54 protein-coding genes (2 of these 54 cut by a window edge) are annotated in these 57,671 nt (G+C 39.6%); 26 read left to right on the forward strand and 28 right to left on the reverse strand.

Annotation, left to right across the window (positions count from 1 at the left end; genetic code table 11):
• Positions 1-573 carry the 5' end (the start) of a lipopolysaccharide assembly protein LapB gene (locus I6E80_RS17040; RefSeq protein WP_197186054.1) on the reverse strand. Its footprint begins 588 nt before the window's first position, so 573 of the gene's 1,161 nt are visible here — the first part of the coding sequence; its start codon is at positions 571-573; the stop codon falls past the left edge of the window.
• Between the two features lie 48 nt (positions 574-621).
• Positions 622-1,755 (reverse strand): PepSY domain-containing protein, encoded by a 1,134-nt coding sequence (locus I6E80_RS17045; protein ID WP_197186055.1) that lies wholly within the window; start codon positions 1,753-1,755, stop codon positions 622-624.
• 287 nt (positions 1,756-2,042) lie between these two features.
• Between I6E80_RS17045 and I6E80_RS17050 the strand changes: the two genes are divergently transcribed.
• From I6E80_RS17050 to I6E80_RS17065, 4 genes are all read left to right on the forward strand, one after another.
• Entirely contained in the window at positions 2,043-2,657 is a 615-nt protein-coding gene (locus I6E80_RS17050; RefSeq protein WP_033036764.1) for a SemiSWEET family transporter, read from the forward strand.
• 70 nt (positions 2,658-2,727) lie between these two features.
• Positions 2,728-3,552 carry a hypothetical protein gene (locus tag I6E80_RS17055; protein ID WP_197186056.1) on the forward strand — a complete coding sequence of 275 codons (825 nt, stop codon included), beginning with the start codon at positions 2,728-2,730 and terminating at the stop codon, positions 3,550-3,552.
• The gene (locus tag I6E80_RS17060; RefSeq protein ID WP_197186057.1) at positions 3,549-4,022 is read left to right on the forward strand and encodes a pilin; all 474 of its coding nucleotides are present in this window, start codon (positions 3,549-3,551) and stop codon (positions 4,020-4,022) included. Before I6E80_RS17055 ends, I6E80_RS17060 begins: the two co-directional genes overlap by 4 nt.
• A gap of 19 nt (positions 4,023-4,041) precedes the next feature.
• Positions 4,042-4,830: a PhzF family phenazine biosynthesis protein gene (locus I6E80_RS17065; protein ID WP_197186058.1), complete on the forward strand. Its 789-nt coding sequence runs from the start codon at positions 4,042-4,044 to the stop codon at positions 4,828-4,830.
• 69 nt (positions 4,831-4,899) lie between these two features.
• On the opposite strand, the gene I6E80_RS17070 is transcribed toward I6E80_RS17065, so the two are convergent.
• Positions 4,900-7,407 carry a zinc-dependent metalloprotease gene (locus I6E80_RS17070; protein ID WP_197186059.1) on the reverse strand — a complete coding sequence of 836 codons (2,508 nt, stop codon included), beginning with the start codon at positions 7,405-7,407 and terminating at the stop codon, positions 4,900-4,902.
• Between the two features lie 288 nt (positions 7,408-7,695).
• Between I6E80_RS17070 and I6E80_RS17075 the strand changes: the two genes are divergently transcribed.
• Positions 7,696-8,874 carry an efflux RND transporter periplasmic adaptor subunit gene (locus tag I6E80_RS17075; RefSeq protein WP_197186060.1) on the forward strand — a complete coding sequence of 393 codons (1,179 nt, stop codon included), beginning with the start codon at positions 7,696-7,698 and terminating at the stop codon, positions 8,872-8,874.
• 12 nt (positions 8,875-8,886) lie between these two features.
• Positions 8,887-12,009, forward strand: coding sequence for an efflux RND transporter permease subunit (locus tag I6E80_RS17080; RefSeq protein ID WP_197186061.1), 3,123 nt, complete (start codon positions 8,887-8,889; stop codon positions 12,007-12,009).
• A 256-nt stretch (positions 12,010-12,265) separates the two neighbouring features.
• Here I6E80_RS17080 and I6E80_RS17085 read toward each other — a convergent pair whose 3' ends face one another.
• Positions 12,266-12,718 (reverse strand): cytochrome c, encoded by a 453-nt coding sequence (locus I6E80_RS17085; protein WP_024598794.1) that lies wholly within the window; start codon positions 12,716-12,718, stop codon positions 12,266-12,268.
• A 225-nt stretch (positions 12,719-12,943) separates the two neighbouring features.
• Here I6E80_RS17085 and I6E80_RS17090 point away from each other — a divergent pair, with 225 nt between their 5' ends.
• Both I6E80_RS17090 and I6E80_RS17095 read left to right on the forward strand, forming a co-directional pair.
• The gene (locus I6E80_RS17090; protein WP_197186062.1) at positions 12,944-15,277 is read left to right on the forward strand and encodes a S8 family serine peptidase; all 2,334 of its coding nucleotides are present in this window, start codon (positions 12,944-12,946) and stop codon (positions 15,275-15,277) included.
• Positions 15,278-15,288: 11 nt separating this feature from the next.
• Entirely contained in the window at positions 15,289-15,822 is a 534-nt protein-coding gene (locus I6E80_RS17095) for a hypothetical protein (protein WP_024598796.1), read from the forward strand.
• A gap of 73 nt (positions 15,823-15,895) precedes the next feature.
• Here I6E80_RS17095 and I6E80_RS17100 read toward each other — a convergent pair whose 3' ends face one another.
• Positions 15,896-16,366 carry a DUF2721 domain-containing protein gene (locus I6E80_RS17100; RefSeq protein ID WP_024589627.1) on the reverse strand — a complete coding sequence of 157 codons (471 nt, stop codon included), beginning with the start codon at positions 16,364-16,366 and terminating at the stop codon, positions 15,896-15,898.
• Between the two features lie 191 nt (positions 16,367-16,557).
• Here I6E80_RS17100 and I6E80_RS17105 point away from each other — a divergent pair, with 191 nt between their 5' ends.
• A complete protein-coding gene (locus I6E80_RS17105; RefSeq protein WP_197186063.1) occupies positions 16,558-18,732 on the forward strand; it encodes a S9 family peptidase in 2,175 nt (724 codons plus the stop codon).
• 43 nt (positions 18,733-18,775) lie between these two features.
• Here I6E80_RS17105 and I6E80_RS17110 read toward each other — a convergent pair whose 3' ends face one another.
• The 4 genes from I6E80_RS17110 to I6E80_RS17125 all read right to left on the reverse strand — a co-directional run bounded on the left by I6E80_RS17110 (position 18,776) and on the right by I6E80_RS17125 (position 22,508).
• Positions 18,776-20,263 (reverse strand): cell wall metabolism sensor histidine kinase WalK, encoded by a 1,488-nt coding sequence (locus I6E80_RS17110; RefSeq protein ID WP_197186064.1) that lies wholly within the window; start codon positions 20,261-20,263, stop codon positions 18,776-18,778.
• 10 nt (positions 20,264-20,273) lie between these two features.
• On the reverse strand, positions 20,274-20,999 hold the full coding sequence (locus I6E80_RS17115) for a response regulator transcription factor (protein ID WP_182712523.1): 726 nt from the start codon (positions 20,997-20,999) through the stop codon (positions 20,274-20,276).
• Between the two features lie 62 nt (positions 21,000-21,061).
• Entirely contained in the window at positions 21,062-21,796 is a 735-nt protein-coding gene (locus I6E80_RS17120; protein WP_024598799.1) for a spondin domain-containing protein, read from the reverse strand.
• 10 nt (positions 21,797-21,806) lie between these two features.
• Positions 21,807-22,508 (reverse strand): spondin domain-containing protein, encoded by a 702-nt coding sequence (locus I6E80_RS17125; protein WP_170072739.1) that lies wholly within the window; start codon positions 22,506-22,508, stop codon positions 21,807-21,809.
• 185 nt (positions 22,509-22,693) lie between these two features.
• Here I6E80_RS17125 and I6E80_RS17130 point away from each other — a divergent pair, with 185 nt between their 5' ends.
• Together I6E80_RS17130 and I6E80_RS17135 are read left to right on the forward strand one after the other, a co-directional pair.
• Positions 22,694-23,059 (forward strand): DUF4870 domain-containing protein, encoded by a 366-nt coding sequence (locus I6E80_RS17130; protein WP_024598801.1) that lies wholly within the window; start codon positions 22,694-22,696, stop codon positions 23,057-23,059.
• A gap of 135 nt (positions 23,060-23,194) precedes the next feature.
• Positions 23,195-23,629, forward strand: a complete 435-nt coding sequence (locus I6E80_RS17135) for a YqaA family protein (RefSeq protein WP_010554546.1) — start codon at positions 23,195-23,197, stop codon at positions 23,627-23,629.
• Positions 23,630-23,646: 17 nt separating this feature from the next.
• Here the strand turns inward: I6E80_RS17135 and folX are convergent, their stop codons facing one another.
• From folX to ycaO, 7 genes are all read right to left on the reverse strand, one after another.
• Positions 23,647-24,003: a dihydroneopterin triphosphate 2'-epimerase gene (gene folX, locus I6E80_RS17140; RefSeq protein ID WP_007377309.1), complete on the reverse strand. Its 357-nt coding sequence runs from the start codon at positions 24,001-24,003 to the stop codon at positions 23,647-23,649.
• A 4-nt stretch (positions 24,004-24,007) separates the two neighbouring features.
• Positions 24,008-24,562 (reverse strand): GTP cyclohydrolase I FolE, encoded by a 555-nt coding sequence (gene folE, locus I6E80_RS17145; protein ID WP_024598803.1) that lies wholly within the window; start codon positions 24,560-24,562, stop codon positions 24,008-24,010.
• A gap of 22 nt (positions 24,563-24,584) precedes the next feature.
• Positions 24,585-25,304, reverse strand: coding sequence for a dihydromonapterin reductase (folM, locus tag I6E80_RS17150; RefSeq protein WP_170072740.1), 720 nt, complete (start codon positions 25,302-25,304; stop codon positions 24,585-24,587).
• 222 nt (positions 25,305-25,526) lie between these two features.
• Positions 25,527-26,357 carry an ammonia-dependent NAD(+) synthetase gene (nadE, locus tag I6E80_RS17155; protein ID WP_197186065.1) on the reverse strand — a complete coding sequence of 277 codons (831 nt, stop codon included), beginning with the start codon at positions 26,355-26,357 and terminating at the stop codon, positions 25,527-25,529.
• Positions 26,358-26,425: 68 nt separating this feature from the next.
• Positions 26,426-27,055 (reverse strand): YceH family protein, encoded by a 630-nt coding sequence (locus I6E80_RS17160; protein ID WP_024598806.1) that lies wholly within the window; start codon positions 27,053-27,055, stop codon positions 26,426-26,428.
• Between the two features lie 43 nt (positions 27,056-27,098).
• Positions 27,099-30,458, reverse strand: a complete 3,360-nt coding sequence (locus I6E80_RS17165) for an ATP-binding protein (protein WP_197186066.1) — start codon at positions 30,456-30,458, stop codon at positions 27,099-27,101.
• A 107-nt stretch (positions 30,459-30,565) separates the two neighbouring features.
• Complete coding sequence (ycaO, locus tag I6E80_RS17170) at positions 30,566-32,326, reverse strand: 30S ribosomal protein S12 methylthiotransferase accessory factor YcaO (RefSeq protein ID WP_197186067.1); 1,761 nt, start codon at positions 32,324-32,326, stop codon at positions 30,566-30,568.
• A 156-nt stretch (positions 32,327-32,482) separates the two neighbouring features.
• On the opposite strand from ycaO, the gene I6E80_RS17175 reads away from it, so the two are divergent.
• From I6E80_RS17175 to I6E80_RS17190, 4 genes are all read left to right on the forward strand, one after another.
• Positions 32,483-34,768 carry a penicillin acylase family protein gene (locus I6E80_RS17175; protein WP_197186068.1) on the forward strand — a complete coding sequence of 762 codons (2,286 nt, stop codon included), beginning with the start codon at positions 32,483-32,485 and terminating at the stop codon, positions 34,766-34,768.
• Between the two features lie 58 nt (positions 34,769-34,826).
• Complete coding sequence (locus I6E80_RS17180; protein WP_024598810.1) at positions 34,827-35,675, forward strand: MBL fold metallo-hydrolase; 849 nt, start codon at positions 34,827-34,829, stop codon at positions 35,673-35,675.
• Positions 35,676-35,763: 88 nt separating this feature from the next.
• Entirely contained in the window at positions 35,764-37,296 is a 1,533-nt protein-coding gene (locus I6E80_RS17185; protein ID WP_076925558.1) for a carbon-nitrogen hydrolase family protein, read from the forward strand.
• Complete coding sequence (locus I6E80_RS17190) at positions 37,296-37,613, forward strand: multidrug efflux SMR transporter (protein WP_197186069.1); 318 nt, start codon at positions 37,296-37,298, stop codon at positions 37,611-37,613. The genes I6E80_RS17185 and I6E80_RS17190 overlap by 1 nt, the downstream gene beginning before the upstream one ends.
• Positions 37,614-37,683: 70 nt before the next feature.
• Here the strand turns inward: I6E80_RS17190 and I6E80_RS17195 are convergent, their stop codons facing one another.
• Positions 37,684-38,562 carry a DMT family transporter gene (locus I6E80_RS17195; RefSeq protein WP_171972337.1) on the reverse strand — a complete coding sequence of 293 codons (879 nt, stop codon included), beginning with the start codon at positions 38,560-38,562 and terminating at the stop codon, positions 37,684-37,686.
• Positions 38,563-38,800: 238 nt separating this feature from the next.
• On the opposite strand from I6E80_RS17195, the gene I6E80_RS17200 reads away from it, so the two are divergent.
• Positions 38,801-39,184 carry an MAPEG family protein gene (locus tag I6E80_RS17200; protein WP_024594607.1) on the forward strand — a complete coding sequence of 128 codons (384 nt, stop codon included), beginning with the start codon at positions 38,801-38,803 and terminating at the stop codon, positions 39,182-39,184.
• A 74-nt stretch (positions 39,185-39,258) separates the two neighbouring features.
• Here the strand turns inward: I6E80_RS17200 and I6E80_RS17205 are convergent, their stop codons facing one another.
• The 3 genes from I6E80_RS17205 to I6E80_RS17215 all read right to left on the reverse strand — a co-directional run bounded on the left by I6E80_RS17205 (position 39,259) and on the right by I6E80_RS17215 (position 41,661).
• Positions 39,259-40,470, reverse strand: a complete 1,212-nt coding sequence (locus tag I6E80_RS17205; protein ID WP_197186070.1) for a TonB family protein — start codon at positions 40,468-40,470, stop codon at positions 39,259-39,261.
• 9 nt (positions 40,471-40,479) lie between these two features.
• Positions 40,480-40,854, reverse strand: coding sequence for a BlaI/MecI/CopY family transcriptional regulator (locus tag I6E80_RS17210; protein ID WP_007580531.1), 375 nt, complete (start codon positions 40,852-40,854; stop codon positions 40,480-40,482).
• Between the two features lie 93 nt (positions 40,855-40,947).
• Entirely contained in the window at positions 40,948-41,661 is a 714-nt protein-coding gene (locus tag I6E80_RS17215; RefSeq protein WP_197186071.1) for a pseudouridine synthase, read from the reverse strand.
• Between the two features lie 90 nt (positions 41,662-41,751).
• Between I6E80_RS17215 and I6E80_RS17220 the strand changes: the two genes are divergently transcribed.
• Together I6E80_RS17220 and I6E80_RS17225 are read left to right on the forward strand one after the other, a co-directional pair.
• Positions 41,752-42,057, forward strand: a complete 306-nt coding sequence (locus I6E80_RS17220) for a DUF6482 family protein (RefSeq protein ID WP_076925562.1) — start codon at positions 41,752-41,754, stop codon at positions 42,055-42,057.
• 41 nt (positions 42,058-42,098) lie between these two features.
• Positions 42,099-42,506 (forward strand): GNAT family N-acetyltransferase, encoded by a 408-nt coding sequence (locus tag I6E80_RS17225; protein ID WP_182721007.1) that lies wholly within the window; start codon positions 42,099-42,101, stop codon positions 42,504-42,506.
• Between the two features lie 9 nt (positions 42,507-42,515).
• Here the strand turns inward: I6E80_RS17225 and I6E80_RS17230 are convergent, their stop codons facing one another.
• The 8 genes from I6E80_RS17230 to I6E80_RS17265 all read right to left on the reverse strand — a co-directional run bounded on the left by I6E80_RS17230 (position 42,516) and on the right by I6E80_RS17265 (position 48,634).
• A complete protein-coding gene (locus tag I6E80_RS17230) occupies positions 42,516-42,872 on the reverse strand; it encodes a HopJ type III effector protein (protein WP_182721006.1) in 357 nt (118 codons plus the stop codon).
• 21 nt (positions 42,873-42,893) lie between these two features.
• Positions 42,894-43,997, reverse strand: a complete 1,104-nt coding sequence (locus I6E80_RS17235) for a retroviral-like aspartic protease family protein (protein ID WP_076925565.1) — start codon at positions 43,995-43,997, stop codon at positions 42,894-42,896.
• Positions 43,998-44,025: 28 nt separating this feature from the next.
• Positions 44,026-44,733 (reverse strand): HAD-IA family hydrolase, encoded by a 708-nt coding sequence (locus tag I6E80_RS17240; protein WP_024598820.1) that lies wholly within the window; start codon positions 44,731-44,733, stop codon positions 44,026-44,028.
• Positions 44,734-44,741: 8 nt separating this feature from the next.
• Positions 44,742-45,686 carry a tyrosine recombinase XerC gene (locus tag I6E80_RS17245; RefSeq protein WP_024598821.1) on the reverse strand — a complete coding sequence of 315 codons (945 nt, stop codon included), beginning with the start codon at positions 45,684-45,686 and terminating at the stop codon, positions 44,742-44,744.
• Positions 45,683-46,294, reverse strand: a complete 612-nt coding sequence (locus I6E80_RS17250) for a DUF484 family protein (protein WP_170072751.1) — start codon at positions 46,292-46,294, stop codon at positions 45,683-45,685. The genes I6E80_RS17245 and I6E80_RS17250 overlap by 4 nt, the downstream gene beginning before the upstream one ends.
• Positions 46,291-47,121, reverse strand: a complete 831-nt coding sequence (gene dapF / locus I6E80_RS17255; RefSeq protein ID WP_024589649.1) for a diaminopimelate epimerase — start codon at positions 47,119-47,121, stop codon at positions 46,291-46,293. Before dapF ends, I6E80_RS17250 begins: the two co-directional genes overlap by 4 nt.
• 64 nt (positions 47,122-47,185) lie before the next feature.
• Positions 47,186-48,439 carry a diaminopimelate decarboxylase gene (lysA, locus tag I6E80_RS17260; protein WP_024589650.1) on the reverse strand — a complete coding sequence of 418 codons (1,254 nt, stop codon included), beginning with the start codon at positions 48,437-48,439 and terminating at the stop codon, positions 47,186-47,188.
• On the reverse strand, positions 48,440-48,634 hold the full coding sequence (locus I6E80_RS17265) for a lipoprotein (protein WP_076925567.1): 195 nt from the start codon (positions 48,632-48,634) through the stop codon (positions 48,440-48,442).
• A 168-nt stretch (positions 48,635-48,802) separates the two neighbouring features.
• On the opposite strand from I6E80_RS17265, the gene cyaY reads away from it, so the two are divergent.
• The 8 genes from cyaY to add form a co-directional block, all read left to right on the forward strand.
• On the forward strand, positions 48,803-49,126 hold the full coding sequence (gene cyaY, locus I6E80_RS17270) for an iron donor protein CyaY (protein ID WP_002960979.1): 324 nt from the start codon (positions 48,803-48,805) through the stop codon (positions 49,124-49,126).
• Positions 49,123-49,779 (forward strand): alpha/beta hydrolase, encoded by a 657-nt coding sequence (locus I6E80_RS17275; RefSeq protein ID WP_007580555.1) that lies wholly within the window; start codon positions 49,123-49,125, stop codon positions 49,777-49,779. Before cyaY ends, I6E80_RS17275 begins: the two co-directional genes overlap by 4 nt.
• Positions 49,780-49,801: 22 nt before the next feature.
• Positions 49,802-50,779, forward strand: a complete 978-nt coding sequence (locus tag I6E80_RS17280; protein ID WP_197186072.1) for a DUF2914 domain-containing protein — start codon at positions 49,802-49,804, stop codon at positions 50,777-50,779.
• A gap of 35 nt (positions 50,780-50,814) precedes the next feature.
• Positions 50,815-51,753: a hydroxymethylbilane synthase gene (gene hemC / locus I6E80_RS17285; protein ID WP_024598828.1), complete on the forward strand. Its 939-nt coding sequence runs from the start codon at positions 50,815-50,817 to the stop codon at positions 51,751-51,753.
• A complete protein-coding gene (locus tag I6E80_RS17290) occupies positions 51,754-53,595 on the forward strand; it encodes a uroporphyrinogen-III synthase (RefSeq protein WP_197186073.1) in 1,842 nt (613 codons plus the stop codon). It begins immediately after the preceding gene.
• Positions 53,592-54,701: a heme biosynthesis HemY N-terminal domain-containing protein gene (locus I6E80_RS17295; protein WP_024598830.1), complete on the forward strand. Its 1,110-nt coding sequence runs from the start codon at positions 53,592-53,594 to the stop codon at positions 54,699-54,701. The genes I6E80_RS17290 and I6E80_RS17295 overlap by 4 nt, the downstream gene beginning before the upstream one ends.
• 49 nt (positions 54,702-54,750) lie before the next feature.
• Positions 54,751-57,444, forward strand: coding sequence for a CHASE domain-containing protein (locus I6E80_RS17300; protein WP_197186074.1), 2,694 nt, complete (start codon positions 54,751-54,753; stop codon positions 57,442-57,444).
• Positions 57,445-57,570: 126 nt separating this feature from the next.
• Positions 57,571-57,671 carry the 5' end (the start) of an adenosine deaminase gene (gene add / locus I6E80_RS17305; protein ID WP_197186075.1) on the forward strand. It continues 901 nt past the right edge of the window, so only the first 101 of its 1,002 coding nucleotides appear in the window; its start codon is at positions 57,571-57,573; the stop codon falls past the right edge of the window.

Consider the following 57,671-nt stretch of genomic DNA (forward strand, 5'->3'; position numbering starts at 1 on the left):
TGAATAAAAACTGCGACGGGTAGGGAAGTAATCAATTAAGGTGCCCGCTCTGAAAAACTCAATAATATTATCATCTTTTTTCTCTACTTTTGGAGCATATACTTTTGTTCTAAAGTGATTAGCGACATAAACAACATTATTTTCTTTTGCGTATATGGGCTTACTTGTAACTTCTTGAAAGCTTGTTTCTAACCCAAGAGCTTGTGCGTAGCTTTGCGTTAAAATGGCTAAACTAATGCAATTACCTTGCGAACGCTTTAAGGTTTGAGCTGAAGTAAGTGTATCGCCATGGTATTTAAAGTTAGCTATCTGGCTTTCGAGGTAGTTGTAAATTATGCGGTCATCACGGATTTGGGATAGCTTTTGGTTTTCGGCGTAAGCTAAAAACATTTCTTTTTCAGCATCCGGTAACTCAAAAATACTGTGCTCAGAAGGTGTGTCGAGTTCATTAAACAAAGAATGATTTAATAGTTGTTCAAGTCCTACTTGTTGTTCTACTTGCTGAACTTTGGTTGTGTTACATCCAACTAAAAATAAAAAGGTAATACTAATAACTATTTTGATAAATATCATAACCCACTCCTTTGTTAATTTTTACATTACAATGTGGTGGGTTTTTAATCAAGCCCTTGCTGTGCTGCGTTTATTAAAACGGTTTTTTTGTGAATGTTTTTTACGTCTACGGCGAGTAAACCATAAGTAAAAACCAGTACCTGCTAGCCACACTGGGCTCAAACCAATTACGCACCACAGTATTTTACTTATTAGCCCTGCAAAGTAGCCAAAATGAAGTTTTCTAAAACTATCAATTACTTGCCAGCCAATGCCTACTTCGCGAATATCCCAGTTAGTTAAATGTTCGCCTGTTTGCTTGTCGTAACTAACTGTATTAGCGTATTCGCTTGCAAGCGGGTTGCTTGTGTCTACTTCGCCGAATAAGGTGATATTTTCGTCAGGCTCGAGTGGCATAACTAAAAACGTACCGTTAAAAGTGGGTATTTGTTTTTTACTGTCATCAAGTATGTGTTGAAAAGAAATATCGCTGCTGTGTAAGTTTTTGGTTAGTACAAAGTGCTCTTCTTCAGCGTGTTCAATAACTTCGTGATACCACACCGCCCAGTTAAAGTAGCCACCTGTGATAGCTAAAATAATAATGATGGGAGATCCTATAACCCCCGTCATTTTATGAATGTCGCTAAGTACTATTTGCAGTGTTGCACGCCAGCGCACACTAAATAGACGCTGCCAAAATTTACGATAAATAATAAGCCCAGTTACACCTAACACCAATAAAAACAATGCAAAAAAGAAGCCTAGTACAGTACCTGTTTGCCCTGGTAGATTTTTAAAGTCGTTAAGTAAAAAGGTGTAATGCAGTTCTAAAAACCAATCGGTAAAATAATGGCTGGTGCCAACAGGTTCAGATAAAATGTCACCTGTATATTGGTTTAAATGAAACTTATACCATTGCTCTGTGCCGCGTTTTACTAAGTAAACCCGATCAGCAGTATCATCGTTAAATATTTCCCAACTACCTACTACATATTCAGGGTAAGCATGCTCTGTTTTTGCAATTAACTTGTCGATTGGTATGCGCTCTGGCAGTGCTTTTACAACAAAGTGGCTGCTTGGCATAAGTAGGCCATCTATCTCACTTTTAAAAACTAATACGCTCCCTGTAATACTAATAACAATCAACGGAATGATGGCTATGAGGGCGATCCAACTGTGAATTTTAAAGAGAGTTTTTCTCATAAATAATTTTATATAGCAGCTAATGACTTGCGCATGATAACAACTATCATTTTTATTTAATAGTTTGTGAGTGGACTTTCTATTAAATAGGTAAACTGTGAACTTAATTCTACAGTTTTTGTATACCTAGCTTGCCAGTACCTAAAACAAGAATGTCTTATTTAGTTGAGTTAAATCTACGCGGCTCTACAATGCCGCGCTCATAGTAAAAGCCTTTTAAAACAGATGTTTATTAAATGTTTTTATTTCCATATTTAATTAACATTTATGTAACGAGCGAGGTTGTTTTGGCGCATTATTTGCCTATATTGTCTTCATTTATTTTGGTTTTTAGTTTTTTACCATTACTAAGCAAAATTCGAAAAAACCGTAGTGTCTCAGGTTTATCACTATTGATGATGACGTTTGGGTTAGCACAAAGTCTTTACTTTATAACCTACAATATTTATTTTGAACGCTTTTATATTGCGTTACCATTTATAGTAACAGGCGCGCTAAGCGGACTTATTTTGTATTTTTTTGCACGTTATAACGCAGCCAAACGAGAACGGGTGCAGTTGGTTACTATGCTAGGCTTTTCGTTACTGCCTTTTTCACTGCTTTTGAATTCAACCCTCGATACTGCAATGGTATTAAGCGCCTTAACGTATGTTGGCCTGGTGATGAGTTCAGTACGTGTTATGCCACAAACCTATAAAACATTGCGTACGGGTAATGTAAGTAATTTAAGCGCGCGCTACTTTAGCTTGCAGTTTATTGCTGGTATTTGCGGCTTAGTTGTTGAGCTTACAACAGTTGCTCCAAGCACGGCGCACTTACTTATGTTTATTATGCTATTGCTTACCAATGCTGTGCAATTTGGTTGTATGCAATATTATAGAATGCGACCTGTAATGGCTTAAAAACAAGCTACTTAAGTTCCTATTTAGCCTAATTTATGGCAAATTACTTTATCAAATAAAGGGATAAAGTATGAATTGGAATCAGTTTGGCTATATTTGCCGTGTTAATAGCTCTAAAACACTAAGTACAGAGCAAAAAGATGAGCTAAGTACACAGTCCCATTTAAATATGTATGCCAATAGCGGGTCGCATAGTAAATTAGCGCATAATATGGTGATGCAAATTGCATCTCAAGATGAAGCAACATCGCAAAAGCAAGCTGCGTATTATCAATGCTTGCCAGAGTTAGTTAACGAATTTAAGTTTGAGCACAAGGGCTGGCTTAGTTACTTAACCATTGTATTTGTTATTTATGTTTTATCCTCTTCGTTGTATCAGTCTTTTGTTGTGCCTTCTTTTGTAGAGATATATAGCAAGCACACTGTTTCTTTAAATCATGTATTTGATGATTATTTTACTTACTGGTATGTGCCAATCATCTTACTCGTTTTATTACTGAGTATTATTTTTACCGTTATTTTAAAGCTCAAAAATGCAAGTACTCTCATAGAGCTAAAGCCTTTTTCAGGTTTATTTAAATTTCTTATTCCTCGTCAATTAATTAATGAGTATAACTCTTTAATTACCACGCTATTATTTCCAAGTAATCATAAAAAGGGTATTAAAGCTTCTACACCCCAAACCGAGCATTTAGCTAAATGCGAGCTGCTAGGTTTAGAAACCCAAGAAGAATTTAAAGCGTTATTAAAGCAGCAGCTAAAATTACTTAATGCGCATATTAAAAGCTATATAAATAAGCTCGTTATTGTTTATGGTTTGGTCATTGTTGTTTCTATTTACCTGTTTGTTAAAGCGGCTTACCAACCAATATTTATGCTAGGAGAAGTACTATGAAAACGAAAGGATTTACGTTAATAGAGTTGATGGTAGTGGTGTCTATTATTGGTATTTTAGCTGCTGTTGCGCTACCTCAATATAGTAAGTATATGCAACGAGCAGAACTTGTTGACCCACTTGCAATGGCTGCTGTTATTCGCGAAGACGTTACGGTTTATTATCTTGAAAACAGGCGCTTTCCAGCAAGTAATGAGCAAGCGGGTGTACCTGCAAGTAAATTTTTGATTGGTAATCGAGTGACGGGCATCACAGTCGATAATGGTGCTATTCATATTAGCTTGGGTAATAAAGCCTCACAGCTTTTGCAAAATACAGTTTTAACATTCAGACCCGCCGTTGTAACAGGAAGCCCTACAAGCCCAATTGCATGGTTATGTGGGTTTGATGAACCGGTAACTGGCATGCAAGCTATTGGTGAAAATAAGACAACAGTACCAAAAGAAATTTTACCTTCAGCATGTATATAAAATAATTTAGGGGATTAAAGTGCAATTAGCCATTCATCAAATAGATGCGTTTACGAATGAGTTATTTAAAGGTAACTATGCGGCAGTGATCCCACTAGAATCGTGGTTAAGCGACGATTTAATGCTAAAGATTGGCGCTGAAAATAACGTATCTGAAACTGCTTTTACCTGCCTGCAAAACGATGGAAGTTTTGTTATTCGCTGGTTTTCGCCGTTAATGGAAATCGATTTTTGTGGTCACGCCACACTTGCGGCTGCCTATGTTTTATGTGAAGAGCATAATATATCGCAAATTCGCTTTATTGCTGATGCGGTGGGCGAGCTAATCGTTAATAAAAACGCTGATGGCAGCTTTGCAATGACCTTTCCAAAACAAGCACCGGTTGAAGTGCAAAATGTGCCGCAGCAACTGCTTGACGGCCTGTCTATACAACCGAGTAAAGTGCTTAAAAATCGCCAAGCCTACTTTGTTATTTATGAAAGCGGTGACCAAATACTTGAATTAAAAACTAGCTCAGAGCTTTTAAAAACGCTTTATCCACTTGATGTAGTGGCCACTGCTCCAAGTACTGAATATGATTTTATATCTCGTTATTTTTGGCCTGCAAGCGGTGGCGATGAGGATTACGTAACAGGTTCTATTCATACTGGCTTGGCACCTTACTGGGCGCAGCAGTTGGATAAAGCTACGTTAAGTGCTTATCAAGCTTCAAGCAGAGGCGGGCATTTACTATGTGAAGTGGGTGATACAACCGTTACCTTAACAGGGCATGCTGTAAGGTATTTAAAAGGCACTATTTATATTTGATCTGTGAATTAGGTTATAAAAAAGGCCACGTTAAACGTGGCCTTGGTTTACTCAATTAGTAGAGTTATTTTACGCTTCTAGCGCTTTTGCTATTAAGCGGTCAATATATTTTTTATGCGCTTTAGTTGCTGTATCTGCACCCCAAGCAACACTGGTATCGGCTATTTGAGTTAGCTGATATAACGCAGCTGTTTTAGCTAAGTTATCGTATTTACTTGCTTTGCCAAGACCTGCAATTGCGATTAGCTGATTAACATACTCAATTTGTAAGTTGTGACTAATAGAATTTGCGTCTTTGCTTTTCACAAAAATATTAGCGGTTAAATCTTGCATAAACTGAGTTAGGCTATATTTATTACCGTACAACGCAGTATCAGAAATACGCAGTAATACGGCTGGGTGTAATAGCTGTGCAAGTACAGATTTTTGCATCCCTAAAATCATTTGGTGTGCTTTAGGGTCTTCATTTTTGCCATAGTGATTAAAGCCACGACGTTGCAGCTGTAAGTAGCTATAAAGAGGTTGCATGTTTTGTAGTACGTCTGGTGCAAATACAAACTTTGCGAGTATATCCATCGCTTGTGTTTGGCGCTCAAGCGATACAGGTGTAAATGGTTTATCTGCGTTTGCATCACCCACTACAGCACGCTCAACGTACACACCACCAATCTGGCGAGAAACAACACCCGCTTGAGCTCGGTACTGACCAAATAAGCTGTTAGCAGAGGTAACAAGCTGTTGGTAAGACTCACCTTTAACTGTTGCTTTATCTTTTAGCTCAGTAAATAATTTATTAATTAGCGCCATACGATCTGCGCCATAGGCCGCAGGGTTTGATGACAAATCACCAATCATTACACGTGGATCGATATGGCGACCTGGTGCGCGCATATCGTCTGCGTCGTTACCAAAGGCAAGGGCATGTTCACTTGAACGAGCAAGTATTTTTTCAAGTCTAGCTTGTTCAGCAGCTTCATCTTCAAGCGCTACGCTGTAGCCATAGTTAATTGCCCAATCATCGTAAGGGCCTGGTTTTGTTTGAAAAATATCACCTTGCTGCACACCAATTGGGGCAATGTTAGCCGGTGCATAATCCATAACAGAGCCGGTTACTATGCCTTGGGTTTTGTTTTTGTCGTGTACTTCTTTTTCATCCCACAAAATAGATGATTTCATATTGTGGTTAAGACCTAAAGTATGGCCTACTTCGTGAAGTACCAATTGTGTTAGACCTTGGCGAAGCATTTCTTTATCTTCAATTTTTCCGCCGCTAGCAAGGCCTTTGGCAAGCATTAGATTTTGTTGAATTTCATGCCCTAGTGAACAATTTAACTCGCCGGTATGTGTTGTTCCACCGTGGCTCATTGTTCCTTGAGTGAAAAGTGTGTCGTAAATCCAACGGTTTTTCATAAATACAAACTCAAGCATAATATCTGAGCCCAGTATTTCGCCAGTTAATGGGTTAGCAAGTGCAGGTCCGTATCCGCCAAATGGAGGTTTAGGTGACGAAGTCCAACGCAGTACGTTGTAATTAATATCGCCCGCATCCCAATCTGCATCATCTGGTTGTACTTTTACCTCTAAGGCATTTTTAAAACCGGCTTTTTCAAAAGAAGTATTCCATGTTAAAACAGCATCACGAATAGTATCGCGCCACTCAATTGGTGTGGTGTTTTCTATCCACCAAGTAATTGGTTTTACTGGCTCTGAAAGTGCTGCACTAGGGTCTTTCTTTTGTAGATCCCAGCGTTTTATAACATCTTCATAAGGTGCCCAATCGGTAGATGTCATTTGATCAAATTGATTAGTAAAATAACCAATACGGGCGTCGTCCATGCGCGGCTGGTAATCGTTTTTAGGTAGAGCAACAAACGAGTGCTGTACTTTTACCGATACACTACGTGGGTCGCTTACTGCATTTGAGCCACGTACCGTTGGGCTTGGGTTAGTAAATACGTAATCAACAACCACGTCTAAGTTATTAGGATATGGACGCTGTTTAATAATGCGTGATTTTTTATCGTCTAGCTTGCCTACTTTAAAGCGCTTTTTAGCGTTTTTATCAGCTGGATTTGGCGTAGGTGATACTTTATGAAGTGCTTCGCTTAAAAATAACTTATTTACGTTGAATGCTATTTTACCGTCTTCTTCTTTTTCTATTTTAATGCTCGCAAGTACCGCTTCACTAATATTGGCATCACTCGCTTTTGAAATTGCACTGTTTTCGTCAAATTTGTAGCGAGGAGTTTTGCTAATGATATCGATACGATCAAAGTATTTTCTAAATTCAATTAACTTAGTTTCGCGGTACGAACCACGATAATGGCCTGCATCTGTAACGCCATCAACGGTATGCGCAAAATATACAAACGGCGTATTAAGTTGGGACTCGTTAATCACCATAAGGTGCTTACCGGTTTTTTCGTCTTGATAAAGGTTAAATATACCGGCAAATTCGGTTTGTCCTTTGATCATTTCGCTAAGTGTTTTTGGCTCTTTTTCGTCTTTTTTATCGGCTGCAAATGCATGGCTGCCAAACGCTAAGCTAAGCGCAAGGGTGATGGTCGTTAATTTCATTTTGAGACTTTTAATATTTGTTAATTTAATTGGACTGTACGTAAATTAATTTGATTTCGCACATCTTCGCGACGAAATTTAAGTGTACAACGCTAATTACCTGATATTAATAAATAAAAGTTTGTAACAAAATATAACGAATGAGATGAACTGCATGCAAAGTTATTTTTTATAACCCGGAAAATCGGTGTTTCATATGCATTTGCAACAGTTGCTTACAAATGTCACCTTAATGTTTCATATGGCTCTGGTATTATGACGTTAATAGAATTTTGGGGATAATAGGATATGCAAACAAATTCACTTAGATGGGTTTTTCCATTTGTAGCACTAGTTGTTGGTGTTGTTGGCTTTATGGGAATAAATGCCATTGCACAAGAGCCAGAAAAAAAAGAAGTAATTGATACTCGTCCAACAGTGCAAGTTGAGCCAGTGGCTGCTAACGATCATCAAGTTATTATTAATAGCTACGGTGAAGTAAAGCCTCTTGAAAGTACACAGCTTTCGGCGCAGGTGTCGGGTGAAGTGTTAAGTTGGCATCCTAATTTTGTAGCCGGTGGCATCGTTGCTCGCGGTGAAACGTTATTCACTATCGAAAAAGACAACTACGAGGCAGCAGTACTTGTTGCAGAGGCAGAGATTGCTCGCGCACAGGCAGGCTTAATTGAAGAGCAGGCGCAAGCTCAAGTAGCCGCAGATGAAGCAAAGCGTTTTCCAAGTAAAGCGCGTACCGACTTATTTTTACGTAAGCCTCAAGTGCTAAGTGCGCAGGCGTCTGTAAAGTCGGCGCAAGCTGCATTAAAACGTGCACAACGTGACTTAGATAATTGTGAAGTAACAGCCCCTTACGATGCATTGGTTATTAGCCGAAATGTAGGTGTGGGTCAATTTGTCACTATGGGTTCGCAAGTTGCTGAACTCAATAATATTGAAACTGCTGAAGTGATTATTCCTATAGCAGGGTTCGATAGCGTTTTTTTGACAGAGCGTATTAAAGGTATTACCGCAACGATTATTCAAAAGGGCCTAAACAGCTTCACCCGTGAAGGTGTAATTGACCGTGACTTAGGGATTGTTGATAACGCTACACGTATGAGCAGTTTAGTAGTACGTATAGAAGACCCATACGGTCTTAAAAACATACAACCAGCCATTAAGTTTGGCAGCTACGTACAGGTAAATTTTGCAGGTGCAATGCTTAATAATATTTACCGTTTACCGCAAGCTTTGGTTAACAATCAAACTGTGTGGGTAGTAAACGAAAATCAAGAACTAGAGCCTCGCAAAGTAACGGTTATTCGTGAAGAGGGTGAGTATTTTTATATTAGCAGTGGTTTAAATGCCGATGACAAACTCGTTATTACTTTACCTGAATACCCGCAAAAAGGAATGCAGGTTAAAATTGCAGGTGTAGCTGCAAAACCAGAAAGCTCAGAAACGAGCACTTCAAACACGCAACAGCTGTAGGGTGTAATAGTTATGAGCGAGTCAATACAACAAAAACAAACAGGGTTAATTGCCTACTTTGCTAATAATTCAGTAGCCGCTAATTTAATGATGTTTTTTATCATTATTATGGGAGCTATAAGTTACTTTACGATTCAGCGTCAAATGTTTCCTAATGTAGAGATTAACTACATTAATATTGAGGCTAATTACCCCGGTGCCTCTCCTCAGGAAATAGAAGAAAGCATTCTCATAAAAGTTGAAGAGTCACTTAAAGATATAACCGAAATTAAAAAAGGCGTGTATCGCGCATTTAGAAATGGCGGTACAGCCAGCCTAGAAATAAACACCGATGCAGAACTTACCGATGTACTTGATAAGGTAAAGCTACGCGTTGATGGCATTGCGACTTTTCCGGCTGGTATGGAACCGGTCACCATAAGTCAGGTTGAGTTTAGGCAAGATGTAATAGGCATGACACTGGTTGCTGACTTACCGCTTACGGAGCTTAAGCCGATAGCAAACCAAATAGAGGATGAGTTACTACAGTTATCTAACGTATCTTTGGTTGTAAACGATGTACCGCTTGATGAAATTGCTATTGAAATAGAGCCCGATACGCTTCGCCAATATAATTTAACCCTTAGTGATGTGATGAATGCGGTACGCCGTTACTCAGCTAACTTCTCTGCTGGGCAGCTAAAAACAGACGCAGGCGTTATTTCTGTTCGCGTCGAAAATCAGTTTTACTCAGGTGAAGAGTTCAGGCAAATTCCGGTAAAAATTGGTGAGTATGGTGCTAAAGTTTTACTGCAAGATATTGCCGTAATTAAAGATCAGTTTACTGAAGGTGAGCGCTACTTTAAGTTTAATGGCGAAAACGCGGTGTATTTATCGGTTAAAGCAACGCAAGAACAAAACATGATTCCCGTTGCGGATTCGGTTAAAGCGTTTATTGATCAAAAAAATAAGCAGTTGCCGCCGGGTATTCGGTTAGAGCCATTAATGGACATGACATACTACCTAAATGCTCGCCTTGATATGATGAAAGCTAACCTGTTTCAAGGTGCCATTTTGGTGGCAATTATGTTGTCGTTATTCTTGCGTTTTAAACTAGCGCTTTGGGTAATGATTGGCTTACCTGTTTGTTTTTTAGGGGCTATGATGATGATGCCACTATTTGGCATTAGCATTAATATTATTTCGTTATTCGCTTTTATAATGGTGCTCGGCATAGTGGTGGATGATGCCATCGTGATAGGGGAAGCTGCCTACACCGAAGTTGAAAAAAGCGGCGGTGGTGTAGAAAATGTTGTGCGTGGCGCTAACCGAGTCGCGACCCCTGCAACCTTTGGTGTGTTAACAACGATTGCTGTATTTGCACCATTCACAATGTCGAGCGGGCCAGAAAGTGCCTTCTTTTATGGTATAGCCGTTGTAGTAATGCTGTGTTTAGTATTTAGTTTGATTGAATCAAAGCTGATACTGCCAGCTCACATTGCTCATACGCACTTTTCGCCGATCAAAAAAGGTGGTTGGCGCGATCGCTTCAATACACGCTTTTTTGGTTTCGTAAATGGTCCATATAAACGTTTTATTGCTAAGTGTGTTGATTGGCGTTGGACTGTTTTGTTTGCTTTTATTGCAATGTTTATAATCAGTATTGCACTTATTACGTCTAATAAAGTACGTACAGTTCCAACTCCTAAAGTGCCGCATGACTTTCCACAAATACAAGTTGAAATGAACGACAACGTTTCTGATTTACAAACCATTGCCGCTATTCGCGAAATAGAAGCTATGGTACTTAGAGTCGATGAAGAAACAGAACGTGAATTTGGCCAAAAAATTATTCGTGATGTATTGGTATTTAACCAAGGCAGAACTGAGTCGCAGTTACTAGCTCCATTAGTTGACGAAGATTCACGTCCATACAATGCATTTGAGCTTTCTCGCCGATGGCGTGAGGCTATGCCGACTATTGCTGGTATTAAGTCGTTAACTATTCAAGACGATGTTGGTGGCGGCGGTGGTAATGGTGGCGGCGAGTTTGGCTATTTACTGTATGGCTCAGATATAGATACTTTAAATCAAGCGGGTCGTCGTTTTATTCAATTACTTCAACAGCAAAAAGGGTTGTTTGATATTAGCTCAACCATAGATCCTGCGAGCAAAGAAGTGCAAATGAGCCTTAAACCTGTTGCTTATGATTTAGGCTTAGATTTAGCAGGTATTGCAAATCAAGTGGGAGCCAGTTTTTATGGTGGCGAAGCGCAGCGCGTAATCCGAAACGGCGAAGAAGTACGCGTAATGGTACGCTACCCTAAACTGACTCGTGAGGCATTTTCATCACTTAAACACACCGTGGTTACCACCCCACAAGGGCGAGAAGTACTTCTTGGTGATGTAGTAGAATTAACAGAAACGCCAGGTATTAGCTATATACGCCGCGAAGGTGGCTACCGTACCGTGTATGTTTATGGCAATATTGATGAAGAGCAAATTGAGCCGGGTGAAGTGGTTAAGCAAGTAAAAGAAAACTTACTGCCACAGCTAATAGAAGAATTCCCAAGTGTTAAATCAGAGCTTGGTGGCGCAATAGAAGAGCAGCAAGCTCAAGCTAATGAGCAAATAATGTTTTTTATTGGCGGAATGATTTTAGTATACATACTGCTAGCTGTGCCGCTTAAAAGCTATTCACAACCGCTTATCGTAATGTCGGTTATTCCGTTTAGTTTAACCGGGGCTATCTGGGGTCATTACTGGTTTGATTTAGATATGAGCTTAATGTCGGGATTTGGCTTAATTGCCGCAGCAGGTGTTGTTATAAATGATTCACTTGTAATGACCGATTATGTAAACCAAGTTCGCCGCGAAGGTGTTAGCGTTAAAAATGCGGTAATAGAAGCTGGTTGTGCTCGCTTTAGAGCAATACTATTAACGTCTATAACAACCTTTGCTGGTGTATTACCTATTATGTTTGAAACAAGCCTGCAGGCTAAGTTTGTAATACCTATGGCGGTAGCACTTGGCTTTGCTGTTATGTTTGCAACGTTAATAACGCTTATATTAGTACCGTGTTTATATATTATTTTGGGTGATATTGGTGCGATGTTTAAGCGCCCATTTAAAGGCCGAGCTGCTAAAGTCTCGTAATAATACCAATTCGCAATAATACTTAATTATTTTACGGGGCTAAACGTGTCGCTACCTACGTTAAAAAATTCTTATTTAGAACAACTAAATAGCGAGTTTTTTGCCTAGCTATCAACACGTTTTCCCAGCCTTAAAATAGATCACTTAATTAAGCGAATTGGTATAAATATAAAGCATAAAAAAAGCACTGACCGTTATTAACGCTCAGTGCTTTTTTAGTATCTATTTATTGTTGTTAAACTGGCTACAACAATAATTAATCTTTAAATTGCTTATGGCAATCTTTACAGCCTTTAGCCCATGCGCCAAAAGCTTTACCAATTACGGCTTTATCGCCCGATTGAGCAGCTAACGCTAGCTTATCTGCATTTGCTGCAAAAGCATTCGCTTTTTCAACAAATGTTGCATTTTCAGCCCAAACAGCAGCAAGTGCAGCTGTGTCGCCTTTATCTGTCCCTTCGTAAAACGCTTCCCATGGCATTTTTGAAAGTGCAGCAGCGTTGTTAGCACGCATTTTAAATTGCTCTGCGTCAAAAGGTACTTTACCTTTTAGCATTGCGCCCATGTCACCAATTTGTACTGAGATCATTGAAAACGCTGCTTGGCGGTATTCAATCGCGTCACTTGGTTCTTTAAATGCAGAATTTGCCGATACACTAAGTGCACATGTAGCTAATGCTATACCTGCTAATACTTTTTTCAATTTCATGTTTGCCCCTTTTAAAGTAATTGTTAATCCTGTTCTATATTAGCTTCTTTGAATGTTCAAGTTAATATATGTGCTTAATAATTGTTTCTTTAACTAAGCATACAACGATTACTCTATCGTTACATCTATTGTCTTTATTGTTAATGACTGTAAACACCTCGTTGTTATTTTTATTCCTGTTGTGTAACGTCACACCATCATAAAAATAACTAACAAAGAGAGTTTATGAAAAATAATATTTTTAAAATGTCAGCATTGTCTGCTGCAATAGTGGTTTCACTTTCTGGTTGTGGAAGTAGTGATGACGATAATAAAAACAGCGTACCATTAGTTACTGACGTAGCGCCTAAAGCGAGCGATGTAGTTGTTGTAGATTTAAAACAATGGCTCCCTGTTACTGCAGAATTTAAAGCCAGCGATAACGATGGCGATGCTCTTACATTTAGCTTCACTGAAAACGGTGAAGAAGTGGTTGCAGAAGATGGCGTATTCACATTTAGTCACGGTACTCTAACTGTAGAGGGAACATCATTTACTTATGTTCCAATGACGGATGATGATGCAGTTATTGATTACACTGTAAACGCAAATGGTAAAACGGCTTCTGCGCAAATAAGCATTTCAGGAGTTGTTGGTGACCCATTAGCAAATCAACAATGGCACCTAAATAATACAGGCCAAAAAGCATACTCATTAAGCGATGAAATGAAGCAGGGCTTAGTTAATTTATATGTAAATCTATTTGGCGATACAGAAGAAGAAGCGCAAGCAGATGTTGATGCTAGTTTTGCTAATGCAGAAGCTACAGGTTTGGTTGCTGGTGAAGATATGAATGTAACAGCCGCTTATGCTCAAGGCGTTACAGGAGCTGGTGTAACTGCTGTTGTTGTTGATTCGGGTATGGAAATTCGCCACGAAGATTTAGTAGATAACGTATTACCAAATCGTTCTTTAAACCTTAACGCTGAAGCGCTAGATCGTACAGACCCTACAAGTACATCAAACAGTGGTGACCACGGAACAAGTGTTGCCGGCTTAATTGCAGCAAAAGGTTGGAATGGCAAAGGCGGCCGTGGTGTTGCACCTGATGCAGGCTTAATCGGTATGAACTACCTTGGTGGAGATAAAGTAGCACAAACTGATTTACTTGCTCATGGCTTCCCTGGTAGTGGTATTAGTACGTCTGAAAATATTTCAGCCTTTAACCGTAGTTACGGTATTACGTTCCCTACGTTTATCGGTTATTCAGAGCTAGATGAAGCAATTGAGTCTTACCCTAACCTTAACCTTCGTGACGGTAAAGGTGCGCTAAATATGAAATCTAGCGGTAACTCATTTGAAGATGGTGGCGATGAAGGTTCTTTATGTGCTGACAATGGTGCAAATGACTTAGGTTTAACTTGTTATAATGGCGCTTTTGAGCCAAGCCAAGGCCACCCTTATTATTTAAGTGTTGCTGCAGTAAATGCTAATGGTAAACATACTAGCTATTCTACAGCGGGCGCTAACGTAATGGTGTCGGCTCCAGCGGGTGAGTATGGTCGTTTTGCTCCTGCAATGGTAACAACCGATCAAATGACTTGTATTAATGGTTATTCAGGTTTTAATGGTGGTTCTATTGCAGCATGGGCTGCTGCTTACGGTGAAGAGTTTGCTGCAAGTCAATATCCATTTAACTACCCAGGCCATGCAGACAATGCAAGCTGTAACTATACTTCAACGTTTAATGGTACATCATCTGCTGCGCCAAATGCATCGGGCGTGGTATCGTTAATTCTTTCGGCTAATCCAGATTTAACATGGCGTGACGTTCGCCATATCCTTGCATCAACTAGCACTTTAATAGATGCAGATAATGCTGCTGTTAAATTAACAGTTGGTGAAGGCGAATTTGTTGCTCACGACGGTTGGATTGAAAACTCTGCCGGTTATAACTTCAATAACTTATATGGTTTTGGTCGTGCTGATGCTGGAGCTGCGGTTTCTATGGCGAAGGCTTACGATGTTTCTTTAGGTGAACAAGTTATTACTCAGTGGAGCGGTGTTGGTTCAGTAATTGCTGAAGACGCACTTGCACTAGAAATTCCAGATAACAGTGCAACGGGTCTTACACAAGAAATTGAAGTGACTGAAGAGCTAAGCATTGAAGCAATGCAATTTAAGTTTGATGTAAGTAATGCTGAAATGGGCTTTGGCTTAAGCGATGGCACACAAACTTCAGCCGGAACAGATTTAGCTATAGAAGTTACATCGCCAGCGGGTACAAGAAGTGTATTACTGTCATCTAAGCAAGCTTTATTCTACCCAGCATATAGTTTCACTAGCAGTTGGAGTGTTGGCTATATACTAAAAGATGCAGTAATGCTTTCAAATGCGTTTTATGGTGAGTCGACTAAAGGCACTTGGACAGTTCGTTTACTAGATACGAGCGCAGATAGCTATGCACTTAGTAAAGGTGATGACAATGGTTTAGGTGTAGTAGGTATTAGCAATAATAGTTCAGCAAGTGTTTTAGAGGGTGTGTCTTTACGCGCATTCGGTCACGCAGGTCAAGAGTAAGGATTATGAAAATGAAAGTTAATAAATTAATCGTATTAAGTGCTGCTGCGTGTATTTCTTTAAGCGCTACGGCAAACACAAGCTTTGATAAAGAGCTTCAACTACCAAAGAAGCAAGCATCTAGCTTAAAGTATACTAAAGCTGATTTTGGTTCTTATAAAGTAGAGAGAAATTTGAGCCTAGTACCATCAAGTGTTGCTGCCGATGAGCATGTAGTTATGCAAAAAGGCGACATGGCGGTTGTTAATGTTGCAAGTACATCTGATGTAGTAACTAAAGGGTCATTAGTTCGTAATATTCTTACTAATAACTTAAGTTCTTTATCGGGTAATATTACGGTACTTTTAAAAGATGGTATTACTGCTAGCGACATTGCTGCAGCGGCTGGATTAAAAGTGGTGTCTGTATTTCCTGGTACTAAGATTGCCGTTTTAGCAGTGAATGATGGACAAGATATTTTAATTGCAGCAGAGCAGTTAAATGCTTCAGGTTATGCTAAAGAAGCTAGAATTGAAGTGCTAGAGACTATTTATACTGCACAATAAGTTATTTTATTAAATAAGCTTATTTAATAAAAACCCCGAGTAACATTAGTTGCTCGGGGTTTTTTATAAAAAATTAATCATTTATATCAATATCTGCAAATATCATCCCGCGACGCATGCTGCGGGTTGCTAAGAATACCTCACCAAGTAACGACATAAATGCACATATAAGCAATGCCATCGCTGCTACAAAACAACAAGCAATGGTCACGCTTAAGTTAATTGATTGAATGTGCGACAAGAATAAAAACATAACCACAGCACATACAAGTAAGGCACTTAATACGCTTAAGCTGAAAGCAATATGTATACATCGAGATCTTTTTAATAAGGCGCGCAGCTCTGTTGCTAGCGACTTATTAAAATCGTCATCTGTATTTACTTTTAATCTTCGCTCAAGTAAGCGCGCTCTGTCGGTAATTCGTGCTAAGCGATTAGATAAAACACCTAAAGTTGCTGCTATACCTGTGATTAAAAATACGGGAGCAACGGCCGTTTGAATTACTTTTGCCATAGTTAAAATGTTAATTACTTCGCTATTCATTACTACCCTTAATCAGTTGAGCTTAAAAGTGATTTATATATCTACAGAGTACCTGATGTAGGCTTATTAAGAAAAGAGGAATCACGTTGATTTATTTTACATAGCTTCACAAACTAAATCACAACACAGGTTATTTTTAGGTATATTTAATTACTTAATAAAAAATAAAAATATAACAAGGACTTTGACTGATGAAACGTACCCCATTCGCACTCGCTGCACTATCACTCGCTATTTTAAGTGGCTGTAACCAAGCCCCAGAAGAAACTCAAAAAAATAATACACAAGTTAAAACAGTTCAAGTAGTCCAAGCTGTTGCCCCGGTTGCTAAAAAAGTGCCACATGAAATGACTATTCATGGTGATACACGTATAGATGATTACTATTGGCTGCGTGATGATGAACGTAAAGCGTCAGAGGTAATTAACTATTTAGAAGCTGAAAATACATACACTGATGCAATGCTTGCACATACTAAAACGCTACAAAGCGAATTGTTTGAAGAGCTAAAAGGGCGTATTCAAAAAGACGATGATTCAGTCCCAGTTAAAAACGGTGATTATTTTTACTCAACGCAAACACGTGGCGATAACGAATACACTACTTACTTACGCAGCAGCGATTTTGCAGGTACCGATCAGCAAGTTATTTTAGATGTAAATGAGCTTGCTAAAAACCATGATTATTATGCGGTAAGTGGCTTAGATGTAAGCCCGAATGGCAATTTAATGGCTTATGGCGAAGATACTGTTAGCCGTCGTATTTATAGCATAAAAATAAAAGACTTAACTACCGGTAAATTACTCGAAGACACACTTGAAGGCACTAACGGTGGCATTGTGTGGGCAAACGATAATAAAACGGTTTACTACATTAAAAAAGATTTACAAACTCTACTAGGTTACCAAGTTTATCGTCATACATTAGGTACACTGCAAGCTGATGACGAGCTAATATACGAAGAGACTGATACCAGTTACTACATGGGTATGAGTAAAAGCAAAGATGAGTCAGAAATTTATATTTGGCACAGCAGCACGGCCGCATCAGGCGTATCGGTATTAAGTGCTGATGATACCAAAGCAATGCCTAAACGCTTAATTGAACGCGAAGCAGGGCTTGAATATGGGATTTCTAAACTAGGGAATACTTACTACATTGTAACTAACTTAGATGCTGTAAATTTTCAGCTGATGAAAGTTGATATTGATAAAGCAAGCGACAAAGCAAATTGGCAAAGTGTGATCCCAGCGCGCGATAATATTAAGCTCGAAGGCATTGATTTATTTAATGACTACTTAGTTTACCAAGAACGTGAAATGGGCCAATCAAAGTTGATTGCGCGTAATTTAAAAACGGGTAAAGAGTTACCGCTGAGCTTTAACGACAGCGCTTATACAATTGGTACTTATGGCAATAACGATATAGATAGCAGCACGCTACGTGTTTACTACACAAGCATGACCACTCCAAGCTCATCGTACGATGTAGATTTAACGACTGGCGATAAAACGCTTCTTAAGCAACAGGTTGTATTAGGTGATTTTGATGCTGACAATTACGCTTCAGAGCGTATTTTTGTAACAGCACGCGATGGCATTAAAGTACCAGTAAGCTTAGTTTACCGTAAAGATACGTTTAAAAAAGATGGCGCTAACCCGCTACTGCAATATGGTTATGGGTCGTACGGTGCAACCATGGATCCAACGTTCTCAAGCTCACGTTTGAGCTTATTAGACCGTGGCTTTGTATTTGCAATTGCTCATGTTCGTGGCTCGCAAATGTTAGGTCGTCCTTGGTACGAAGATGGTAAGCTACTCACTAAAAAGAATACGTTTAACGACTTTGTTGACGTAACTAAAGCATTGGTTTCTCAAAAGTATGGCGCAAAAGATGAAATATTTGCGTTAGGCGGCAGTGCTGGTGGCTTACTAATGGGCGCAGTGGCAAACCAAGCGCCTGAGCTTTATAAAGGCATGGTTGCTGCGGTACCGTTTGTAGATGTAGTTACAACGATGCTTGATGCAAGTATTCCGCTTACAACAAATGAATACGGTGAATGGGGTAACCCAAACGAAAAGGCGTATTACGATTACATGCTGTCTTATTCGCCATACGACCAAGTATCTAAGCAAGCGTATCCTAATATGCTAGTAACGACTGGCTTGCACGATTCACAAGTTCAATACTTTGAACCTGCAAAATGGGTTGCTAAGCTGCGTGACTATAAAACTGATGACAATAAGTTATTGTTTAAAATAGATATGGAAGCAGGGCATGGCGGCGCATCGGGACGCTTTAAACGCTTAGAAGATACCGCGCTAAACTATGCATTTATGCTTGATTTAGCGGGTATTAAAAAGTAATTAATTTATATATTTAAAATAAATAAAAAATGTAAGGTGCTTTTTAAGAAAGCACCTTTTTTTGTGGCAAGTTAAAGCTAAACATAGTGCCTTTACCAATTTCACTTTGTACGTAAATTTCGCTATCCATCAGTTTTAATAACCCTCTGCAAATAGCCAATCCTAAACCACCTTGCTGGCGCCCTTCTTTATTTGAGTTGCTTGCTTGGTAGTGCGGGTCAAAAATAGCATTCAGCTCATCTTCTTTTATGCCTACACCAGTATCGGATACATGCACAAATAGTTGATTATCGTCACTGCGTTTTACATGTACGGCAATGCTGCCGCCGCGAGGAGTATGCCTAATTGCGTTATCAATTAAGTTGCTTAACACGCGCTCTAATTTAGCTATATCGGCAACCACAGGGAAATCACAAATTGCGGGCTCTACCGATAAACTAATACCTTTTTTATCAACGGCTAAACTGAATTTTGCGATGCAATCGTAAATTAGCTCACCTAAATTAAAGGTTTCTTTGTTTATGCTTATTTCGCCATTTTCTAAGTGAGCAAGCTCAAATATTTGCTCTATGAGTAGCTTTAATTGCCCGCAATTATTAAGCGATACCTGCAAGTATTCTTGCTGCTCTTGTTTACTTAGTTGTTCACCCGACTGATTTAATACTTCTAAAAACCCCTGCAAGGAGGCAAGTGGTGTACGTAGGTCGTGCGAGAGATGAGTTAGCAACTCTTTGCGTTGTTTATCGCCTTGTTCAAGCGCTTTAAACTGCTCGTTAATACGCGTTAACATGGCTTGAATACTTCGCCCTAAACTATGCACTTCGTTACTTTTATGCGTTGAGTAGTTACTTAGCTTGGTGTCGGTAAGGCTGTAGTTTGCGGCTTCAATATTACTAACATCGCGTGCTAAGCGCTGAATTGGGTTGGTAAAAAAGCGTAGCAAAATTAGCATCGCAATAAATAAAAATGCGAGTGTAGAGCCAAGCCATAAAGCGGCTAGCCATAACTTATCATTATTTTTTACAGTGCTTAGTGAGGTGTCGTAAGCCTCACCACCAATAATTACATATAAATAACCTTGTAACTTATCGTGATTAAATACTGGCGCGGCTGAAAATATTTTTTGTTGCTCTTTATTACGAGGATTATCACCATAAATAGGTGCAGCGCTTGGGTCGTTAATCAGTCTTTTTAAAGGCGTTAAACTAATATGTGTGCGTTTAACTTTACCCGGCTTTGCTGAGTAAGTAAGAATTTTTCCGGTTTCGTCTACAAAATAAAATTCAAACGCCGGGCCTAATAACATTAAGGTATGAAATAGGTTTTCAAGCGCTTTATAGTCGTAAACACCTTCTTTTATTAATGGATTATCTTGTACTAAATGCTCAGCTAACGCTAAGTGCAGGTTTTGTTCTGCATGGTGCTTTGAAGTCAGTTCTAATTGCTTGCTCCAACCGTAAACTAGGGCACAAATAAAACAAAAAATTACGACGAGCGATATAGCTAATTTTTGATACAAAGATAATTTCATAATAGGTGTCTTAATTGAGTTGGCTAGGGTTTAGTTTGTAACCAACACCCCAAACTGTTTCGATGATAGGCGCTTGTTGGTGTTCTTCTAGCTTGGCACGTAAGCGGTTTATATGTGAATTAACCGTGTGCTCGTAACCACTGTGTTGATATCCCCATACTTTATCGAGTAATTGTTGGCGACTAAAAACATGATTAGGATGGCGTGCAAAGTAAACGAGTAAATCAAATTCGGTGGCTGTAAGGTTAAGGGCTTGTTTGCCTAAATACACTTGGTGCGAACTAAATTCTATATTGAGTGAGCCTACATTTAGTATTTGTTCGCTATCAACGGGAGAGTTGTCGTTATTTTGGCTAGCGAGTAGCTGTGCTCTGTGGCGTAATTGGGTTTTTACTCTGGCTTGTAATTCGCGTGCAAAAAATGGCTTACAAATATAATCATCAGCGCCCATTTCAAGGCCAATAACTCTGTCCATATCGCTACTAAGCGCGGTGAGTAAAATAACGGAGGTAGTAGGGTAATGCTCTTTTATTTTTCGGCACAAACTCAAACCATCCATTTGCGGTAAGTTTATATCGAGTAAAATAAGTCCGTAGGGATGCTTGGCTATTTTTTTTAAGGCAAGCTCTGCGCTTACAACATGATCAACATGTAAGTTAAGCGACGTTAGCTGTGTGGTAATTAACTTACCTATTTCTCTGTCATCTTCTACTACTAATATTTTTTCGTGACGCATGTATTACCTCGTAAAAAGGGGGGCATCCGTGCTCCCTTACTTCCCCATTACAAGCTGGAACGTTACTGCGTGCGCGTAATTACTATTTTCGATACCGGGTTATCAAACTTATGTTCAACACCGAGTGCTGATGTTGATAATCCATCTTGATTTGAAACAATGCCTGGGTGCATTGTTATTATATCGGCAGTATCGTCACGAATTTCGTTAAATCCTTCGCCGCTAGCGGCAGGACCTGGCACAGTTTCAGCTGTTTCTGTGTTTGCTTCCGTACCAGCATCATAAGCAACGGTTGTACTCATTAGCGAGTCACCTACTTCTAATGAAGATACATCTACAAGACTAAGACCGGTAAATGTGTCATTTGTATTCCCAAGCATTGCAGCAAATGACAAATTAAGCGTTTCTTGGTCTTCAACAGAGATGATTACTGTGGTTGTCTCACCAGGACCAATGCCTCCTTCAGCTGAAACAGCAGCAAGTGCACTTTCGTAACTTAGGTATTCTTCATTTGCGCCGCTTTCTGCAAGCATTTCTAAACCAACAGAGGCTGTTGTACCGAATGTCCAAGGTGCTTCATCTTCAAAAGCAATGACAGAGAGTGGTGACAAAGGCTGTCCTGCAGTTAAGTTACTAAAAGTAATAGTAAACTCATTGATTACAGGTTCTACAACAATAGGTTCAACAACGACCGGCTCTTCAACCACTGGGTCGTTATCATTATCGCTACACGCTGCAAGTGTGGTTGCAAGTGCAAGCACTAGTAGACTTTTTTTAAGGTTGTTAGCAGATAACATAGTCATGCTCCTACTTAACTGTAACGGTTAATTGTGCCACTGGGTTTAACCATCTGTGTACTGTATTACTTAAATCGCTATTGCCCGCTTCTAAATCGTCATCACCTAAGCTACCAGGGTGAATATGGATACTTGTATTTGTATCACCACTTAATATACCTGTACCGCCAGTGCCAGCGTCGCCACCTGGAGCCGCAGGAATACCCGGAGTACCTGGAGCCCCAGAGCCCTCAACTACAAGCTCATTGTTTTGTTCTGTGCCTGCATCGTAAGCATTTAAATTAATTGTGTAAGTGCCTGCTTCTGTTGGAATTTTCCAGCTGTTTAAACCTACAAAGCCATCATTAGTTGGCAGCATCATTGCAGTTAAAGATAAGTACTCGTTACCGTCGGTTGTTGTCAGTGTTGCCGTTGTAGATGCGGCTGGTGCAAGTAAACCTTCAGCTGGATTTGCAGCCATGTCACTACCTGCAGCAGTAGCTTGTGAAACTAGCTCTGCAATATTGCCGCCTTCAGCCATTGTTTGTAATGCTGTAGAAGCTTCTGTTGCTACTTCAAATAGTGTGTCTTCGTTGTTGTGTGCTGTAATTAATAACGGGGTAAAGTGAATACCCTTGGTTAGGTTAGTAACTTTTAAGTCTAGTTCTGCGGCCACAGTCGATTGGCTAGCTGCCGCTAAAAGAATTGCGATTGTTAATGTAGAAGCTTTCATTATTATTTCCTGTAAGTGATGATTCGAGCTAAGTATTGAATAATCGTCTCCAGAAACTCTCACAAACTTATCACTTTTTTATCACAAGATTTCACGCTGTGATTTTTAAAGGTAAATACGTTGGTTGATTAGTAGACATTTGTTTAGTTAAGAGGCAACATACATAAAACAAAAAGGAGCGTGTTATGGAAGAAAATCAACAGGTTGAACCAGTTAATAAAGATGAGCGCATGTGGGCTATGTTATGTCATTTAAGTGCACTGGCAGGTTTTGTTATGCCGTTCGGCTCAATTATTGGGCCATTAATTGTGTGGTTAATTAAAAGAGATGAAATGCCAGTTGTTGACGTGCACGGTAAAAAGGCGCTTAACTTTCAAATAACGATGGCAATTGCATATGTAGTTTGTTTTTTACTGATGTTTGTAGCGATAGGCTTAATATTACTACCTATAGTGGCAATATTTTCGTTTGTGATGGTAGTGCTAGCAAGTATTAAAGCTAACGAAGGTAAAGAGTTTAATTACCCGCTGAGCTTAAATTTGATAAAATAAACATACAGTTTATTTTTATACCAATTGAATAAATTAGTGAGTTATTTAATACGCTAGAATGATTATGTTTTTAATAAAATTGGTATTATAAACCCAGCTATAGGCTGGGTTTTTACGTTTAGCCATAAGGGCATTATGCTTTATCTCACGTTATTTATTAGCGCATTTATATCTGCCACATTATTGCCCAGCTCTTCTGAGGTGATAATGGTGGGAATGATTGCCCAAGGTAAAGTTAACTTATGGCTTATGTGGTGCGTCGCAACGCTTGGAAATGTATTGGGAAGCTGCGTTAATTACTGGTTAGGCACGCAGGTATTACGTTTTAAAGATAAAAAATGGTTTCCGGTATCGCAAAAAGGGCTTGATAGCGCACAAAAGCAATTTAATAAATACGGTGTGTATAGTTTGTTGTTTGCTTGGTTACCCGTTGTGGGAGACCCATTAACGGTGATTGGGGGAATATTTAAAGTACGCTTTAGTATGTTTTTATTACTAGTAACACTAGGCAAAGGCGCGCGCTATTTAGCGGTTATCGCCCTTGCCGTAGGATTCGAAAAGCTTTTTTAAATAAATTTTTTAAGGCCTTATTTAGCCCAATCGAGCGTTAACGACACTGAGTCGGCAAAACGCAGGGCATGTGGTTTATCAACACGTGCTTTAGCGTAATGAACACTTGGGTGTGAGTGACAAACTGCAAGAATTTCAGCCACTAATTTTTCGAGCAGTAAAAAGTGGCCTTGTTCTACTAAGCTAATTACTTCTTTCGTGATCACTTTATAATTAAGTGCTTGGTCTACTTCATCTGTTTTACACGCGTCATCAGCAGGGTAATGAATTTCTAGATTGATCACTACATCTTGCTTTTTCTCACGCTCATCGGGGTTAAAGCCAATAAATGTACGCAGGCGCAAATTAGTAACGTTAATAATTGCATTAGCCATAGGGTTAACCTTTTATAAGCTGCAAAAATTCGTTACGTGTTTTAGGATCGCTTCTAAAGTTACCTAACATTACTGATGTACGCATGCTTGAATTTTGCTTTTCTACACCACGCATCATCATACACATGTGTTTTGCCTCAACAATAACGCCAACGCCTTTAGCGCCAGTAACTTCTTCGACTGCTTTAGCGATTTGATGAGTTAACTGCTCTTGAATTTGAAAGCGACGTGAAAACATATCAACAATACGTGCAAATTTAGACAAGCCTAATACTTTACCGTTTGGAATATAAGCAATATGGCAACGACCAATAAAAGGTAGTAAATGATGTTCACACATAGAGTAAAGCTCTATGTCTTGCACTAAAACCATATCGTCAGCATCAGACGTAAATACTGCTTTATTGGTTATCTCATCAAGCGTTTGGCGATACCCTTGTGTTAAATATTCCATTGCTTTTGCGGCACGTTTTGGCGTATCAAGTAAACCTTCGCGGTTAGCATCTTCACCTACAGCAGTAATTATTTTTTGGTAACTTTCTTTTAACTCGTCATGCATAAGTTTCTCAGTCTAGTGTGTTCTACTTTAAATGGCGTCCGCCATCAACAGGCAAGGAGCGCCCTGTGATGTAGTGGCTTTGTAATAGTAAATCAATACTATTGATAATTTCTTGGCATCCGGGTTCAATGCCCATTAATGATTTTTTGAGGGTTTTAGCTCTATATTGCTCGTCATCATGTTCATTAAAAATAATGAGTGATGGAGCAACCGAGTTTACCTTTATATTTGGTGCATATTTAGCGCTGAACGATTTAGTTAAGTTATCGAGTGCCGCTTTACTTGCTGCATAAGCTAAGTGCTTAGGGCTACCTGTTTCGACTACATAATCAGTAAGGTGAATTATATCAGCAGGTGCTTTAGCACTTTGTTGATAGTTTAAAAGCAGCTCAGCGCACATTAAATTAATTAAATACGGTGTTTTAGCATGTATACGCATCATGTTATCAAACAGTGCTGCAAAGTCAGGATTGTTAGCTTCGCAGTCCCAGCTTGATGCATTGTGAACAATAGCGCGCAGTGATGTTGTGTGCTTTTTAAGCGTATGTATAAATGTGTTTATACCGTCGTCGGTACTAAAGTCGGCATAAATACACACAGCACCTTGTTGCTCTAATGCATCAACAGCGTCGTGGCGAGTACGATACGTAATAACAACAGCTTGCCCTTGAGCTATATAATGCTGAGCAAGTGCTAAACCAATACGTTGTCCTGCGCCGGTAATTAAGATGGGCGATGTCATATAAGGCAGTGTTCTCTTTGGCGGGTAACTTATACCAATATTATTAAAACAAGATCGATCTATCGCTATTTTCTTAGGGCCATAATAGATCACTAATTTAACGCAATAGGTATTATAAAATTCAAAGCGTTAATTTATTAAAATATACGCAGTTTATTAGTCTGTCGATCAAAAAAGCAATTAATCCTCAAAGGGTTAATTGCTTTTCTCTTTTACTAAACATTAATCGTAAATTGTTGGAATAGGTTGGCGCTTATGTTGTGTACGCGTGTAAATACTTACAAGCTTTTGTTCAACATCTTTAGAAACAGATTTACCTTCTAAAAAGTCATCAATTTGCTCATAGCTCAAACCAAGTGCTTCTTCATCTGTTAAGCCTGGGCGGTCACTTTCTAAATCAGCTGTAGGTGCTTTATCTACTAATAAAGCTGGAGCACCGAGCGCAGTAGCAAGTGCACGCACTTGGCGTTTTGATAAACCAAATAGCGGAGCTAAATCGCACGCGCCGTCACCAAATTTAGTATAAAAACCAGTAATGTTTTCAGCACTATGATCGGTACCTACTACTAAACCTTGGCAAAAACCGGCTATTTCGTATTGAGCAACCATACGTTGGCGCGCTTTAACATTACCTTTAATAAAGTCTACTTGCGCTTGCTCAGGCAGTGCTTCACCACAGCCAACTACGGCAGCTATCGCTTGCTCATGCAGTGCATCAGCAGCAGGTTGTACGTTTACGGTTATACGTTTACTTGGTTGAATGAAATCAACAGCTAGTTGCGCTTCGTCTTCATCGGCTTGTATGCCGTAAGGTAGGCGCACAGCAATAAACTGATACTTGTTTGTGTTTTGCTCTTTATTTAGTTCGTTTACGGCAAGTTGACATAAGCGACCGCAAGTTGATGAGTCAACACCACCACTAATACCCAGTATTAACGATCGTGAGTGAGCAGCTACTAAACGTGCTTTAATAAAAGCAACTCGACGAGTTATCTCAGCATTTACATCAATCGTTGACTGAACCTTCATTTCAGCCATAATTTCGGCGCGCATTGCCAGCTCCTTATAAAATTTAATATGTGATACGCAATAAACTTATTATGTGATTTAGTTTTAATTAATTAAAGTTTTAAATGAGCTTTTATTCTGCGAAGCTCTACTTTTAATTCTTCTACTTCTGCAAGTAAATCACTCAACTCTTTGTCTTTAATTACTTCGCTTGGTAGAGCAACAAAGGCATCTGCGGGATTATTTCGTTGTTCGCCAAATAAATGAATGTATCGGCTGTCGCGTTTACCAGCTTCTCGCTCTAATTTACGCGTATACTCGCTTTCAATCAGTTTATTGAGTGCTGTTTCTACTTCATTTACGTTATTAAAATCAGCAAGCCTAGCGCTGCGGGTTCTTAATTCACCAGGGGTTTGGGCGCCGCGTAAAAGTAACAAACAAACAATGGCACGTTGCTGAGCAGAAAATTGCAGATTACTAAACTCAGTGTTGCAAAAGCGGTGGTCGTATTTATTTACGCGACCAGAAAGCCCTTCATCTATAGTTACCAAACGCATGTCTATTAGTTCATCAAGTGCGTTTTGCACGTCACTATCTGTAAGATTTAACACAGGGTCGCGATTAGACTTTTGGTTACATGCGTTCACTAGAGCGTTTAACGATAGCGGATAATGCTCGGGCGTTGTGCTTTGTTTTTCTAGTAAGCAACCAAGAATACGTTGTTGATTTGCTGATAACTGCATAAATAATCTCAAATTAGTAAGCGTATTTTATTAGCTTACACCTTTATTGGATACCAAGCCATTGCTGGAGTTTAGGTTTTAGGGCAGCTAAATCGAGCGGCTTACTTAAATAGTCGTTCATGCCTGCGGCTAGGCATTTTTCTTTATCGCCCTGCATGGCATTGGCTGTAAGTGCAATAATAGTAATATTTTCATTACCCTTACCCGCATCGCCTTCTCTAATGGCTTTAGTGGCTTGGTAGCCATCCATTTCGGGCATTTGGCAATCCATTAAAACTAGCTTATATGGCTTACCTTGTTTTGCATTGAGTTTTACAATTGCCTCAAGCCCATTTTCAGCAATATCAAAAATCACACCTGCTTGCTTTAATAGAGCCGAGGCAACTACTTGGTTTATTTTATTGTCTTCAACGAGTAGTAGTTGTGGCTCTGATGAATCGAGTACCGGTGCTTTAGTTAGCTTGTTTTGCAGCTGTGCTTGTTGCTGCTGTTGTTCAATGTATTTATCGTTCGTGAGTGAGTCAAACAAATCAGAAGGTGTGAGTGGTTTGAAAATCATACAGTCGACTTCCATACCTACTTTAGACTCCTCAGGTGAATAACTCATTGGCGCCATAAGAACTAACTTGCAACTATGCATATTTATAAAGTTTTTAAGCGCAGTTATATGCGTTTGCGGCGCTTTTTCAAAAAAGTAGTAATCAACTAAAATAGCTTCAGGGTGGGTGGTTACATTATTTAAATAATCATCAACCACGAGATAGTCACGTAAGCAATTGACCTTTGCACCCCATACCGTGAGTTGTTTGCTGGCTGTATTTGCATTTAACGAGCACTCATCAATAATTAAAATATGTTTGTTTTTAATTAAATGACTCGGTAAATCTTGTTCTTTGCTTAAGCGAGGCTGTATTTGTATTGTGAAAGAAAATGTACTTCCTTCACCTTGCATACTGTTTACGCTTACTTCACCGTTCATTAGCTCACACAGTTGTTTTACTATGGCAAGGCCAAGCCCTGTACCTCCAAACTGGCGTGTAGTTGAGGTATCTGCTTGTGTAAACGAATCAAATAGCGACGCTTGTTTTTTAGGGTCAATACCAATGCCAGTATCAATAATCGAACATTGTAGGAATGAGCCATCAGTTGTTTCATCCACTTTGGCAGTAATAACGACTTCGCCATCAATAGTAAATTTAACGGCGTTGCCAATTAAGTTATTCAAAATTTGGCGTAAACGGTTAGGGTCACTAATTATTTCGCTAACTGTAATTTGAGTGGCATCTAAAATAAGTTTTGTATTGTTTTGCTCTACTTTTAAAGCAAATGACTCAACCACTTCTCCTAATAACCGTGGCAGATTAAATTGCACGTTTTCAATATCGAGTTTACCGGCTTCAATTTTAGAAAAGTCTAATATGTCGTTAATTATATTAAGTAGAGATTGAGCTGATGACTGAGCAAGTTCGATATGATGCTTTTGCTGCAGATCTAATTGAGTTTGCTTAATTATATTAAGCATACCTAAAACCCCATTCATGGGGGTGCGAATTTCGTGGCTCATACTTGCTAAAAATTCACTTTTAGCTTCAACCGCTTGTTCAGCAGTTTCTTTGGCGGCAACCAGTTTTTGTTCGGTTTCAATTCGTTGCTGGCTGGAGTGCAAGCTGCCTATTAACGCAGCAACGGCAATTAAAAAGCTTTCTTCATTTTTAGACCAGTAGCGCATAGATTGGCACTGCTCTGCAGAAACGACCCCTATGGCACCACTTCCTGCTGGAATGATTACGCACAGCATTGATTTAATCTCGAGTGGCATTAAATACTGCTCTTTAATTGGTGCAAGTATTGGGTGCTCTAGTGCATCGGGTGCATTAAACACTGCTTGATGATCTATTGCATTAAAAAAGCCGGGATTGTTTTTTCTTAGCCAAATAGAGTCAATTTTGTCACTGGGCGAATGTTTGCTATGTATAGCAAAGGGACTTAGTTGAGACTTGTCTTCATTAAAAAACCAAATACTGGCACGTTTAATATCGAATGCTTGGCAGATTGCCTTAGTGATAATATCTTTCGATTGGCTAAGTTGGCCATTTAATATTAATTTATTAACGGTGAGAGAAGCTAAAATTTCGTTATGTAATGCGGTTTTATTGTTTTCTAATTCAATTTTTTTACGGGTATCAATATTCTGTAGTGAGCCAAAAATACGTGTGCATCGTCCATTTTTTCGTTCTGCTTCACCATGTACGAGTACCCAAACAGATTCGCCTTCTTTATCCATTACTTCTAATTCAACTTCGTAGCTTTCACCATACTTTATGGCTCGCTCAATTAAAGGCTGAATTGTTTCTCTGCTGGTGCCTTTTTTAAAGTAATTTAAATCTTTAGGCCATTCTGGTTGGTTATTTAATGGGTGTTTAAATAGTTTTTTGGTCATATCAGACCAATACACTTGTTTAGTTTCTAAGTTAAATGACCATGCGCCTATTTGGGCTAGATCACTCATTGCTTCAAGCATTTTTTCATTTTGTTGCTGACGATTAAGCATTTTTAAAAAGAATAAAAAGGCCCAAATTAATAACCCGCAAATAATAATAATCGATAACCGAAGTGGCCATACAGCTGAGTTTGGAGGGCTCCAACCTATTTTAGGTGCAACATAAAGTTGCCAATTCCCACCTTGAAAGCTTAATGTAAACTCAAGGGGGTCTTGATCTGTTATATTTTGATCACCATAAAAAAACTCCCCTTTTTTGCCTAGCCCATGTCTGCCTTGTAAAGCGACGTTATACTCTTTTTCGAGCTCATAAATACCCGAATTTTTGTAGACTTTATCAATATTAAGAACAACTGAGAGTAATCCCCAAAAGCGATTCTCTGGAGGTACGTAAACAGGAACTCGGGCAATAAGTGCAATGTCACCTTGAATTAATTTTAATGGACCAGCCATAACTATGGTATTTGTATCGCGGGCTCTAATTGCATCAGCGCGTTGGTTTTTTTCTTCTAAGAAGTTTAAACCGAGTGCTTTTTCATTACCTTTTAAGGGGTAAGTCATGCGAATTACCATATCGGGAGCGCCACCAATATTACGAAGCTCATTTGAGGTTTTAAATAGCGGTTGAGCAATTTGTTCAAATTGTTTTTGCTTTAAATTAGGCTGTGCTGCGACGGCAACCCCTAAGCCTCGAACTAGTTGGATATTAGAAACTAAAATAGATTCTAATTGAGCACGATAGGTACTTACTTCAGAGAGTATTTGTAACCTATGTGCATCTTTTACACGATTATAGTTAATACGATCAAGAACGACACCAACTAGTACAGTTAGCGTAAGCGATAACCAAAAGGTCAGCTTAAAGTTATGAACATTTGTTTTGTTATTAGTAGACGGTGGCATTAGCTACATCGTGGCGTTAATTTAGGCAAATTAACTATAGCTAATTTATGACATAAATGAAAACGGCGCATTAACAAATGCGCCGTTTTATTTTTATAATTAGTAGTTTAGCTATCGCTAACTTCACGCGCCCAATTATTTTGCTTTGCTACATGTAGCTTGCGGTAACCATCAAGTAGTGCCGCATGCTTTTTAAAGCCTTCAAGCGATAAACCAGGGAAAGTTAAACCGTTAAATTGTTTTTCACCTTCGGCAATTTCAATAGCGAGCGTTACGTTATTAGCGCCAAACATTAAGCCTAACGCATCTTGGTAATCAGCGTATTGGCGCTCGTCATCATATTTTATTTCTAAAATAGCTTTTAAACAGCGAAAATGACGCATTGCATCTTCGTTTACTTGGCCCGTATGAAGTATCCAGTCAACCCAATCAATGGCTTCTTCGCTGCCTGCGGCTAAACATAGGTGCGCTTTAAGTTCACCTATACGCAGTGTGTGCCATGGTGTGTCGGCATCGGTTGCTAAACCAATAAATTCTGCGGCGCGGATAATATCGCTATGACCTGCTTCTTCTAGGCTGTCGTAAATTTCCATCCATTGCTCTGCATCGTACTGATCAAGCGATAGGAATGCTTCGCGAAATTTTGCGCCTTCGTTGTTGTTGCGCCAAATAAGCTCATCAACTGGATAAATATCTGACATGCCTGGTACTAAAATACGACATGCGTATACGTTTAGGTGCGTGTAATCCATGATGTATATATCGTGATCCATGCTGTGAATCAGGTCAGTACAGAAGTTATACTCTTGCTCTGTTGTGCCGCTAAAGTCCCAGTGTACAAATTCAAAGTCAGGTTTTGCACGGAAGAAATCATGCGAAATCAAACCGCTTGAATCAATAAAGTGCAGTTCAATGTTCTCTGGTGTTGCTACTTCATCGTTATCAAATGTTGCAGGTTGGAATACATCTAGTTGATCTAAACGACGACCTTGTAGTAACTCTGTAACTGTACGCTCAAGTGCAACTTCAAATGATGGGTGAGCACCAAAAGAAGCAAATACAGAGCCATCAGTTGGGTTAATAAGCGTTACGCTCATTACTGGGTAAATCCCCCCAAGTGATGCATCGGCAATACGTAAATGAAAGCCATGGCTGCGAAGCTCTTCACACGCTTCGTGAATTTTAGGATATTGTTTAACAACGTCTTCAGGCACGATTGGTAAACAAATGCCTTCGGCGATGATGCGGTTTTTAATAGCGCGTTCAAATACTTCTGATAAACCTTGTACGCGAGCTTCAAACTTCGTGTTACCTGCGCTCATACCGTTAGATACAAAAATATTACCGATAACGTTTACCGGAATGTATACGTCTTGGTTATCGCGTTGGCGAGTGTAGGGCAGGGTACAAATGCCACGATCAATATTGCCTGAGTTAAAATCAAAGAGATGTGATGCGTTAAGTTCGCGCTCTGGGTCAAAGTAATCCCATAAGCTTTCATCCATAATTCCTTGTGGTACTTCGTCGCCTTCAACTTTAAACCATTTTTCGGTTGGGTAATGAGTAAACTCGCCATTGGCAAATTCTTCACCTAGATAAAAGTCTGCAAAAAAGTAGTTACAGCTTAAACGCTCAAAGTATTCACCGAGTGCTGAGGCAATAGATGCTTTGTCGGTTGCGCCTTTACCATTGGTAAACATAACACCGCAGTCACTGTCTTTTATATGAACCGAATAACAGTTAGCTACAGGGTTAAGCCAAAGCGCTTCTTCAACATTAATGTGTAGGGCTTCAAGCTTGTTTTGCATGGTAGAGATTGACGATTCTAGGTCGCGGTCTTTACCTTTGATAAATGTTTTTTCAGTCATATTGATCTCAACTAGTTCTGCACGATGTGTGGAGCTGACATTATCGTGGATTTTGATGTTTATTTCACCCTTTGCGAGCAAGAACATTATTATTTAATAAAACTATGGTTATTATATGCCCTTAACGCTTGGTCAAAACGTGCAAAGGAAAGGTTGATGTTTAAAGTAATCAAACGCTTGTTATTATTAATTGTGATTTTAGGGCTGGCAAGTACCGCCGTTGTTTATGGTGTACTTAGTTTAAGTTTACCTGCCCTTGATGGAAACGGACGTAGTAACGCGGTAGTAGATCCTGTAAAAATTTCGCGCGATGCACTAGGGCAAGCAGTGATAAATGCAAATAGCCGAAACGATGCAGCCTATGGTTTAGGTTATGCGCATGGGCAAGACCGATTTTTTCAAATGGATTTACTAAGACGTAATGCCGCAGGCGAGCTAAGTGAATTATTTGGCGAAGCCGCGTTGGGGCTCGATAAGGAAATGAGTTTTCATCAATTACGTAAACGCAGCCAAATTATTTTACAAACGCTGCCTGATGCCGATAAGCAATTACTTAAAAGTTACGCTCAAGGTGTAAACGAAGGCTTAGCGCAAGTAGGGTATTCAAGCTTTGAATATTTACTAACCGGTGCAGCACAAAAGCCATGGCAAAGCGAAGATAGCCTACTTGTGATATTTAGCATGTACCTTGATTTACAAAGCGCCACATTTGAGCGCGACCAAGCACTTATTCAAATTGAGCAAGCGTATGGTAAGCAAATGGTTGATTTTTTAACGCAACCGAGTAAGTACCAAGCCGCACTTGATGGCAGTAAATTAGCGCCTTATAGTGGCGGCATACCTACTTTGCCAACTCAAACACAGCATACAGTTAAAAGTATTGAAGCCAACCAAGAGCGCGGCAGTAATAACTGGGCTGTTACGGGAACGCTTACTAAAACAGGTGCTGGTATGGTGTCGGATGATATGCATTTATCGATGGCAGTACCTGTAATTTGGTACAGGGCACAATTAAATTACATGCACAGTGGTGAGCAAACTCAGGTAACCGGTGTATCGCTGCCCGGAGCGCCTGCTATTGTAGTGGGCACTAACAATAATATTGCATGGGGGTTTACTAACGGCTATTTAGATACAGCCGATTGGATTGCATTAAACGATAACAGTAAAACATGGCAAGTTGATGAGCCAATTGCATTACCCGATGGGGAGGTCGAAAACTACTCATTAATACTCAGCGAATACGGACCTGTAAAATACATTAACGAAAAACCTTATGCACTTAGCTGGGCGGCACACCAGCCTTATGCCGTTAATATGCAGTTATTAAAATTAGAGCAAGCCAAAACAGTAGATGATGCACTTGCTGTCGCAAGCGATGTGGGAATACCGGTGCAAAATCTAATGGTGGTCGACAGCCAAGGTAGCGCAGCGTGGAAGCATATGGGCGGTATACCAGCGCGTAAAACGCCAAGTGAGCTTGGCGTAAATGCCGATGACTACTCAGCGCTTTGGCAGCAAAGCGAGTTACAACGCCCGTTTGTTAAAAACCCACAAAGCGGTCGATTATGGACTGGTAATTCTCGCGTGGTGTCGGCTGAAGATAATACCCGTTTTGGTAATGGTGGCTATGCACTCGGTGCACGTTCGAGTCAAATTCGCGATAGATTATTTGAAAAACAAACATTTGCAGAGAGCGACTTTTACGCACTACAGCTCGATAACCAAGCTCGCTTTTTAATGCCTTGGCATGCTCTGTTATTAAAGCAATTAAACACCGAGCAAACTAAAAATCAGCAATATATAACCGCGCTCGAAAATTGGCAGCAATGTGCATGTTCAACCTCCATAGGGTATACCTTAGTTAAGCGCTACCGCGATGAAGTGATTAATATTTTATTTAGTAATATTGAAAGCCAATTAAATAAACAGCAAGGAACACTAAAATACGTAAAACGAGGTTTAGAGCCCGCAGTTTGGCAGCTTATTAACAACAAACCCGACACATGGTTAAACCCACAATTTAAAAGTTGGGATGCGCAATTACTCGGTGCATTTAGCCAAACTGTTACTAAGCTTACCGAGCAATTTGGTAATAACGTACAAAGTTGGCAGTGGGGCAAGGTAAACGAGCTAGTAATAGAGCATCCGTTTGCAAAGCAAATTCCCTTACTTGCTAAGTTTTTAAATATGCCTACAGCACAAGGTTTTGGCGATAGTTACATGCCCGCCGTACAAGGGCGTAGTTTTGGCGCATCGCAGCGCTTTATTGCTCAACCAGGTCATTTAGAGCGTGCAATTTTAGCTATTCCGGGAGGGCAATCGGGGCATCCGTTATCTGAATTTTATAGAGCGGGTTTTAGTGACTATGTAGAGGGCAAACATACGCCTTTATTACCTCAAGAATTAATACATCAAATAGTAATAGAGCCTACGCGATGAACTAAAGTATAGCTAAACACGTTCTATATAATCACTAATAAAACAACAGAGAACTAAAATGAAAAAAATACTACCCGCATTAATAACAGGTTTATTACTAAGCACTACAGCGCAAGCCGATGAAGGCCCAGTAACAGCACAAAAATTAAGTGACCATGTATACGTACTATTTGGGCAAGGCGGTAATATTGCAGCAAGTGTAGGCGATGATGGCATTTATATTATTGATGATCAGTTTGCCAAGTTATCAGATGATATTAAAAAAACGATTAGCGATTTAAAACCAGGCAGTGCAGAGTTTGTTATTAATACGCATCATCATGGCGATCACACCGGCGGCAACGAAAATTTTGCTAAAGCGGGTGCGCACGTTATAGCACACGACAATGTACATAAACGTTTAGAAGAGCAGCATGGGGAAGGGTCAGACTTTTTACCGCGCATTAGTTTTGGTCACGATTTAAAACTGCATTTTAATAACGAACACGCCCATGTGGTGCATTATGAGCATGCACATACCGATGGCGATTCAGTTATCTTTTTCAGTAACGACAACATAGTACACATGGGCGACATTTACTTTAATTTTGGTAGCTTACCGTTTGTTGATGTAGATAGCGGCGGTAGCGTTAATGGTATTTTAGCGGCAGTAGACGATGTAGTTAAACAAATTGACGACAACACTAAAGTAATACCAGGACACGGTAAGGTAAGTGACCGTTCAGGACTAATAGCGTATGGTAAGTTAGTTCAAAGCGCGAAAGATGTGATGCTAAAAGCAATGCAAAATAATGCAAGCTTAGAGCAAGTACTTAAAGCCGATCCATTGGCAGAACTTGGTCTTGAATACGCTGGCTGGTTACCAAAAGAGAAAGTAACCACACTCTTTTACCGCAGCTTAAAGTAGTACATCTAAAGTAAAAAACATGATACAAAGCTGAATGTATTTTAAAGTGCATTCGGCTTTTATTTTCTTATGCCTAAAGGAGTTGTGTATGTCGGCAGAAAAAACCCATCTTGAAATTTGTAACTTAACCAGAGAGCAATATCCGCAAATTAAAACCTTGATGGATCAAGCGTATCCCGACTTAGGTGGTGCGTGGCCAAGTCATACCATTTTTAGATTAATAGACCAATTTCCTGAAGGGCAAATAGGGATTGTAGATGACGGCGTGCTGGTGGGCTTAGCGCTGAGCGTGCAAGTTGATTACACACGCTTTTCAAACCCGCATACATACGAAGATATTGCAGATGGCCACGACCGTGTATTTAGCGATACCGACGGCGATGCGCTATACGGCTTAGATGTTGCTATTAGCGAAACTCACAGAGGCATGCGCTTAGGTCGTCGCCTTTATGATGCCCGTAAAGAACTGTGCCGCCAATATAACCTACGCGCTATTTTAGCGGGTGGGCGTATTCCACGTTATTTTAATCACAGTAGTGAAATGACGCCAATGGAATATATTGCAAAAGTAGATCAGAGAGAGTTGTACGATCCTATTTTAAGTTTTCAGTTATCTAACGATTTTCAGGTAAAGCGTTTACTTAAAAAGTACTTACCAGAGGATCAAGAGTCAGTTGGTTACGCCACTTTACTTGAGTGGAATAACATTATGTATGAACCAACCGACACAGTGCTTGAGTCAACTAAATCAATCGTGCGTGTAGGTGCTGTGCAATGGCAAATGCGTTGTGTTGAATCGGTTGAAGAAATGCTAAAGCAGGTTGAATACTTTGTAGATACCGTATCTGACTACAAAAGTGACTTTATACTATTTCCTGAATTTTTTAACGCGCCATTAATGGGTTTAGGAAATCAAAGCAACCAAACTGAAGCGATTCGTTATTTAGCCGAATATACCGAAACGTTTAAAAACGCGATGTCGCGTATGGCAATAGAATACAACGCCAATATAATTACTGGCTCTATGCCACTTGCCGAAGATGATAAAATTTATAACGTGAGTTATTTATGCCACCGCAGTGGTAAAATAGACGAGCAACGTAAAATACATATTACCCCGCATGAGCAAAACGATTGGGTTATTCAGGGCGGCGATAAAATTGCTGTATTTGAAACCGATGCAGGGCGTGTAGGTATTCAAATTTGTTATGACGTTGAGTTCCCTGAATTATCACGCATATTGGCCAAACAAGGGTTAGATATTTTGTTCGTCCCATTTTGGACAGACACTAAAAATAGCTACTTACGTGTTCGCCATTGTGCACAAGCACGTGCAATAGAAAACGAATGTTATGTAGTTATTGCAGGCTCGGTAGGTAATTTACCACAAGTAGAAAGCCTTGATGTCCAGTACTCACAATCGGCAGTGTTAACGCCTTCTGATTTTTCGTTCCCGCACGATGCAACACTTAACGAAGCCACACCTAATACAGAAATGCTGTTATTTAGTGACCTTGATATGGATAAGTTAAAAATTCTTCACAGCGAAGGCACAGTGCGTAACTTAAAAGACCGCCGCGAAGATTTATATGAAGTTATATTGAAAAAGAGAGATGTTTAATGGCGTGGATTTATTTGGTTATTGCCGGTTTACTTGAAATTGGCTGGCCGATAGGTTTAAAAGTTTCACAAAATCCAGATACTCGCTGGCAGGGTATCGCAATAGCGGTGGCATTTTTAGTTGCTAGTGGTTTTATGTTGTGGCTCGCCCAAAAGCAAATATCAATGGGCACCTCATACGCCGTATGGACAGGTATTGGCGCTGCAGGTACGTTCTTAGTGGGTATATTGTTTTATAACGATGCCGCTACGTTTGGCCGTATCGCGGGAGTATTAATGATTATTAGCGGTGTGATAATGCTAAAAATCAGCTCTTAGAATCAGTTATTAAAACTATAAAAAATTATAACAGCGCAGGTGTAAAAGCCTGCGCTGTTATATGCTGCCATTAATACGGTAACATTACCAAAATAGCGGCAATAGCAATGAGTATTAAGCCTGCAGTATCTTGTTTTTTAAGTGGCTGTTTTAACCAAAGTACGGCAATTAGCATGGTAAAAAATACTTCAACCTGTCCAAGTGTTTTAACGTAAGCAACATGTTGTAAGCTCATTGCACTAAACCAACCAATAGAGCCGACACAACTAAAAACACTAATTGCGGCTGTAGTGCCTTTGTATTGCCACAGTTTACTGAGTGTTTGCGGCTCTTTTAATAATAAATAGCCAAGTAGTATTAGCGTTTGTAGGCTGATTACAAACAGTAAAACCCAAGCGGCAGAATGTGGGAATAGTAACCCTGAATTTAAACTCGCTTCTCGTACCCACAGTGAGGTAAGTGCAAAGCAAGTACCACAAGCAAGGCCTAGTAATGCTGTTTTAGCATTAAAGTGTTTAACGCTTGTTATGCCACTGAGCAGCAATACGGCAATAGCGCCAAAAAATACACCAAGCCAACCGAGCAGAGAAAGTGCCGAGCCAAAAAATAACACACCTAAAATAGCGGCCACTAACGCCTCGCTTTTGGCAAGACCAGCACCTACAGCGTAATTATTCATTTTAAACAACTTAACCATTAAACCGGTAGCAAGTATTTGCATAACACTTGCGCCTACAATAAATCCCCAAAAGGCATTATTAAATGTAGGCATGGTGGTATCTTGATATTGATACAAACCATATAAATACACGGCAGCAATAGGGCCTGCAATAATAAAGCGGGAGAGGGTTACGCCAGCAACACTCACATCGTTACTTAATTTACTTTGCAGGGCATTACGCCATGCTTGCATGAAAGCGGCTAAAAAAGTGAAAAATATCCAGGTCATGATTGTCATCGTTAAAATGTAAGGCAGTAAAGTTAACAAGCTTTGTGAAGTAAAGCGATGCATTAACCGTGATGTTGAATATTCATCATCTGCGACATTATGTCGCACGGGCTTGAGGATAAATTTAGCTATAGTAGGTCTGATGTTATTGTTAGCCGCCAGAGTTTGTCATAAACGTATCTGGCGGCTTTTTTATTGCGCTTATGCTAAATTATCCGAAACATTAAAAGGATAAATTATGACAACATTAGTTGTATGTGCATTACTTGCGGTATTAATGCCTTACTTTGCAAAAGTGCCGGTTGCTATAGCAATGGCAAAATTAGGTCGATACGACAATAAACACCCAAGGGCGCAACAAATAAAATTAACCGGCTTTGGTGCACGGGCGCTCGCTGCTCATCAAAATTGTTTTGAATCGCTTGCTGTTTTTGCTGTCGCTATTGCAGTTGTACTCGGCACTAACTCTGTAGGTGCAGTGACCGAAATGTTAGCGGTTACGCATATTGTGTCGCGTATTTTGTATTGCGTATTTTACTATATGAACCTAGATATAATTCGCTCATTAGTGTGGTTTATTGGTTTGGGTACGGCGATTGCCATGATTGTGGTGAGTTTATAACTTTATAGCGTAAAACCACAAAGCAAGCAGCCTAAAAGGGCGCTTGCTTTGTAGTCTTGAACAACCCGGTGGCGTTAATGCGATACTTTAATTCGCTCAATTAAATCGGTAGGTGCCACTTCACTATTAATCGCAAAATCTAGTTGTACAAGTACATCTTCAAAACCTGAATCAGATGCTTTATATTTCCATTTTGCTAGTGCCTCTTTCGCTGATTTATCAAAAACATCTTTAGGTTTAGATTGAATAACACTAATGTTTTTTGTTTTACCGTTTGCTGCAATATCGTATTTTAATACAACAGAGCCGCTGATCCCTTGTTGAGCTGCTTGTATTGGGTAAGCAGGTTCAATGCGTATTGTTGGTGAAATATGTTCCTCTTGCGTTTTATTTACTTCTGGTTGCTTTGCAATTGCTAAGCCGCTTAGCATGCTTGCGGCTACAAGTAATAAGCCACCTTTAGCAAACTTTGAACGCTCCCCGCTGTGTTTTATATTAGTTAGTCGTTGTAACATGGTTTTTTTATCTCCGTAGTGTGAATAAGCCATAAGCCCTGTGGGCGCATTCGCCGCGCAGTTTATTAAGGCTTTGCTATATAAAATATGTTGTTGTGTGGTTTTATTGCTAAGTACCCGTTCATCACAAGTCAGCTCTTGTAGTCGGCGCATACTTGCGTAACAAAACCAAGCTAGTGGGTTAAACCAAAGTAAAATAGTAGGCAGTAATATAAGTGCGTTTGTTAAGTTGTCTTTGCGTTTAATGTGTACTTTTTCGTGCTCTAAAATAAGTGCTAATGTGGCTTGATCAAACTGAGTATTATAGTTACTCGGTAACACCAGCTTGCTGTTTAAAATACCGACCACCATTGGCGTGGCTACATGTTGACTGGTGTAGGTTTTAACACCAGTGGTAAGAGTACCTTCAAATTGAGTTAACTCAGTTAACTGCAGATTTTTAACAAAACGGGTATGTGTAATAAAGCTAGCTATTAATAACCCTGCAGTAATAAGTACATACATGAGCGCCCAGCTAATACCCATTCCATGTATAAAGGGCTGGTTAGGGGTGATTAAATAATGGCTAATGTTGCTACTTTGCAGTGGTTTAACCGCATTTGGTAAATTAGCAATAACCAATGCTGCAGGTAATAGCCATGCTAATTTATATACAAACCGTGAGCCAAGGGCTTTTAAACCAAATCGCTCGAGTAAAATAAATCCACAAAACAAAATACTTAATAGTAATTGCTGCTCAATTAACCAATTAAAACCAGTTTGAATAACCATGTTAATCCCTTACTTTTGGTTTTTTTCCCAGTCATCTATGACTTTTTTAAGCTCGTTTATATCTTGCTGAGAAAGCTGCTCCGATTTAGCAAAGCCACTTACAAGTGGCGCAATACGTCCACTAAAAAAACGCTCAATAAAGTTTTGGCTTTCTTTTAAGGTGTAGTCGGCGCGCTCCATACACGGCATATAAATATATTGGCGACCTTCTTTTTCAAATGTAAGTGCGCCTTTTTTTACTAGTCGACCTAGTAGGGTTTTAATTGTTTTTTCGTGCCATTGCTTATCGTCGCTTAAGCGTTCAATTATTTGGCTCGCGGTGGCGGGGTAGTTAATCCAAAGTGCGTCGAGCACGTCAAATTCTGCTTTTGATAACTCAATCATGCTATTGCCTACAAATGTAATCTTTAATTAAAGACTACACCTGTAATCTATAAATGCAAGTTTATTTTTTAACTTTTTAGCGTGTTATTTTACCTAATAGGCAGGAGGTTCGCTGTGGGCTTTTAAAATATCAGCTTTATTAATGCGGATATATTGCCCTTCAGGGAGGTTTAAACTTTCTAGTACAAGGTCACTAAATTGCGCTCTAAATAAATCAATTACTTTGTATCCGCAGTAATGCGCCATTTTACGTATTTGCCTGTTTAGCCCTTGTTTTAAAACAATACTAAACTGATTACTGGCTATTTTATTTACTTCACAAGGCAGGGTTATGTGTTTATCAACGGGTACACCTGCTGCCATTTTTTTACAAAAAGCATCGTCTAAAGACTTATTTACGGTGACTAAATAATGTTTAGGCTGGTGGAAGTCAGGATGTATTAGTTGGTTACAAAACCCCCCATCGTTGGTCAAAATAAGCAAACCACGAGAGTCTTTATCTAATCGACCAATAGGGTAAACACGGGTAAGTATAGGCAAGTAGTGAATAAGGCTGGCAGGGTCATCAATATTTAATTTGCAGTCAATGCCTACCGGCTTGTGATACGCAAAATAAACTAAATCTGCTACACCTTCAATTTCTTGCCCGTTAACTATTACAGTGTCTTGCTCATCAACGTGATCAATATGATTCGCTAGGCGATTATTTACAGTTACAACACCTTCATCAATTAAACGCGATGCTTGTTTACGAGAACAAATACCTGCATGGGCAATATATTTAGCGAGTCGGATTTTTGTGCTCATAACGTGTGATGCCAGCGGCTAATAAAAATTTGATCGCGATTATAGCAAAGCTGCGTATCGATACTGTTAAATTTAATTAAGGCAAAAATTATGGGTATTAAATTTTCACAGTTAAAGAAGCATGAGCCGCTACAAAAAGTCATTGTTCACTCGTTAGATATGGCGCTTTATCAAGTATCGGTAATGATTAATAACGTTGAATATTATGTAACAGAAGACAGCGGTGAATTTTTAAGAGCGCTAAGCCCACTGCATGTTCAAAAGCGTTTTGACAAAATAGCATATGCACAGATGATATTAAGGCAAACTAGTGCTTATGACGAAATGTGCGGTCAGCCAGAAAAAACCGGCAGCAATATGCTTGAAGTACCTTATGGTAAAAATAATCTGTATTGATGGTATGAGTTTGCTAACATTCGCTTTTTAAGAAGCGCAATATGTACCAATTACAAGCAGATCACTCCGACGTATTAAGCTCTATACTACGTGGTAAAATAGTTGAATTTAACGCCCAGCATTTTGATGCGCAAAGAGTGCCATTAGGCTATAAATTTACTGATGAGCAAGGTGAGCTTGTTGCCGGTATTAGTGGGTGTGTGTTTGGAAATTGGCTGATGGTTAGTTGGCTTTGGTGTAGCGATAGTGCGCAAGGTAAGGGGCTTGCAGGTAAGTTGCTAACGGCACTTGAGCAAGCTGCTATTGAATTAGGTGCAACAACTGCTCAGCTTGATACACTTGATTTTCAAGCAAAACCCTTTTATGAAAAGCGCGGTTATAGTGTTAAGTATCAACTTAATAATTACCCACGCTCAGGTACGCGTTACTTTATGGAAAAGCCACTTTAATTTTGCTGGCTATTTTTCTTTTAATGGCTCGCCTTCAAAGGTAACACCTAAAAAAGGTGTTGCCTCTGGTGCTAACATAAACGTGCGAATGTTCATGTGATCATCCCCTTTAGGGTTTTGCAGCACGTCTTCTCGGTAAAACTTACCAAAACAATCCAACGTATTTTGTTTACTTAAGTCGTTTAATTTAGCAAACGCAAAAATTTTACACGATCCGTTGTTCTCACTCGCAGCGCTAAGTAATCCATGGTTATTAAAGCCACATGCAGTAAAGTCGTAATTTGCTTCAATCACCGCCATTGTATCGGTAAATTGAATGCTTTTTGGGTTTTCTGCAAGGGTTTTTAAATAGTCATTTAGTGTCATGTGTTACCTTTGGGTTTTTAATTATTTAGCGCTCAACTCTAGCTCATCTGTTTGCTGATTTATATTGAATTTAAATCGCGATAGAAAGTTCATTCCTAGCAAACCTTGCCCGCGGGTGTTTTCAATACTCAACACTTCAAAACCATAAATAATTTGCGAGCCCACTTTAAACGATTCAATTTGATAACGCTTTACAATAATTTGACCGTTAGCTGTATTTACCGTTACATCGCCTAAATATAAAGGTTGTGGCGAAATTTGCTCAATTATACTTGTAGGTAGCGAGGTCACGCTTGCGCCAGTATCAATCATTAGTTCGGTCAATAGATTATTATTTATTTCGGTGTTTATTAAGTAATGTGCGCCGTAAGGCGTTAAAGCAACGAAGTCGTCTTGCGATTGTGCTTTATTGATCATCGCTTGCAGTGTTTGCACTTGGCTTTTTAGATTGTGCTGGTTTGGCATTCGATCAAGCGTTGCTTGTGCGCTAATTAAATCGCCTTGCTGATAGTAGGCGTACGCAAGCGGGTATAAAAACTGTGCGTTATCGCTTTTATAATCAAGCCAAATTTGTGTTTGCTCAATAATAGCTTGCCAATTTTGTTGCTCAGTTAATGTGTGTAATTCGTTTTGAGTGAGCGTATTTAAGCGTGTATTTGCATTGCTTTGCTGATCAGCAGATAGCAACGGAAACAACTCAAATAAAGCAATAATGGCGTTTTGTGTTTGCTCGCTACTTATTAAATACTCAACCTGAAAGTTAAGTAATTCTACGTTATAAGGACTGTTATTTAATAGCGCATTGAGAAATGACTCGCTGAGTAATAAATTGCTACTTAGCCATGTTTTAAGCTGTACTAGCCACGATGAATAAAGTTTTTTTGCACTTTCTGGATTGCTGTTTTTTAACTGTTGATAGCTATTAAGTGCGGCTTCAAATTGGTGTTGTTTAAATTGCTGCTTTGCCGTATTTAGTAACGTATTTTGTTGTTTAGGTAATACACTTTGCTGGGTACTTTGCGTTTTTTGTACTTTAGTTAACGCGGGCTGCGGCCATAATAAATAAGCGTTAAGGCTAAGTGAGCCAATTAATAGTAAGGTGATTAGCTTGGCATAGTGGCTCATTATTACCTCTTATTTAATGCAATTGGTATTATTTAATAAAGTGCGTTAATGCATGAATATTGGCTATTTCAATATCAGCCAGCCCTTTATAGCTATAATTAGCACCTTGGTCGTTTAACCATACCGATTGGCAACCAGCATTATTTGCGCCTTGCACGTCGGTATCTAGGCTATCACCAATATGTAAAATATCGCTTTTAGCAACGTTTAAATGTGCGGCTGCTTTATCAAATAAAGTGGTATGCGGTTTTGCTTTACCGTGCATACCCGCTTGCAGTACTAGCTCAAATTTATTGTGTAAATTAAAGCGTTCAATTTCTACGTTACCGTTAGTAATTGCAATAAGAGTGAAATGTTTTGCCAAGTTATCCAGCAGGTTAAGTATGTCATCGCTAACCACTATGTTGCTACGTGCATCGGCAAAGGCGTTATACGCTGCATTTGCATGAAGCTCTACATCATCGACGTTTAAATTTAACTTGGAAAGCGCTAAACGCAGTGTATGTTGGCGCCATTTAGTGACGTTATCGGCAAGTTCTGGTGATTGTAATACGGCTTCGTTACGGCATAGTTGCCAGTACTTTGGACCTTGTTCTTGGTAGCGTGGTACTGCGTTTAAATAATTTTGCTGGGCTTTAACGGCTGCTTTTATAATAGGATGGTTGCTGTATAGCGTGTCGTCTAAATCAAAGCTCATGACAGAAAATGGCTTAATAGCACGATTAAATCGGATCATATTACTTCCTAATCAGTTCGTTTTTTTGCGCGAGGATGAGTATTGTCGTACACCTTGGCTAAATGTTGAAAATCTAAATGCGTATACACTTGTGTAGCCGACAAACTACTGTGCCCTAGTAACTCTTGCACGGCGCGTAAATCACCAGATGATTCTAAAATATGTGACGCAAACGAGTGGCGTAACTTATGCGGGTGAACCTGCGAGCTAATGCCTTGTTTTATTCCCCACTCTTGCATACGCAGACGCACTTGGCGAATTGAAATACGATTTTTTTGGCTACTTAAAAATACGGCTATTTCATCGGGCTTTGCAAACTGAGGGCGTATTGTGAGCCATTTTTTTAGTGCGTCTAACGCTTTTTTACCCACCGGAATTAACCGCTCTTTATTGCCTTTACCACGCACTAAAATTTCGCCATTGGCAGCGCTAATATCTTGCATGTTAGCGCCAACTAACTCGCTTATACGCAGCCCTGATGAATACATCAACTCCATCATCGCTTTATCTCTAATTGCGAGAGGTTCGTCGTCGGGTATTTCGAGTAAGCGTGCCATTTGATCTACATCGAGATTTTTAGGTAGAGGCTTTGCAAACTTAGGGCCTTTTATACCTATTGCCGGATTATGGTAGTGCGATTGCTCGGCAATATTTTTTGCTTTTAAAAACTTATACAAGCTGCGAATACAACTGAGCTTTAAGCTAATTGTACGGCCACTTAATTGTTTTGAGCGCAGCGCCATGCTGTAGCGACGAATATGCTCGCCTTGCACGCCAAACCAGTCGTCACACAATTTGCTAAAATAAAGGGCAGCAAAGCCAAGTTGGCTTACGTATTGATTGACAGTGTGCGCTGAATATTGTTTTTCAAACTTTAAATAATCGCTAAATAGCGTTATGGGTGTGCGCCAGTTGTCGCTTAACTCAGTGGTATTAGGCGCATCGTCACTCATGCTAGTTTTTGCAACCGCAGATGTAATGCGTTTATAAAGTCGAGTACAAAAAGATTATCTTGAGCGGGTTCAAAATGGTTTACGTTACTGCTACCAAACGCCAAAATAGCGATAGGGTGCTTAGTGTCGCCAATTAAATAAATTGCGGCAGATTGTGTATCTTCACTAAATAATAATTCGCGCTCTTGCTGATTAATACGCCCTAAATAATGTCCAGAATGGGTCAGGCGATGCGCAATAAGCTCGCCGTACTCGGGGTTATATTTTACTAATTTGCAGTCGTTAACATCTTCACTTGAGCAGATTATATTACGTAGATTATTTGCAAGAGTGTCAAAATTGTCATGATTCCAAAGCTGGCGATGGCACTGGCTAAACAAACGATATACAAGCTCGTTTTGCGTTGCATGCTTGCTCATGGCGTCTATTTGGCTTTTTAAAAGCGTGTTGTGCTCGCGTAATTGACGTTGCTGAATATGTACTAGTGACGTTGCACCTTGAGCTTGCTGTTGCAGCTCAAGTTGTGCAAGCAGCTCAGGATGATGAACTAGAAAATCAGGATGTTGCTGTAAGTAATCAATAACCTGTTCTTTACTTAGCTCGCTCATAGCGCTACTTGTCCGTCGAACACATGCTCTGCGGGGCCTGTCATACGTACAGGATGACCTTCACCACTCCAACGTACTTGTAAGCTACCGCCTGGTAAATCTACTTGAACGGTTGTTGATAACTTATTTTGCATATGACCAATAACCATTGCTGCACACGCACCTGTGCCACAAGCTAGGGTTTCGTTAACGCCGCGCTCCCACACTCTTAATTTAATATGTTCTTGCGATACAACCTGCATAAAGCCAATGTTCGCTTTTTGTGGAAAACGTTCATGGTTTTCAAGTAATGGACCCAATATATCAACTTGTGCGGTGGTTACGTCATCAACCTCTAGCACACAATGCGGGTTACCCATAGATACCGCGCCACTAAATACAGTGTGTTCTTCGGTTCTAATAATATAAGTAAGCTCGCGTTTGCTGGCTTTTAACGGAATTTTACTTGGCTCAAAATTAGGATGACCCATGTTAACGGTTACTTGGCCGTCTTTTTCAATGTAGAGAGTTAAGTTGCCCGACTTGGTCGACACAGTAATTTTATGCTTGTTAGTAAGGCCTTTCATGCGTACAAAGCGTGCAAAGCAGCGTGCGCCGTTACCACATTGTTCTACTTCGGTACCGTCGGCATTAAATATTCGATAATGAAAGTCGAGATCGGGAGAGTACGGCGCTTCAACCATCAGCAACTGGTCAAAGCCAATGCCAAAATGGCGATCTGCCAATTTTTTGATTTGATCTCGCGACAAAAAAACATTTTGTGTAATGTTATCAATCACAACAAAGTCGTTGCCTAAGCCGTGCATTTTGGAAAAATTAACTAACATAGCGCTCTAATTCGGTTTTGCTCTGTGCTAATCATGCCACAGAGCAGCTAGTAGACAAAAACGTTTATGGTAAAACTTTCTCACCTTGATAAAGGCTTTCAATAGTTTCGCGTTCACGAATAAGATGATGCTGCTGACCATCTACCATTATTTCTGCAACACGCGGGCGCGAGTTGTAGTTTGAACTCATGGTAAAGCCATATGCACCCGCACTTCGCTGTGCGAGTAAGTCGCCTTGTTTAAGCGCTAGCTCACGATCTTTTCCTAAAAAGTCGCCGGTTTCGCACACAGGGCCCACAATATCAAAGTTGTGAGTAGGTGTTTCGTCGTCGCGAACTGATACCGGAATGATTTTTTGCCACGCTTGATAAAGCGCAGGGCGAAGCATATCGTTCATACCTGCATCTACAATGGCAAAAAATTTGTCTTGGTTTTGTTTAATAAATTCAACTTGAGTAACTAAAATACCTGCGTTAGCTGCAATAGCGCGCCCTGGTTCAAAAATTAGTTCAAGGTGTTTATAGTTAGCTAAGCGCTCGGTAACTTGCGCTGCATATTCACTTGGGTGCGGTGGTTGCTCGTTGTTATATGGTACGCCTAAACCACCACCAATATCTAAGTGAGTTAGCTCAATACCATTAGTTTTTAGCTCATCAATAAGCGCCATTAATTTATCAAGGGCTTCTAAAAATGGTCTTACTTCAGTTAATTGAGAGCCAATATGGCAATCAACACCAATAATTTTTAAGCCCGGTAAAGCAGCGGCTTGTTGATAAACACTTACTGCCGTTTGAATATCAATACCAAATTTATTTTCTTTTAAACCAGTAGAAATATACGGATGTGTTTTTGCATCTATGTCTGGGTTTACGCGAATAGAAATAGGTGCTTCTAGGTTAAGCTCGCAAGCCACTTCAGAAATACGCTCAAGCTCAGAGGCCGACTCTACATTAAAACATTTAATCCCCAATTTTAATGCGTAAGCTATTTCGTCGGCTGTTTTAGCCACGCCCGAAAAAACCACTTTAGAAGCATCGCCTCCCGCTTTAATTACACGTGCAAGTTCGCCTTTGGATACAATATCGAAACCCGATCCTAGGCGCGCTAATATATTAAGCACGGCAATATTTGAGTTTGCTTTTACTGCGTAGCATACCAAGCTTTTATGATTTTTAGTGGCGTTAGCAAACGCTAAGTAATGGCGCTCAAATGTAGCACGCGAGTACACATAACACGGCGTACCGTATTGCTGCGCTATGCTTGCCACACTTACGTCTTCGGCAAATAATTGGTTGTTTTTGTAGTTAAAATAATCCATTTATTGCTCCTGACTTTGCAATGTTTTGGCTTGTTCAGCAGTAGTGACTGGCTGAGCTGTATTTTGAGGTTGGTTTTGCTCTGTTTGTTGCTCTGGTAAATATAACGGACCGCTTTGTCCGCAGCCAGCTAAGGCGCTTAACAGTACAGTGCTTATTAATAGTTTTTTTAATTGTAAGGTATGTGTCGCTTTCATTAGATTAATACGGTTGCTGGCTTTATAATCGCAGAGTAACAGAATATCTAAAAAATGCAGCTATTCGCGGATGATTTTATTCCTGTTACACTAGCTGCACATTTTTAAAGCTAATTCAAAGCTAAAACGTACCCAATATTAGGCGGCTCGCCTGCAAAGGAAATAACAATGACTGAACACGAATATCACCAATTAGCCGAAGCTCTTATGTTCACTATTGAAGAGCAAGTTGATGATTGCGAAGCTGATTTAGATTACGAATCGGCACAAGGTATTTTAGAAATTATTTTTCCTGATAAAAGTAAAATAGTGATTAACAAGCAAGCACCTCTTCATCAAGTATGGGTTGCGACTAAGTTTAACGGACATCATTTTGAAATGCGTGATGGGTTATGGATTGATAACCGCTCTGGCGCTGAATTTTGGGCATTTATAAATGAAGCCTCAACTCGTCAAGCAGGCCAAGAAGTTAAGTGGCAATCATCACTATGAGTTTAGAATTTGTAGAATATGCAGCCCAAAGTGAGCACAAAGCAACGGTTATTTGGTTACATGGTTTAGGTGACTCTGGGGATGGTTTTGCACCAGTAGCTCCGCAGCTTAATTTACCAAGTGAGCTTGGTATACGGTTTGTTTTTCCGCATGCGCCAGTACAACCGGTCACCATAAATGGTGGCATGGAAATGCGCTCTTGGTACGATATTAAATCTATAGAATTAGATAAGCGTGCCGATGAACAAGGCGTAAGGGATTCGGCTGCAAAGGTAGAAGAGTTAATTAATAAAGAAATTGCTAATGGCATACCTGCTAATAAAATTATTTTAGCTGGTTTTTCTCAAGGTGGTGTTGTGTCGTTACATTTAGCGCCGCGCTTTGAGCAAAAGCTTGGGGGTGTTATGGCGCTTTCTACTTATATGTGTGTGCCGCAAAAATTTGCTGATGAAGCAAAGCATACTGATTTAAACGTATTTATGGCTCATGGTAGCCAAGATAACGTTGTACCGCATAGTGCGGGAAGAAGTGCGTTTGAAGTATTAACAGCACATAACATGGATGTAAGCTGGCAAGAATACCCAATGGCTCACCAAGTTTGCGCAGAAGAATTGCAAGCTATTCGCCAATGGTTAATTGCTCGTTTAAGCTAATTTTGGAATCGCTGAGGTCAATATGAGTCAAAAAATAGTTATTAAAGCAAATGTTAAACGCGAACTACAAGAGAGTGTACCAACGGTAAGCTACGAGTGGAATTGGCGTCGTATTGTGAGTATTGCTATGTTGGTATTAATGACCTCTGCAGCAGTTGTGTATGGCTTAACAACGTCAGCCAGTGCAGAGCAAGGTGAGCATCCAAATGAGCAGGAACAATTTTTAAACTTTAGCAATAACGCTCAAAACCAAGCAAGCGTTGAAGTAACGGATGTTGAGCTTGAATCATCAGTAAACAATAGCCCTAATGAGCCTGCAGAGGTAATGCAAGCTCGGATTGAACCGTTGTCAGCTGAGCAAAATGAGGTTGAGCAAAACATATCAATTAATGCACCGGCTAAAGCGGATCCTGTAAATACTGATACAGTTTTACTAGCTAACAACGATATTGTGATTGATCAAAGTGAGAGTATTAATACTGAGTTAAACTCAGACCTTGATAATGATCTACAAGAAGAAACCGAAGAAGCTCAAAACGTAGCTGAACCTGCTAATCAAACAGAGTTACTTTTAGATTTAGAAAGTGATGATGGTGCATTGAGTGGCACTGAAGGTTTTTCACCAACAGCACAAGTGGCAAGTGTGGCATTGGGCGCGCAAATAGACACAGGTAAAATTAGCCGTGCAGTACTTACTCGCAAAGTAAGTAAGCGTGAACCTACTAATGTGTTTGCTGCTGATATTAGATTAAGTCAGTTTGATGAAGGACTATCGTTTTTTAGCGAGATTAAAAATCTTCAAGGCCAGCAAGTTAAGCATATTTGGTCGTTTGAAGGTGAAATTATGGCTGAAATTACACTTGATGTTACTTCGCCTCGCTACAGAACGTACTCAACAAAAAATATCATGGACTCACAAACAGGCCATTGGCGTGTTGATGTAGTTGATGAGCAAGGCAATTTAATTGCCCAAAAAGAATTTAGAATTTTAGCTGAATAAAGCTAGCTAAACGCAGTAATTAATTGGATACCCCTATGATAGAAAAAACAAAATTAGTACGCATTGCAACGCGCAAAAGCGCCTTAGCACTTTGGCAGGCCGAATTTGTGAAAGCAGAGCTTGAGCGTTTTCATGCAGATGTGCGCGTAGAATTAGTCCCAATGTCGACGCAAGGGGATATCATTTTAGATACGCCATTGGCTAAAATAGGCGGTAAAGGCTTATTTGTTAAAGAGCTAGAGCAAGCAATGTTAGATGGCCGAGCTGATATTGCCGTACATTCTATGAAGGACGTGCCAGTAGAGTTCCCAGAAGGATTAGAGCTGTATACTATTTGTGAGCGTGAAGATCCGCGTGATGCGTTTGTATCAAACAATTTTGCTAATTTAAACGAGCTACCACAGGGCGCCATTGTGGGTACTTCTAGCTTACGCCGTCAGTGCCAAATTAAAGCACTTCGCCCTGATTTAGATATTCGTGATTTGCGCGGTAATGTAAATACGCGTTTAGGTAAATTAGATGACGGCCAATACGATGCTATTATTTTAGCGGCTGCAGGGCTTATTCGTTTGAAAATGGAGTCGCGTATTGCTGACTACATTGAGCCAGAAGTGTCATTACCGGCAAATGGTCAAGGTGCTGTAGGTATTGAATGCCGTATTGATGATGAAGTAACAAAAGCATTACTTGCACCACTTGAGCATACCCAAACACGTATTCGCGTAAACGCAGAACGTTCAATGAACCGCTATTTAGAAGGTGGTTGCCAAGTTCCTATTGGTGCTTATGCATTAGTTGATGGCGAGCAGGTACATTTGCGTGGTTTAGTTGGTGCTGTTGATGGCAGCGAAATTTTACGTGACGAAGTAACAGGTCATGTAAATGATGCAGAAGAACTAGGTATTGAGCTTGCTAAAAAATTATTAGCTCAAGGCGCAGACAAAATATTAGCTGAAGTTTATAGAGACGCATAAATGACACATATTCTGATAACTCGGCCCGAAGGAAAAGGCGCAGCCCTTGCACAGCAATTAGAGCAAGCGGGTTATCAGGCGTCTTTATTTCCGGTATTAAAAATAACGCATTTAACACCCTCCAGCACTGAACTTAGTCCGCTGTTAAATGCAGATAAAATAATATTTATATCGCAAGATGCAGTCAGTGCACTTTCGCAATTAAAACCCGATATAAATACCAAAGCGCAGTTTTATGCAGTTGGACAACAAACAGCCGACATTATATATGAGCAATTTGGTGTGCGCGCAGCAGTACCGAAGCAGTATGATTCAGAAGGGTTACTTGCGCTTAAATCACTCGCCGAGGTTGATGGCAGTAATATAGTGTTAGTTAAGGGGCAAGGTGGCCGCCCTGAGTTAGCTAAAACGCTGAAAGAGCGCGGTGCTTTTTTAAATAATTGTATTGTGTATAAACGTGAACCCACAGAGAGTATTACTCCTAACTGGCCAGACCACTGGAAAAGCCAGAATGTACACGGTATAGTCATAACAAGTAATGCAGCAGTTGATGCTATATTTAAAAGCCTTACTGCACACCAACTACAATGGTTACAACAGTGCCGATTTTATGTTGCAAGCGAGCGGATAGCCGCTTATTTAAAGTTGCAACAGGTAAGTTCGGCTAATATACACATTGCAGCAGGGGCAAGCGATAATGCTATGTTTACCTGCATAAATCAGCAAGGTAGCAACATGAGCGAACAGTCAAAGCCAGTTACGGCAGAAAAAGCCACACCAACAATAGCTAACACGGCCTCAGCTAAATCAGCTAAGCAAGAGCCAGCAGCCGCTAAAAACACTGCAAATAAAAATAAACAAAAAGTTAGCAAAGTTGCAGTGCTTGCACTTCTTATTTCGCTAATTGTGGCCTCAGGCGTGGGTTACGAGTTTTATCAAAAATTAAATGCTGGTAAGGCTCAAAACCTGGCCGCGAATGAGTTGAGTGAGCAAAATAAGTCACTCGCCCAAGAGCTGCAAGCACTTAAGTCAGCACAATCTAATTTGCAGCAAGCGCTATTTAATAGTGAGAAAAAAGTTGCCGCAGCACTCAGTGAAAGTGCAACTCAAAATCAGCAAGAACTAAAAGCAGCTTTGCAAAAAGCGCAGCAACAAGGTTCGTCTTTAAATCCACAAGAAGTGACCAGTTTGCAGCGTATGGCTGAATTTAAACTATGGGCTGAAAAAGATTACCAAGGCACTAGTGCTGTTTTAAAGCGCTTAGATGCATTACTTAGCGAACATCCAGGAACAGTTGAAGTTCGCCAAGCTATTATGCAAGACATACAAACACTTGATAGCCTTAAACCTATAGCAACAGAGGCTATTTATTTACAGTTAAATAGTGTGTTAACTAGTGTTGATAACTTAGCTTTTAATGCGGTTAACTTGCCAGAAGAAGCGGCTGCAATAGATGAAAACGCTTTAAGTGATGACGTGAGTGATTGGCAGCAAAACCTGAGTAATAGTTGGAATAAAATTGTGGATAGCTTTATTACTATTCGCCAGCACGAAGGTGTTTCCATTGAGCCATTACTTACGGATCAAGAGCGCCATTTAATAAATCAACGTATAAAGCTTAATATAACTCAGGCACAAGATGCACTTATGAGTAAGCAGGCGAGTATTTTCTTTAGCGCCTTAAGTGAAGCAAAACGTTTAGTTGGTGAGTACTTTAAGCAAGACGATGATACAACTAAAACGGTACTTAAAGCGTTGTCTAAACTTGAAAAAGAGCAGCTTAACTTTAATCCAAAAGTAACCTTAAACAGTACACAAAAGGTTAAGGAGTGGGCGCAATGATAGGGCTAATTATTTTAATTGTAGCTATTGTTGTTGTATTAGCGGTTACTCCATTTGTGCTAGATGAAAAAGGTTATGTACTTATTTCATTTAACAACACGACGATAGAAGGCACGATAGTATCGTTTTGTATAATGGCGGTCATTACCGCTGTTGTTTTATATTTAACATATAAATTAATTCGTTATTTATTATCGATTTATCATAATACTAAGCATGGCTTTTTTGCACGTAGCCAAGAGCGCAAACAAGCAGCTATTGAGCAGGCTCTGTGGAGTGCTATTAATGATGATTACGAGCACGTAGAAAAGGCTCTATCGGGTAATAGCGTACCAGATAAGTTTGAAGATATTCGCTTAGCATTACTTGCAAAAGCAGCGCTTGCTAATAATCAAACAGATAAAGCACTTGAGCGTTTATTTGAAATAAGCCCAGAACATCAATTAAAAGTAGCAAAGCTATGGTTGGCAAGTGGCGACAGTAGCGCGATTGAATCACAAATGCGTATTAGCGCAGAAGCTAAAAAAGCCACCGCACTTGAGTTAAAACTTTATGCAGAAGTATTGGTACAGCAACAACACTTTAGTGCGCTTGAAGAGTTTTTACCGCGTTTACTACGCAAAAAAGCACTTACTGATGCACAGTGGACGCAGTTATTTAGTGCTTACTTTAATGCGTTAGATGCAGGTCAACTGAGTGAAAAATATAAACAGCTACCTAAAAAACTGCAAGTTCATGCACACACTGCTTATTTAATGCAAATGGCGCAAGCGGGTCAATTGGTTGTTATTGAGGGTGACCTAATTAAAATGGTTAAACACAACGAACAGCATGCGCAACTGGCTAATATATTAAGTAAAGCGACGTCTGCCGATGCAGCTAAACTGCAAGTAAGCATCCAAGATCGTCTTAAAAAGGATGATTCAAATAACTCATTATTACTTGCATTGGCTTGCCTGGCCAACGCGCAAGGTGATTATGACTTAGCAGCTAGGATTTTTGATAAAGCACTGAATAGTGACAATAAAAAACAGTTCTCTGAACAAGCTGTTTTAAGTTATAAAAATAGTGCACAGGCAGAAAAGGCGCTCGTTTTATATCAATAAATGACTACACTATAACTACTTAGCATTTTGTAGTTCAGGAGCACAAGCATTGAGAAAGTTTTTAATATTAACCCTTAGCTTGGCTTGTGCTTACTTCTTTACTGGGTATTTTAGCAACTCACTTCTTTCTGTAGATGGCTATGCGGTCGCCTCTTGGCCGCCCTCAGGAATTGCTTTAGCGAGCTTTTTAATTTGGGGGCGTAAGTCATTTATTGGCCTTATTCTTGGTGCTTTCTGTACTAACTTAATTCATCTTGATAACACTGTAGATATTCTTCATTTTAATGTGCTTTTACAAGCTATTTGCGTCACTTTAGCCTCTGTTTTACAGGCTTGGATTGGTCGTCAAATTATAGTAAATGTTATTAAGGCGCCGCTAGATTTATCTTCTTTAAAACACAGTGTGCAGAGCCTAATAGTAGCAGGGCCAATATGCTGTGTTATTGCAGCAGGTGTGGGAACTAGCTTATTAGCATTGAATAATGTGATCCCGACCAATGCTATTTTTGATAATTTTGTCGCATGGTGGATTGGCGACAGTATTGGTGTACTTATATTTACACCGCTAGTACTGGCTGCTTTTAACTACACGCAAGTACGCCATCGTATGCTGGTGATTTTACCTTCACTATTAATTTATATACTAATTAGCGTTAGTTTTTATGGTGCTGCCAGTGTTAAAAAAGAAAAAGACATTCAAAAGCAAGAAGCCAAAATACTTGTTGTGCAAAATGCTATAAGCCAGAAGCTCGATGGTATTACTGCTCACTTAGGATTACTAGCTACATACTTTGCTAGTAGTGATAACGTGAATTTTAAAGAGTTTAAACAGTTTACTTCAAAGCAATTGGACTATAGCCAAGAAATTTTAGCATTTGAATGGATACCTTATGTATCAGCAAATAAACTCACTGATTTTGAAACACATGAAAATACAGCCACAGGCAAACCTTTATACATAAAAGAAAAGTCACTAGATGGAGCTTGGCAACCTGCAGGTGATCGTAGAAATTACTTTCCTGTAAAATATGTATATCCATTAGAGGGCAATGAAGATGCTTTAGGATTTGATTTGGCTTCAAGTAAAGTAAGAGGAGTAGCGCTTAGCAAAGCGAAAACACTCAATGAGCTAGCACTAAGTGAGCCAATTAATTTAGTCCAAAATACATCAGAGAAGGGAGTGCTCTTTTTATATCCTGTTTTTGGTGAATCATCTACCGAAGATGATTTTCAAGGTTTTGTGGCCGCTATTGTTAGCCTTAAGCGCTTATCGCAAACATTGTTATTTGATCACAACAATTCAATTTCAGCCAGTTTTTTTGATACAACGATACCAGGGAAAAAGCAGGCAATTTATATTGCCGATACCGATACCGATAACTCGCAAATGCTGTTTAAAGAATATCAATTGTTGATTGGCAAACGCATGTGGCAGGTCGAGTTATATGAACCAATAGTTAGAACGTCTTGGTTAATGTATTGGCTTGCACAAATAGTAGGGATGTTGTTTGTGTGGCTATTGATTACATTTTTGATTTCAGTTACTGGTACAAACATACAAATTCGCGAACAAGTGGCTAAGCAAACACATACTTTACGTAAAGAAAAACAAAAAGCAGATGAAGCGAGTCATATTAAGGGGCAATTTTTGGCAAATATGAGCCACGAAGTCCGCACCCCTATTAACGGTATAAAAGGGCTGCATTATTTAGCGCTACAGCAAAATGATTGGCAACAAGCAAGAAGTTACATTGAACAAGCAGATGGGGCACTTGGTGTTTTACTGCGGGTATTAAACGATGTGCTCGACTTTTCAAAAATGGAAGCAGGCAAGCTAGACTTAATACAAGAGCCCATTAATGTAGCGAGTTTAGCGGATGAAATGCTCAATTTACTTCAGTTTGAAGCTGACATTAAATCAATAAAGTTAAGTCTCGATTTTGATAAAACATCAAATTTGGTTATTAATGCCGATCCAATCCGCTTAAAACAAGTGCTGCTGAATCTGCTCAATAACGCGGTTAAATTTACAGGAGCAGGTGAGATAACTCTGAAAATTTGGCAATCTAAAAAAATGACTTACTTCAGTATTAACGATACGGGTATTGGTATTAGTAGCGAAGCACAAAAACAATTATTTAAACCGTTTGCGCAAGCCGATAGCTCAACCTCTCGTCAATATGGTGGCACTGGCTTAGGATTAAGTATTTGTAGAAAATTGGTTGAACTAATGGGCGGTGCAATTGATTTAGTTAGTTATGAAGGAAAGGGCTCTACATTCACATTTAGTTTGCCGCTCATCTCGCCTTTACCAAAAGCAGAGCAAATACAGCAGCAATATAACGAAATAGATGTAAGTACTTTATCATTCACAAACTATAAATTACTTTTAGTCGAAGACAACCCGCTTAATCAGCATGTTGCCAATGCCATTTTAAAAACGAAAGGGTGTATTGCCGACATTGCTAACGATGGTTTTGAAGCCATAGAAAAGCTAACCGAAAATAGCTACGACATTGTTCTTATGGATATTCAGATGCCAAGAATGGATGGACTCCAAGCAACAAAAGTAATTCGTTGTGATTTAGGGTTAATTGATTTACCCATAATAGGACTATCGGCGAACGCCCATGACGATGATGTTAAAAAGGCATTAGCCTCGGGAATGAATAGTTATATTACTAAACCTATTGATGCAAATACGCTTTTTAAAACTCTTTGGCATTATTTATCAAATAAATAAGTAACGCTATTTTTTGCACAAAAAGCAGACATATGACCGCTTAAACTTAACGCAAACCATATACACTTGAAAAATAACTATATCTGCGTATCATGCGCGCAAATTTAACTAAACTGGGTTGCTATTATGATCAATAGAAAATTACCTTTGCTAGATATTCACCGTCATTTAGACGGTAATGTACGTGCGCAAACCATATTAGAACTTGGTCGTCAGTTTAATGTAGA

Origin of the sequence: Pseudoalteromonas sp. NSLLW218 (assembly GCF_015864775.1) — a bacterium.
Classification (GTDB): domain Bacteria; phylum Pseudomonadota; class Gammaproteobacteria; order Enterobacterales; family Alteromonadaceae; genus Pseudoalteromonas.

Excerpts from the sequence above, each read along its gene's own strand:
- I6E80_RS17045 (WP_197186055.1), bottom strand. The coding sequence starts at position 1,755 with ATGAGAAAAACTCTCTTTAAAATTCACAGTTGGATCGCCCTCATAGCC.
- I6E80_RS17055 (WP_197186056.1), top strand. The coding sequence starts at position 2,728 with ATGAATTGGAATCAGTTTGGCTATATTTGCCGTGTTAATAGCTCTAAA.
- I6E80_RS17060 (WP_197186057.1), top strand. The coding sequence starts at position 3,549 with ATGAAAACGAAAGGATTTACGTTAATAGAGTTGATGGTAGTGGTGTCT.
- I6E80_RS17070 (WP_197186059.1), bottom strand. The coding sequence starts at position 7,407 with ATGAAATTAACGACCATCACCCTTGCGCTTAGCTTAGCGTTTGGCAGC.
- I6E80_RS17075 (WP_197186060.1), top strand. The coding sequence starts at position 7,696 with ATGCAAACAAATTCACTTAGATGGGTTTTTCCATTTGTAGCACTAGTT.
- I6E80_RS17080 (WP_197186061.1), top strand. The coding sequence starts at position 8,887 with ATGAGCGAGTCAATACAACAAAAACAAACAGGGTTAATTGCCTACTTT.
- I6E80_RS17085 (WP_024598794.1), bottom strand. The coding sequence starts at position 12,718 with ATGAAATTGAAAAAAGTATTAGCAGGTATAGCATTAGCTACATGTGCA.
- I6E80_RS17090 (WP_197186062.1), top strand. The coding sequence starts at position 12,944 with ATGAAAAATAATATTTTTAAAATGTCAGCATTGTCTGCTGCAATAGTG.
- I6E80_RS17095 (WP_024598796.1), top strand. The coding sequence starts at position 15,289 with ATGAAAGTTAATAAATTAATCGTATTAAGTGCTGCTGCGTGTATTTCT.
- I6E80_RS17100 (WP_024589627.1), bottom strand. The coding sequence starts at position 16,366 with ATGAATAGCGAAGTAATTAACATTTTAACTATGGCAAAAGTAATTCAA.
- I6E80_RS17105 (WP_197186063.1), top strand. The coding sequence starts at position 16,558 with ATGAAACGTACCCCATTCGCACTCGCTGCACTATCACTCGCTATTTTA.
- I6E80_RS17110 (WP_197186064.1), bottom strand. The coding sequence starts at position 20,263 with ATGAAATTATCTTTGTATCAAAAATTAGCTATATCGCTCGTCGTAATT.
- I6E80_RS17115 (WP_182712523.1), bottom strand. The coding sequence starts at position 20,999 with ATGCGTCACGAAAAAATATTAGTAGTAGAAGATGACAGAGAAATAGGT.
- I6E80_RS17120 (WP_024598799.1), bottom strand. The coding sequence starts at position 21,796 with ATGTTATCTGCTAACAACCTTAAAAAAAGTCTACTAGTGCTTGCACTT.
- I6E80_RS17125 (WP_170072739.1), bottom strand. The coding sequence starts at position 22,508 with ATGAAAGCTTCTACATTAACAATCGCAATTCTTTTAGCGGCAGCTAGC.
- I6E80_RS17130 (WP_024598801.1), top strand. The coding sequence starts at position 22,694 with ATGGAAGAAAATCAACAGGTTGAACCAGTTAATAAAGATGAGCGCATG.
- I6E80_RS17135 (WP_010554546.1), top strand. The coding sequence starts at position 23,195 with ATGCTTTATCTCACGTTATTTATTAGCGCATTTATATCTGCCACATTA.
- folX (WP_007377309.1), bottom strand. The coding sequence starts at position 24,003 with ATGGCTAATGCAATTATTAACGTTACTAATTTGCGCCTGCGTACATTT.
- folE (WP_024598803.1), bottom strand. The coding sequence starts at position 24,562 with ATGCATGACGAGTTAAAAGAAAGTTACCAAAAAATAATTACTGCTGTA.
- folM (WP_170072740.1), bottom strand. The coding sequence starts at position 25,304 with ATGACATCGCCCATCTTAATTACCGGCGCAGGACAACGTATTGGTTTA.
- nadE (WP_197186065.1), bottom strand. The coding sequence starts at position 26,357 with ATGCGCGCCGAAATTATGGCTGAAATGAAGGTTCAGTCAACGATTGAT.
- I6E80_RS17160 (WP_024598806.1), bottom strand. The coding sequence starts at position 27,055 with ATGCAGTTATCAGCAAATCAACAACGTATTCTTGGTTGCTTACTAGAA.
- I6E80_RS17165 (WP_197186066.1), bottom strand. The coding sequence starts at position 30,458 with ATGCCACCGTCTACTAATAACAAAACAAATGTTCATAACTTTAAGCTG.
- ycaO (WP_197186067.1), bottom strand. The coding sequence starts at position 32,326 with ATGACTGAAAAAACATTTATCAAAGGTAAAGACCGCGACCTAGAATCG.
- I6E80_RS17175 (WP_197186068.1), top strand. The coding sequence starts at position 32,483 with ATGTTTAAAGTAATCAAACGCTTGTTATTATTAATTGTGATTTTAGGG.
- I6E80_RS17180 (WP_024598810.1), top strand. The coding sequence starts at position 34,827 with ATGAAAAAAATACTACCCGCATTAATAACAGGTTTATTACTAAGCACT.
- I6E80_RS17185 (WP_076925558.1), top strand. The coding sequence starts at position 35,764 with ATGTCGGCAGAAAAAACCCATCTTGAAATTTGTAACTTAACCAGAGAG.
- I6E80_RS17190 (WP_197186069.1), top strand. The coding sequence starts at position 37,296 with ATGGCGTGGATTTATTTGGTTATTGCCGGTTTACTTGAAATTGGCTGG.
- I6E80_RS17195 (WP_171972337.1), bottom strand. The coding sequence starts at position 38,562 with ATGACCTGGATATTTTTCACTTTTTTAGCCGCTTTCATGCAAGCATGG.
- I6E80_RS17200 (WP_024594607.1), top strand. The coding sequence starts at position 38,801 with ATGACAACATTAGTTGTATGTGCATTACTTGCGGTATTAATGCCTTAC.
- I6E80_RS17205 (WP_197186070.1), bottom strand. The coding sequence starts at position 40,470 with ATGGTTATTCAAACTGGTTTTAATTGGTTAATTGAGCAGCAATTACTA.
- I6E80_RS17210 (WP_007580531.1), bottom strand. The coding sequence starts at position 40,854 with ATGATTGAGTTATCAAAAGCAGAATTTGACGTGCTCGACGCACTTTGG.
- I6E80_RS17215 (WP_197186071.1), bottom strand. The coding sequence starts at position 41,661 with ATGAGCACAAAAATCCGACTCGCTAAATATATTGCCCATGCAGGTATT.
- I6E80_RS17220 (WP_076925562.1), top strand. The coding sequence starts at position 41,752 with ATGGGTATTAAATTTTCACAGTTAAAGAAGCATGAGCCGCTACAAAAA.
- I6E80_RS17225 (WP_182721007.1), top strand. The coding sequence starts at position 42,099 with ATGTACCAATTACAAGCAGATCACTCCGACGTATTAAGCTCTATACTA.
- I6E80_RS17230 (WP_182721006.1), bottom strand. The coding sequence starts at position 42,872 with ATGACACTAAATGACTATTTAAAAACCCTTGCAGAAAACCCAAAAAGC.
- I6E80_RS17235 (WP_076925565.1), bottom strand. The coding sequence starts at position 43,997 with ATGAGCCACTATGCCAAGCTAATCACCTTACTATTAATTGGCTCACTT.
- I6E80_RS17240 (WP_024598820.1), bottom strand. The coding sequence starts at position 44,733 with ATGATCCGATTTAATCGTGCTATTAAGCCATTTTCTGTCATGAGCTTT.
- I6E80_RS17245 (WP_024598821.1), bottom strand. The coding sequence starts at position 45,686 with ATGAGTGACGATGCGCCTAATACCACTGAGTTAAGCGACAACTGGCGC.
- I6E80_RS17250 (WP_170072751.1), bottom strand. The coding sequence starts at position 46,294 with ATGAGCGAGCTAAGTAAAGAACAGGTTATTGATTACTTACAGCAACAT.
- dapF (WP_024589649.1), bottom strand. The coding sequence starts at position 47,121 with ATGTTAGTTAATTTTTCCAAAATGCACGGCTTAGGCAACGACTTTGTT.
- lysA (WP_024589650.1), bottom strand. The coding sequence starts at position 48,439 with ATGGATTATTTTAACTACAAAAACAACCAATTATTTGCCGAAGACGTA.
- I6E80_RS17265 (WP_076925567.1), bottom strand. The coding sequence starts at position 48,634 with ATGAAAGCGACACATACCTTACAATTAAAAAAACTATTAATAAGCACT.
- cyaY (WP_002960979.1), top strand. The coding sequence starts at position 48,803 with ATGACTGAACACGAATATCACCAATTAGCCGAAGCTCTTATGTTCACT.
- I6E80_RS17275 (WP_007580555.1), top strand. The coding sequence starts at position 49,123 with ATGAGTTTAGAATTTGTAGAATATGCAGCCCAAAGTGAGCACAAAGCA.
- I6E80_RS17280 (WP_197186072.1), top strand. The coding sequence starts at position 49,802 with ATGAGTCAAAAAATAGTTATTAAAGCAAATGTTAAACGCGAACTACAA.
- hemC (WP_024598828.1), top strand. The coding sequence starts at position 50,815 with ATGATAGAAAAAACAAAATTAGTACGCATTGCAACGCGCAAAAGCGCC.
- I6E80_RS17290 (WP_197186073.1), top strand. The coding sequence starts at position 51,754 with ATGACACATATTCTGATAACTCGGCCCGAAGGAAAAGGCGCAGCCCTT.
- I6E80_RS17295 (WP_024598830.1), top strand. The coding sequence starts at position 53,592 with ATGATAGGGCTAATTATTTTAATTGTAGCTATTGTTGTTGTATTAGCG.